The 57,671-nt window shown below is 70.8% G+C and carries 42 protein-coding genes and 1 tRNA gene (2 of these 43 only partly in view); 22 read left to right on the top strand and 21 right to left on the bottom strand.

Translation table 11 applies throughout. The annotated features are described in order from the left end of the window. The 3 genes from topA to FBF36_RS01485 form a co-directional block, all read right to left on the bottom strand. A protein-coding gene (gene topA / locus FBF36_RS01495; protein WP_009397298.1) for a type I DNA topoisomerase crosses the window boundary here: on the bottom strand, nucleotides 1-2,282 show its 5' portion. It extends 685 nt beyond the left edge of the window; only the first 2,282 of its 2,967 coding nucleotides appear in the window; its start codon is at nucleotides 2,280-2,282; its stop codon lies off the left edge, out of view. Between the two features lie 349 nt (nucleotides 2,283-2,631). Next, a complete protein-coding gene (locus FBF36_RS01490; protein ID WP_009397296.1) occupies nucleotides 2,632-3,966 on the bottom strand; it encodes a PAS domain-containing protein in 1,335 nt (444 codons plus the stop codon). Between the two features lie 169 nt (nucleotides 3,967-4,135). After that, nucleotides 4,136-5,488, bottom strand: a complete 1,353-nt coding sequence (locus FBF36_RS01485) for a diguanylate cyclase (protein WP_009397295.1) — start codon at nucleotides 5,486-5,488, stop codon at nucleotides 4,136-4,138. 295 nt (nucleotides 5,489-5,783) lie between these two features. Between FBF36_RS01485 and FBF36_RS01480 the strand changes: the two genes are divergently transcribed. Beyond that, the gene (locus FBF36_RS01480; protein ID WP_009397293.1) at nucleotides 5,784-6,530 is read left to right on the top strand and encodes a response regulator transcription factor; all 747 of its coding nucleotides are present in this window, start codon (nucleotides 5,784-5,786) and stop codon (nucleotides 6,528-6,530) included. A gap of 43 nt (nucleotides 6,531-6,573) precedes the next feature. Continuing rightward, nucleotides 6,574-8,223 (top strand): sensor histidine kinase, encoded by a 1,650-nt coding sequence (locus tag FBF36_RS01475; RefSeq protein WP_138137059.1) that lies wholly within the window; start codon nucleotides 6,574-6,576, stop codon nucleotides 8,221-8,223. A gap of 14 nt (nucleotides 8,224-8,237) precedes the next feature. On the opposite strand, the gene FBF36_RS01470 is transcribed toward FBF36_RS01475, so the two are convergent. The 6 genes from FBF36_RS01470 to FBF36_RS01445 all read right to left on the bottom strand — a co-directional run bounded on the left by FBF36_RS01470 (nucleotide 8,238) and on the right by FBF36_RS01445 (nucleotide 20,301). Continuing rightward, on the bottom strand, nucleotides 8,238-9,221 hold the full coding sequence (locus tag FBF36_RS01470) for a phosphatase PAP2 family protein (RefSeq protein ID WP_009397290.1): 984 nt from the start codon (nucleotides 9,219-9,221) through the stop codon (nucleotides 8,238-8,240). Between the two features lie 102 nt (nucleotides 9,222-9,323). Beyond that, the gene (locus FBF36_RS01465) at nucleotides 9,324-10,457 is read right to left on the bottom strand and encodes a class C sortase (RefSeq protein ID WP_225792424.1); all 1,134 of its coding nucleotides are present in this window, start codon (nucleotides 10,455-10,457) and stop codon (nucleotides 9,324-9,326) included. Nucleotides 10,458-10,659: 202 nt separating this feature from the next. Then, nucleotides 10,660-12,261, bottom strand: coding sequence for a SpaH/EbpB family LPXTG-anchored major pilin (locus FBF36_RS01460; RefSeq protein ID WP_009397288.1), 1,602 nt, complete (start codon nucleotides 12,259-12,261; stop codon nucleotides 10,660-10,662). Between the two features lie 89 nt (nucleotides 12,262-12,350). Next, on the bottom strand, nucleotides 12,351-16,460 hold the full coding sequence (locus FBF36_RS01455) for a SpaA isopeptide-forming pilin-related protein (protein ID WP_225792423.1): 4,110 nt from the start codon (nucleotides 16,458-16,460) through the stop codon (nucleotides 12,351-12,353). A 453-nt stretch (nucleotides 16,461-16,913) separates the two neighbouring features. Further along, on the bottom strand, nucleotides 16,914-18,572 hold the full coding sequence (locus FBF36_RS01450; RefSeq protein WP_138137057.1) for a transferase: 1,659 nt from the start codon (nucleotides 18,570-18,572) through the stop codon (nucleotides 16,914-16,916). Between the two features lie 676 nt (nucleotides 18,573-19,248). Further along, a complete protein-coding gene (locus FBF36_RS01445; RefSeq protein WP_009394356.1) occupies nucleotides 19,249-20,301 on the bottom strand; it encodes an MsnO8 family LLM class oxidoreductase in 1,053 nt (350 codons plus the stop codon). A 311-nt stretch (nucleotides 20,302-20,612) separates the two neighbouring features. On the opposite strand from FBF36_RS01445, the gene FBF36_RS01440 reads away from it, so the two are divergent. Continuing rightward, entirely contained in the window at nucleotides 20,613-21,191 is a 579-nt protein-coding gene (locus tag FBF36_RS01440; protein WP_009394355.1) for a peroxiredoxin, read from the top strand. A 59-nt stretch (nucleotides 21,192-21,250) separates the two neighbouring features. Beyond that, complete coding sequence (locus FBF36_RS01435) at nucleotides 21,251-21,781, top strand: carboxymuconolactone decarboxylase family protein (protein ID WP_003787906.1); 531 nt, start codon at nucleotides 21,251-21,253, stop codon at nucleotides 21,779-21,781. A 100-nt stretch (nucleotides 21,782-21,881) separates the two neighbouring features. On the opposite strand, the gene FBF36_RS01430 is transcribed toward FBF36_RS01435, so the two are convergent. The 4 genes from FBF36_RS01430 to FBF36_RS13650 all read right to left on the bottom strand — a co-directional run bounded on the left by FBF36_RS01430 (nucleotide 21,882) and on the right by FBF36_RS13650 (nucleotide 26,307). Beyond that, entirely contained in the window at nucleotides 21,882-22,394 is a 513-nt protein-coding gene (locus FBF36_RS01430) for a PH domain-containing protein (protein ID WP_009394354.1), read from the bottom strand. 144 nt (nucleotides 22,395-22,538) lie between these two features. Next, nucleotides 22,539-23,810 carry a type II secretion system F family protein gene (locus FBF36_RS13370; RefSeq protein ID WP_225792491.1) on the bottom strand — a complete coding sequence of 424 codons (1,272 nt, stop codon included), beginning with the start codon at nucleotides 23,808-23,810 and terminating at the stop codon, nucleotides 22,539-22,541. A gap of 26 nt (nucleotides 23,811-23,836) precedes the next feature. Beyond that, a complete protein-coding gene (locus tag FBF36_RS01420; protein WP_138137055.1) occupies nucleotides 23,837-25,096 on the bottom strand; it encodes a TadA family conjugal transfer-associated ATPase in 1,260 nt (419 codons plus the stop codon). After that, the gene (locus FBF36_RS13650) at nucleotides 25,084-26,307 is read right to left on the bottom strand and encodes a cellulose synthase operon protein YhjQ/BcsQ (RefSeq protein WP_263970027.1); all 1,224 of its coding nucleotides are present in this window, start codon (nucleotides 26,305-26,307) and stop codon (nucleotides 25,084-25,086) included. Before FBF36_RS13650 ends, FBF36_RS01420 begins: the two co-directional genes overlap by 13 nt. A 426-nt stretch (nucleotides 26,308-26,733) precedes the next feature. On the opposite strand from FBF36_RS13650, the gene FBF36_RS01410 reads away from it, so the two are divergent. Next, nucleotides 26,734-27,663: an HAD family hydrolase gene (locus FBF36_RS01410; RefSeq protein WP_075375887.1), complete on the top strand. Its 930-nt coding sequence runs from the start codon at nucleotides 26,734-26,736 to the stop codon at nucleotides 27,661-27,663. 37 nt (nucleotides 27,664-27,700) lie between these two features. On the opposite strand, the gene FBF36_RS01405 is transcribed toward FBF36_RS01410, so the two are convergent. Beyond that, complete coding sequence (locus FBF36_RS01405; protein WP_318655710.1) at nucleotides 27,701-28,549, bottom strand: Fic family protein; 849 nt, start codon at nucleotides 28,547-28,549, stop codon at nucleotides 27,701-27,703. 313 nt (nucleotides 28,550-28,862) lie between these two features. Here FBF36_RS01405 and FBF36_RS01400 point away from each other — a divergent pair, with 313 nt between their 5' ends. The 5 genes from FBF36_RS01400 to FBF36_RS01380 all read left to right on the top strand — a co-directional run bounded on the left by FBF36_RS01400 (nucleotide 28,863) and on the right by FBF36_RS01380 (nucleotide 35,198). Next, nucleotides 28,863-29,801, top strand: a complete 939-nt coding sequence (locus FBF36_RS01400) for a hypothetical protein (RefSeq protein WP_225792422.1) — start codon at nucleotides 28,863-28,865, stop codon at nucleotides 29,799-29,801. A 93-nt stretch (nucleotides 29,802-29,894) separates the two neighbouring features. Next, a complete protein-coding gene (locus FBF36_RS13355) occupies nucleotides 29,895-32,765 on the top strand; it encodes a hypothetical protein (protein WP_225792421.1) in 2,871 nt (956 codons plus the stop codon). Nucleotides 32,766-32,817: 52 nt separating this feature from the next. Continuing rightward, entirely contained in the window at nucleotides 32,818-33,540 is a 723-nt protein-coding gene (locus FBF36_RS01390) for an AzlC family ABC transporter permease (RefSeq protein WP_138137763.1), read from the top strand. Further along, the gene (locus FBF36_RS01385) at nucleotides 33,540-33,863 is read left to right on the top strand and encodes a branched-chain amino acid transporter permease (protein WP_009394663.1); all 324 of its coding nucleotides are present in this window, start codon (nucleotides 33,540-33,542) and stop codon (nucleotides 33,861-33,863) included. Before FBF36_RS01390 ends, FBF36_RS01385 begins: the two co-directional genes overlap by 1 nt. Before the next feature lie 426 nt (nucleotides 33,864-34,289). After that, nucleotides 34,290-35,198 (top strand): alpha/beta fold hydrolase, encoded by a 909-nt coding sequence (locus FBF36_RS01380; protein ID WP_138137051.1) that lies wholly within the window; start codon nucleotides 34,290-34,292, stop codon nucleotides 35,196-35,198. A 122-nt stretch (nucleotides 35,199-35,320) separates the two neighbouring features. On the opposite strand, the gene FBF36_RS01375 is transcribed toward FBF36_RS01380, so the two are convergent. The 3 genes from FBF36_RS01375 to nth all read right to left on the bottom strand — a co-directional run bounded on the left by FBF36_RS01375 (nucleotide 35,321) and on the right by nth (nucleotide 38,512). After that, nucleotides 35,321-36,709 carry an FtsX-like permease family protein gene (locus FBF36_RS01375; protein WP_009398379.1) on the bottom strand — a complete coding sequence of 463 codons (1,389 nt, stop codon included), beginning with the start codon at nucleotides 36,707-36,709 and terminating at the stop codon, nucleotides 35,321-35,323. Between the two features lie 34 nt (nucleotides 36,710-36,743). After that, complete coding sequence (locus tag FBF36_RS01370) at nucleotides 36,744-37,580, bottom strand: ABC transporter ATP-binding protein (protein ID WP_138137049.1); 837 nt, start codon at nucleotides 37,578-37,580, stop codon at nucleotides 36,744-36,746. Nucleotides 37,581-37,699: 119 nt separating this feature from the next. Continuing rightward, entirely contained in the window at nucleotides 37,700-38,512 is an 813-nt protein-coding gene (gene nth, locus FBF36_RS01365; RefSeq protein WP_225792420.1) for an endonuclease III, read from the bottom strand. Nucleotides 38,513-38,716: 204 nt separating this feature from the next. Here nth and FBF36_RS01360 point away from each other — a divergent pair, with 204 nt between their 5' ends. Then, a complete protein-coding gene (locus FBF36_RS01360) occupies nucleotides 38,717-39,394 on the top strand; it encodes a Crp/Fnr family transcriptional regulator (RefSeq protein WP_034493461.1) in 678 nt (225 codons plus the stop codon). Nucleotides 39,395-39,562: 168 nt separating this feature from the next. Here the strand turns inward: FBF36_RS01360 and FBF36_RS01355 are convergent, their stop codons facing one another. Both FBF36_RS01355 and FBF36_RS01350 read right to left on the bottom strand, forming a co-directional pair. Then, entirely contained in the window at nucleotides 39,563-39,754 is a 192-nt protein-coding gene (locus tag FBF36_RS01355; protein WP_009398363.1) for a DUF4177 domain-containing protein, read from the bottom strand. A 57-nt stretch (nucleotides 39,755-39,811) separates the two neighbouring features. Next, entirely contained in the window at nucleotides 39,812-40,147 is a 336-nt protein-coding gene (locus FBF36_RS01350; RefSeq protein WP_009398361.1) for a WhiB family transcriptional regulator, read from the bottom strand. A gap of 519 nt (nucleotides 40,148-40,666) precedes the next feature. Here FBF36_RS01350 and FBF36_RS01345 point away from each other — a divergent pair. After that, nucleotides 40,667-42,775 carry a transglycosylase domain-containing protein gene (locus tag FBF36_RS01345; RefSeq protein WP_034493460.1) on the top strand — a complete coding sequence of 703 codons (2,109 nt, stop codon included), beginning with the start codon at nucleotides 40,667-40,669 and terminating at the stop codon, nucleotides 42,773-42,775. Between the two features lie 96 nt (nucleotides 42,776-42,871). After that, complete coding sequence (locus tag FBF36_RS01340) at nucleotides 42,872-43,858, top strand: metallophosphoesterase (RefSeq protein ID WP_138137047.1); 987 nt, start codon at nucleotides 42,872-42,874, stop codon at nucleotides 43,856-43,858. 222 nt (nucleotides 43,859-44,080) lie between these two features. Here the strand turns inward: FBF36_RS01340 and FBF36_RS01335 are convergent, their stop codons facing one another. After that, entirely contained in the window at nucleotides 44,081-45,010 is a 930-nt protein-coding gene (locus FBF36_RS01335; RefSeq protein WP_034493457.1) for an SDR family oxidoreductase, read from the bottom strand. Between the two features lie 112 nt (nucleotides 45,011-45,122). On the opposite strand from FBF36_RS01335, the gene FBF36_RS01330 reads away from it, so the two are divergent. From FBF36_RS01330 to FBF36_RS01310, 5 genes are all read left to right on the top strand, one after another. Continuing rightward, nucleotides 45,123-46,466 (top strand): SWIM zinc finger family protein, encoded by a 1,344-nt coding sequence (locus FBF36_RS01330; RefSeq protein ID WP_009398319.1) that lies wholly within the window; start codon nucleotides 45,123-45,125, stop codon nucleotides 46,464-46,466. Beyond that, the gene (locus FBF36_RS01325; RefSeq protein ID WP_009398317.1) at nucleotides 46,463-48,001 is read left to right on the top strand and encodes a DUF5691 domain-containing protein; all 1,539 of its coding nucleotides are present in this window, start codon (nucleotides 46,463-46,465) and stop codon (nucleotides 47,999-48,001) included. The genes FBF36_RS01330 and FBF36_RS01325 overlap by 4 nt, the downstream gene beginning before the upstream one ends. Before the next feature lie 78 nt (nucleotides 48,002-48,079). After that, nucleotides 48,080-49,201 carry an ATP-binding protein gene (locus FBF36_RS01320; RefSeq protein ID WP_009398315.1) on the top strand — a complete coding sequence of 374 codons (1,122 nt, stop codon included), beginning with the start codon at nucleotides 48,080-48,082 and terminating at the stop codon, nucleotides 49,199-49,201. Next, nucleotides 49,198-51,657, top strand: a complete 2,460-nt coding sequence (locus FBF36_RS01315) for a DUF5682 family protein (RefSeq protein WP_009398314.1) — start codon at nucleotides 49,198-49,200, stop codon at nucleotides 51,655-51,657. Before FBF36_RS01320 ends, FBF36_RS01315 begins: the two co-directional genes overlap by 4 nt. Then, entirely contained in the window at nucleotides 51,654-52,937 is a 1,284-nt protein-coding gene (locus FBF36_RS01310; protein ID WP_138137045.1) for a VWA domain-containing protein, read from the top strand. The genes FBF36_RS01315 and FBF36_RS01310 overlap by 4 nt, the downstream gene beginning before the upstream one ends. A gap of 203 nt (nucleotides 52,938-53,140) precedes the next feature. Here the strand turns inward: FBF36_RS01310 and FBF36_RS01305 are convergent, their stop codons facing one another. After that, nucleotides 53,141-53,689 (bottom strand): O-acetyl-ADP-ribose deacetylase, encoded by a 549-nt coding sequence (locus tag FBF36_RS01305; RefSeq protein WP_009398311.1) that lies wholly within the window; start codon nucleotides 53,687-53,689, stop codon nucleotides 53,141-53,143. A gap of 279 nt (nucleotides 53,690-53,968) precedes the next feature. Between FBF36_RS01305 and FBF36_RS01300 the strand changes: the two genes are divergently transcribed. The 4 genes from FBF36_RS01300 to FBF36_RS01285 all read left to right on the top strand — a co-directional run. Further along, a tRNA-Pro gene (locus FBF36_RS01300) sits at nucleotides 53,969-54,045 on the top strand. A gap of 399 nt (nucleotides 54,046-54,444) precedes the next feature. Beyond that, nucleotides 54,445-56,061, top strand: a complete 1,617-nt coding sequence (locus FBF36_RS01295) for a YegS/Rv2252/BmrU family lipid kinase (protein WP_009398310.1) — start codon at nucleotides 54,445-54,447, stop codon at nucleotides 56,059-56,061. A 166-nt stretch (nucleotides 56,062-56,227) separates the two neighbouring features. Then, complete coding sequence (locus tag FBF36_RS01290) at nucleotides 56,228-57,538, top strand: Mur ligase family protein (protein WP_034493454.1); 1,311 nt, start codon at nucleotides 56,228-56,230, stop codon at nucleotides 57,536-57,538. Next, nucleotides 57,535-57,671 carry the 5' portion of a type 1 glutamine amidotransferase gene (locus tag FBF36_RS01285; protein WP_009398305.1) on the top strand. The gene runs 619 nt beyond the window's last position, so the window shows 137 of its 756 coding nt (coding positions 1-137); the start codon lies at nucleotides 57,535-57,537; its stop codon lies off the right edge, out of view. The genes FBF36_RS01290 and FBF36_RS01285 overlap by 4 nt, the downstream gene beginning before the upstream one ends.

Here is a 57,671-nt window from a genome sequence, read left to right as displayed (position 1 = left end):
GCTGCGGCGGCCGAGTCTGAGGCCTCCGCCCCGGCCGTCTCCTCCGGGTCGGGCAGGACCTCGGTGACGTAGGGGCCGTAGCGGCCGTCCTTGGCGATGATGACGTGCCCGCTGATTGGGTCGACGCCGAGCTCGCGGCCGTCGTCGGCGGCGCGGGTGAAGAGCTCGCGGGCCTTGTCCACGGTCAGCTCGTCGGGGGCGAGGTCGGCCGGCACGTTGGCGCGCTTGCCCTCGGCATCCTCCAGGTAGGGGCCGTAGCGCCCCACCCGCAGGGTGATGCCCTCACCGATCTCGATGGAGTTGACGGCGCGGGCGTCGATCTCACCGAGGTTGTCCACCAGGCCCTTGAGCCCCTGGGCTCGCAGCGCGGCGGCCGCGGCATCGAGATCGCCCGAGGCGGCGGCCTGGGCGACCTCCGGGGCGACCTCGCCGCCCTGACCGTTGTAGAAGCGCCGCAGCCAAGCGACCCGGTCCTCCTCACCGGCGGCGATCCGGTCGAGGTCGCGCTCCATGGAGGCGGTGAAGTCGTAGTCGACGAGCTCGGCGAAGCTCTCCTCCAGCAGCCGGGTGACGGCGAAGGCGAGCCAGGTGGGCACCAGGGCCTGGCCGCGGTGGTCGACGTAGCCGCGGTCGGAGATGGTGGACATGGTGGCCGCATACGTCGAGGGGCGGCCGATCTCGCGCTCCTCGAGGGCCTTGACCAGGGAGGCCTCGGTGTAGCGCGGCGGCGGCGTGGTCTCGTGGCCGGCGGCCTCGGCAGCGAGGGGGGCCAGCTCCTGTCCGGAGATCATCGCGGGCAGGCGCACGTCCTTGGAGTCCTTGGCGGTGGCGCCGGAGTCGTCCTGGTAGCGCTCGGCATCGCGCCCCTCCTCGTAGGCGGCCAGGAAGCCGCGGAAGGTGATGACGGTGCCTGACGCCGTCAGGCCGGCCGTGGAGAAGGTGGGGCCGGAGTCGCGCGACTCGCCGGCCACCGGCGTCAGCGGCACCTCGACGGTCACTGTGGCGGTCGAGCCGACGGCGTCGGACATCTGGGAGGCCACGGTCCGCTTCCAGATGAGCTCGTAGAGGCGGAACTGGGCGCCGGTGAGCTCGCCGGAGACCTGGGCCGGGGTGCGGAAGTGGTCGCCGGCGGGGCGGATCGCCTCGTGGGCCTCCTGAGCGCCCTTGGACTTGGAGGCGTAGACGCGGGGGCGCTCGGGGACGTACTCGGCCCCGTAGAGCTCGGCCACCTGCGAGCGGGCCGCGGCCACGGCCTGGCCGGACAGGACCGTGGAGTCGGTGCGCATGTAGGTGATGAAGCCGTTCTCGTAGAGGCCCTGCGCCACACGCATGGTCTCGCGCGGGTTCATGCGCAACTTGCGGGAGGCCTCCTGCTGGAGGGTGGAGGTGGTGAAGGGCGCGGCCGGGCGGCGCTTGTAGGGCTTGTCCTCCACGCCGGCCACGCGCGGCTCTCCCCGACCGATGCCCTCGGCCACGGCAGCGGCCCCCACCTGGTGGAGGTGGACGACGGAGGCCTTGAGCGCGGCGGGGCGCAGCTGACCGTCGTCGTTGAAGTCGCGGCCGGTGGCCACGCGCCGCCCGTCGAGGGTGACGAGCCGGGCGGTGAAGGAGGCGTCCTGGCGGGCGGTGACGTCCACGGCGGACAGGACGGTGGAGAAGATGGCCTCCACCCCCCAGTAGGAGGCGGAGCGGAAGGCCATGCGCTCGCGCTCGCGCTCGACGACGAGGCGGGTGGCCACCGACTGGACTCTCCCGGCGGACAGGCCGGCGCGGACCTTGCGCCACAGGACCGGGCTGACCTCGTAGCCCACGAGGCGGTCCAGGATGCGACGGGTCTCCTGGGCGTCGACGAGGTGGATGTCCAGCTCGCGGGTGTTGTCCAGGGCCCGGGTGACGGCCTCGCGGGTGATCTCGGTGAAGACCATGCGGCGCACCGGCACCTTGGGCTTGAGGACCTGCTGCAGGTGCCAGGCGATGGCCTCGCCCTCGCGGTCGTCGTCGGTGGCCAGGTAGAGCTCGTCGGCCTCCTTGAGGGCCTTCTTGAGCTGGGCGACCGTCTTCTTCTTGTCGGGGTTGACGACGTAGTAGGGGGTGAAGTCGTCCTCGACGTCGACCGCGAACTTCCCGTACGGTCCCTTCTTCATGGTGGCGGGCAGCTCGGAGGGCTGCGGCAGGTCGCGGATGTGCCCCACGGAGGCCTCGACGTCGAACTCCGGACCCAGGTAGCCGGCGATGGAGCGCACCTTGTTGGGGGACTCCACGATGACGAGCTTGGTGGACACGTAAAGCCTTCCTCAGGGGTGGTGCGCGGCTGGCCGCGGCTGGTGGGTCTGCGGGTGGTTCACATCGTCTGCAGGTCCCGGCGGTCTCCTCTGGATCGTGACGATCCGGGCGGTCCGGGCCCTCGACGAAGGGGACGGCGGGGAGTCGGCTCGTGCCGGCTCTCAGCCGACTGTAACGCACCACCCACCTTTTCCAACCCGGCAGTGTCTGGAGAAACGACTTTCGTCTCGACGAGATCACCCGCCGGCGCACGGCTCTCAGCGGGCGGCCGTCCAGCATCGCGCCCCGCCACGACCCTCGTCCCCCACGCAGGTTCCCGAAGATCGTCGGCTGAGTCTCGAACGGGGCTCAGATGAGCTCGGCCAGGGCGCTGCGCACGGCGGCCAGGCGCTGAGCGGCGATGTTCTCGTCGTAAGGCAGGTGCAGTCCGCGGCACTCAGCGGCCAGCTCGGCCAAGGAGCGGACCTCGGGGAAGCCGCGCGAGGCGAGCTGGGCGACCTCATCAACGACCGGCGAGCCCGAGGAGCCGGCTCCGCCACCACGCAGGTCAACCCACTGGCCCAGGCGCCGGGCCGCGCGGTCCAGGCTGGAGGTGACCGTGTGCAGGGCGTCGTTGAGCTGAGCGACCTGCGTGCTCACGGCCCGCAGCACGGGGTCCAGTCCGCGGAAGCCGGACTCGAGCGCCTCGCACAGGTCCGTCAGGGAGTGCACGGCGTCCACCTCGCTGCCGTCGAGGATGGACTGGGCGAAGCGCCCCACCATGAGGGTGAGCAGGCGCATGAGGGCCACGGAGAAGCGCAGCTCGGTGACCGACTGGTGCAGGACCTGCAGGCGCGAGGGCAGTCCGGTCAGCTCCGATCCCGCGGCCCCTGTGAGCTCGGCGATGCGCTCGGCGAGCATCTGCGTCTTGGTCTGGGCGCTGTTGCCGGCGTCGTGGGAGACCAGCTGACCGATGCGACCCACCCGCGCCTCCACCGTCCGAGCGGAGTCGTGAGTGGCCTCCATGGTGGTGATGAGGCGCAGGTACTCGTCGAGCTCGAAGACCAGGGCGTTGGTGTCCTTCTCCATGGCGGCCACCGTGTTGAGGATCCGGGCCACGGCACCCAGGCTCTCGGGAGCGGCCGCCGGGACGCGCACCCCGGAGTTGACCAGGGCGGCCACCTCACGCGGCAGGGTCGCCAGCGTCATGTCGTGCAGCGAGGAGAAGCCCAGGGCCGTCAGCTCCGCGGCCAGCTCGCGACCGCCGAACTCGCCGAGCTGGTGGCGCGAGGCGCCCCGGGCCTCGAGATCGCGCTCCTTGCCACGCACCCGACGGTAGGCCTCCTCGACCTTGTTCCGGGTCACGGTGTCCATCGGTTTGATCCGCACTGAGAGGTACCCCTGACGCAGCGGCACGATCGTGGCGAAGACCCGGTAGTCCAGACCGTCCACCGCACGGTTGGTGATGTAGCCGCAGGCCGGACGCTGGGACTTCAGATCATCCCAGATGAGGCGGTAGAGGCCGGACGGCATGTCCAGGTGACGAATGATGTTGTGCGGAGACCCGATGAGACGATCACGCGAGTAGCGCGAGAGCGTATCGAATGTCCTGTTGGTGTTCTGAATAACACCTTTCAGGTCCGTGGTGGAAAAGAAGACGTCCTGTGGATCGAACAAGCGCTCGTACCCGACCTGCGACTCCATGGGTGCTCTCCTTCATGGTAGATGGTTCGCGGGAGCACCTCGTCGAGGACCATTTCCTTAGCTCCTCGCACAGTGCCGGAAGAACCTTAATGACACGCGCGGGCCCGCGGAAGACTATTTATGACATTGTCACCAATGAGGTGGAATCTATATTGTGGATTATCACCAACTACTCCCCCAGGCGGCTCAGACTCTCGCGGACCGTCGTCACCCGCTCACGAATGACGGACTCATCCAGGGTCACGACGACGCCTCGGGCCTTGGCGGCCAGCTCGGCCAGCGAGGCCGTCTCCGGGAAGCCCTGCTCACCCACGTCGATGGCCTCCTGCAGGGCGGCCTCGGCGTCGACGCCGTCGACCAGGGCCTGAACTCCCTCGTCCTGGAGGGCGCGGATCCAGCGCTGGAAGGGTCGCTTGACGCGGTCGAGGTTGCTGACCACGGTGCGCAGATCGCTCTCCAGGCGCTCGGCCAGGTTCGCGGCCTCCTGGCAGGAGGGCACGAGCTCCTCCAGGTCGGAGAGCATCGCCTCGGCGAGGTCGCCGATGGCGTCGGCGGACTCCACCTCCTGACCGTCCAGGACGGCGGCGGCGAAGATGCCGGCCATGAGGGTGTGAAGACGCATCATCGAGCTGCGGAAGCGCACCTCGGAGGCCGCCTCGTAGAGCGCCACCAGGGATGAGTTGAGCTGGCGGAGCACCTCGACGGCCTGAGCCCCGCGCTCCTTGACGCGCTCGGAGACGGTGGGGACGGAGGACTCGCCGTCGGGACTGGTCACCTCCCCCATGAGGGAGCCCACGCGGTTGGCCCGGTTAATGACCGAGCGCACCCCACCGGCCCAGGAGCCCAGGCCGTTGATGAGCTCCTGGTACTCGCCGAGCTGGTAGATGAGCTCGTCGGTGTCCCGTTCGATCGCCGCGACGGCTTGCAGGACAGCGAACATGGGGTTGTCGGACTCGGCTCGCGGCGGCACCCGGACGCCCTCGACGACCAGGAGCGCCAGCTCGCGCGGAAGCGCGGCCCGGGCGAAGTTGTGCAGGTCGTGGTACTGGAGCTTCGCCAGCTCCTCGGTCATCAGCGCCGCGCCGTGCTCGGCGACCTCCCGGCGCCCGTGGCCCTCCTCGGCGTAGGCGCGCTCGGCGGCCCGTACCCGGGCGTAGATCTCCTTGACCGGGGTGAACATGGCGTGGTTGGTCGGACGCACGCGCACCGACAGGTAGCCGTCGGACAGGGGGGCGATCGTGGCGAAGACCCAGTAGTCCAGGTCGTCCTTGGCCCGGTTGAGCACGTAGACGCACGACGAGCGCCCCTGTGCCAGCTCATCCCACATGAGCTTGAAGGCACCGGCGGGCATATCGTCGTGCCGGATGATGTTGTGCGGAGAGCCGACGAGCTCGTCGGGGCTGTAACGGGACAGCGAATCGAATACCCGGTTCGTCCTGCGAATGACGCCCTTGGTATCCGTCGTTGAGAAGAACAGGTCCTCGGCACCGAAGCGGCGCTCGTTGCCATCGACGTATTCCATGACTCTCCTGCTGTTGCTGTATGAGGGAAACGAGGTCGGCGCCGGCTCACCGACGGCGACACCCCCTGGACGAGGGGACGGCTGAGATACCCCTGGGCCGCTCTCTATGGGGCTACGCTACGAAGTAACGTCCTAGTGCATGCGGATGTGGAGATCAACAACCAAGACGCATGACCGCATAAGCATGTCACAGCACACGCGTCACTGTGTCACCGTTGGGTCTCAGATCGGTAACACAGTCGAGACACAGGTTGCGCTGTGGTCGAGCACAGCGCCTTCCTGTTGAATAGACGACGTGACTAACGCCCCCACCGAGAACCTCACCCGCGCCGACGGCTCCCCCCTGCGCGTCCTGGTCGTCGACGACGAGCAGATGCTCGCCGACCTGCTCGCCTCCGCCCTGCGTTACGAGGGCTGGGAGGTCACGACCGCCGGCACCGGGATCGCAGCCGTCCGATCCGCCCAGGAGATCGACCCCGACGTCATCGTCCTGGACATCATGCTGCCCGACTTCGACGGCCTGGAGGTCATGCGCCGGGTGCGTGGCCACCTCCCGAACGTTCCGGTCCTGTTCCTGACGGCCAAGGACGCCGTCGAGGACCGCGTGGCCGGCCTGACCGCCGGCGGCGACGACTACGTCACCAAGCCCTTCTCCCTGGAGGAGGTCGTGGCCCGACTGCGTGCCCTGCTGCGCCGCTCGGGGGCCAGCGAGGAGAAGCCCGCCTCCCTGCTGGAGGTCGGGGACCTGCGCATGGACGAGGACTCCCACGAGGTCTGGCGCGGTGACGACGAGATCCAGCTGACCGCCACCGAGTTCGAGCTGCTGCGCTACCTCATGCGCAACCCCCGCCGGGTTCTGTCCAAGCCGCAGATCCTGGACCGTGTGTGGAACTACGACTTCGGCGGGCAGGCCAATATCGTCGAGCTCTACATCTCCTACCTGCGCCGCAAGATCGACAAGGGCCGCGAGCCCATGATCCACACGATGCGCGGCGTCGGATACGTCCTCAAGCCGGTGGCCGGCACGGACGAGCGCTCCTGAGCACCCGCAGATGTCCCAGCAACCGGCACCGACCAGGCAGCGGATGAGCCTGCGCTCGTGGGGGCCCGGCTCGCTCCTCACGCCTCCTCGCAGCCTGCGCACCCGGCTGGTGGTCGGAGTGCTCGGGCTGGTCCTGGTCATGGCGGCAGTCATGAGCTCCTTCTCCACCGTCAGCCTGCGCCACACCCTCATGGCGCGGACGGACAGTCAGCTGATGGCGGCCGCTCAGCGTGCCGCCGACAAGCGCCACGACCTGACGCAGGAGGCCAGGAAGGCCTCCGATGAGGCGGTCCAGGAGGGCACGGAGAAACCGGGAGGCCAGCCCGACGGGGCGGGCGGGGCCGACGGCGACCCCGGCAAGCAGGGGGTCCCTCCAGGTCTTGACGCCGCCGGGCAGTCGACCGGCACGCTGACGCTCATCACGGCGCAGACGTCGGCCTCCAGCAGCGAGGCCGCCGCCTACATCGACAAGGACGGCCACTACGCGGCCATCTCCAAGGAGGACTGCCGGCTGCTGCTGTCCAAGGCCACCGAGGACCACCCCGTCACCGTCCACCTGCACCATTTGGGCACCTACCGGGTGGTGGCCACGCGTGACGAGGCCTCGGGCAGCACGGTCATCACCGGGCTCTCCCTGGAGGGGGACAAGGGGCTCATCCGCACCCAGCTGCTCATCGAGCTGGCGGTGGCCCTGGTGGGCGCCCTCGTGGTGGCCCTGGCTGGGCGGACCATGGTGCGTTCCGCGCTGGCGCCGCTGGAGCGGGTGGCCCGCACTGCGCACCGCGTGGCCTCTCAGCCGCTGGAGCGCGGCGAGGTGAGCATCGAGGACCGCGTGGAGAAGGCGGACCTGGACTCCTCGGCCGAGGTCGGGCAGGTCGGCGGCGCCCTCAACACGCTGCTGGGGCACGTGGAGTCCGCTCTGACCGCGCGCCAGCGCTCGGAGACGCAGGTGCGTCAGTTCGTCGCTGACGCCTCCCACGAGCTGCGCACACCGCTGGCCTCGATCCGCGGCTACACCGAGCTCATCCGCCGGGAGGGGGCCGATGCCGACCTTCCGGAGGAGGCCACCTACGCCCTGGAGCGCGTGCACTCCGAGTCGGTGCGGATGACGGCGCTCGTCGAGGACCTGCTGCTGCTGGCCCGCCTGGACGCCGGGCGCGAGCTGCGCCGCGAGGAGGTGGACCTGGTCGGTCTCCTGGTGGACACGGTGGCCGACGCCCGTGCGGCCGGCCCCGACCACGACTGGCGGCTGGACCTGGCCGTCCTGGAGCCGCCGGCCGACGCCACGGCGGACGAGGCCGAGGACTTCCTGCCCGAGCCGCCACTGGTCATCGGCGACGAGGCCCGCCTGCGTCAGGTCATTGTCAACCTTCTGGCCAACGCCCGGGTCCATACCCCCGCCGGCAGCCATGTGACCGCGACGCTGGCGCGCGAGCGCGACACGCTCATCGTGCGCATCCACGACGACGGCCCGGGGATCGCCCCGGACGTGCGCGACCGTCTCTTCGAGCGCTTCGCCCGGGGGGACTCCTCGCGTGAGCGGCGTACCGGCTCGACGGGCCTGGGCATGTCGATCGCGCTGGCCATCGTCCAGTCCCACGGAGGCAGCATCGACGTCGACTCCTCCACCGCGCCCGAGGACCACGGGACCACCTTCACCGTCAGGCTCCCGGCCGCCGCCGTCGAGGAGTAGGGGCCGGATACGCGTCAGTCGCGGTGGCGGGGGGCGTGCTTGCGGCGGGTGCGGCCCCAGTCGGTGAGCGAGACGAGCGCGGACAGGAACAGGCAGGTGACGCCGACGACGGCCACCGACCCGGTGGCGTAGGCGCTGAAGAGCTGCCAGCGCGAGTCCGGGCCGTCCAGGTGCCGCCACACCCAGACCCCCAGGCCGAGCGCCCCCAGGGTGCACACGATGCCGGTAACGGCCAGCAGAATGTTGCCGACGAGCTGGTGCCACAGGCGCGGTCCTGCGGCCGTCACCGGGATCGTTCCCACGGTGGTCAGCTCGGGCACCTCACCGGAGCCCTCCTCCCCGGTTCCCTCACGCAGGGACCAGGAGGCGCGCCAGGCCCCGCCGGCCACGGCGAGGGCGCCCCAGGCCACGGGCACGAGGATCCCGGCCAGGACGTCGGAGGGGCGGTGCCACTGGCACACGAGGGTGGAGTAGCCCATGGCGATGGTGAACAGCGCCCCGGCCCAGGCCGACAGCGGCCGCCAGCGCCGCCCCGACAGCAGGATGAGGGCCACCGCGGCGGAGGCCGCCATGGTCGTGTGCCCCGAGGGCAGGGTGTTGGCGTTGTCCCAGCGCTCAGTGATGTTGAAGTCCGGCCGCCACAGGAACTGGTACTTGAGGACCTGAGTGGTCAGGTTGGCCCCGGCCACGGCTACGACGGCCCACACGGCGCGCCGGTGGCTGCGCCGCAGCAGACCGATGACGAGGATCGTCACCACGAGGACGACGGCCGCGGGCATGGACACCACGGACAGCAGGGTGCGGGCGTGGGCGCTCACGTAGTGCGAGCCGATCTCCGAGCCCTCCAGGGCCATGGCGTCGAGGACCTGGCCGGTGTGGGTGAACACGAACAGCCCCCACAGACCGAGCGTCGCCGCCAGGCAGGACAGGGCCAGCAGGCCTCCACGCAGGCGCAGCTGTCCCAGGGAGCGGGAGGTCTGCGACTGAAAGGAGGCCACCGGCCGATCGTAAGTTCTTGCTCGCACCAACCAATAGGAAGTCAGCAGCGATTCCTGTGCGGGACTGCTCACGACTCGCGCGCCTGCACGTCACTGAACGGGTCATCCTCCTGTTCGCCGGCGGCGCTGTTGATCGGCCTGTAGGGGGACTCCGTCCCCGGGGTCCGGCGGCTCAACCGTCCGAGCCGTGGAGGCCGAGTCCTTGGCGGTCCGACCTCCGGCGCCCCGGGGGCTCCGGCGACGACGCATCCACCACAGGCGCACGAGGATGCCGGTGACGATCGTCATGATGATGACGACGACGGCGATGATGGCCTTCATCCAGGTCTGCATGGAGGCAGGCAGGGCCTTGGCCTCCTCGGCCGCGGCGGCCGTGGGATCCATGGGGACGCGCTCACCGGTGACCAGGAGACGGTGGGAGTTGACGCCGTAGGGCGTGCAGGTGATGAGGGTGACCAGGTCGCGTCCGGGGACCTTGCGCAGGGAGTCGGTCTCGTCGGGCTTGACGACCGTGATGTCGGTGATCTCGTACTTGAGGGTCTGCCCCAGGGAGGAGATGTAGAAGGCGTCACCCTTCTTGACCTGGCTGAGGTTGTCGAACATGGTCGCGGTGGGCAGCCCGGTGTGACCGGTGAGGACTGCATGGGTGGAGGGGCCGCCGATCGGCAGGCTCGTGCCGAACAGGTGCCCGACTCCCTCCGCCAGGGTGCGGCTGTCAGTGCCGTGGTAGACGGGCAGGCTCACGTGGACGGAGGGGATGACGATCCGGGCCATGACCGGGTCGATGTCCATCTCATGGAGGTAGGCCTGGTACTGGGGGGTGTCAGGACGCTGCAGCTCGAGCCAGGGGTCGAGGATCGGCGCGCTCTCCAGGTTGTTGTTGTAGGTCTCGGCGGAGGCGCGCTCCGCGGCGATGGCCTCCGGCCCGGCCGCGTTCACGGAGGCGGTGTACATCGTGGCCAGGCGCTGCTGCTCATCGTTGTTGTGCTGAGTCGCCATGACCGGGTACAGGAGAACGGCGACGCCGAGCAGGACCAGGGCCAGTGGGAGCCAGGTCAGAAAGCGCTCGCGCAGGACCTTGCGGCGGGGTGCCTTGCGCGGGCCGGCCCTAGGGGGGACCGGCTCGCCCGGGCCGGGCTGCGGGGTCGCGTCGTCGGGCCCCTTCTCGACCCGACTCGTGCAGGGCCGGGTGATCTGGGGGATGCGGTCATGAAGTGTTGGGAGTGGCGCTGTCACGGAGAGCCGTGCCTTCCTTCGTGGGGTTGTCTGCGGAGCTCGCTGCGAGGGACGGATGGGGATCGGTAGGGGGTCAACGACGGGGAGGGAGGATCCCTGCAACACCCCGTGGGGGAGACGGGTTCTCCCGCCTCCCCCACAGTGAGCAGTCAGCAGGATGACGGCCGTATGGGGCTCGTGGCCTCATGGCTGTCAGGAGCGGTCAGTGCCTGGCGGTGTGACGGCGCTTGTTGGCGTAGGCGGAGACCGCACCACCGATCACCAGCAGGGCGCCCGCGACGGTCAGGAAGATGACGCCGTTGGCCCCGGTGAGCGGCAGGCGGAAGCCGGCGTTCTTCGGCACGTCGGTGACGGTCATCTCGGTCGGGGCCTTGGCCGTGGCCTTCTCAGCCATGACGCGGAAGGGGATCGGGTCGGCCTGGAGGGTGTACCCCTCGGGCGCCTTGGTCTCAAGGAGGCAGTAGTGGTCCTCGTCGGTCAGCTGGTCCTGGGACTTCGCCACACCGTTGACGTAGTCGTTGGCGCGCAGGTAGCTGATCTCCACGACGCCCTGGCCGGAGGTGGTGAAGGTCTTCTGCCCACCGATGGTCAGCGGGTCGACGGTCGAGGTGCTGGGGTCGGCGTCACGCAACGTGGCACCGCTCGCGGTCTTGGTGCACTCGTAGACCTGGAACTGGGCGCCGTTGTACTTGGTCTTGTCGGCCAGATCGTCCGTACCGGTCTTGGTGACGACCACCTTGCCGTACTTGGAGAGCGCGGGGGTGGTGGGGATACCGGGGACCTTCGTGCCGGGGCGGCTCGGGTCCCAGGTGAAGTTGGGGCTGTCGTTGGGGATGAGGCCCGCGGTGTTGGACAGGTCTCCCTCCAGGTTGACGTTGGCGTCGAACGTGGCGGTCAGGGTCACCTGGACCTTGGTCTCGCCGTTGCCGTTGTAGCGAGCCTCGGCGGCCTTGCGGCGGCCCTCCTCGGTGAGCTGGATGGTCGCCCAGTTGTGGTCGGTGCCATCAGCGGTGATGACGGTGTAGTCGGTGGCGTTCTCCAGAGTCACCTCTTTCTGGCCGACGATCTTGACGACCGGGGCCAGGGCGTCCTTCTTGATGCGCTTGTCGAGCTGGTCAACGACCTCGTAGCGGTTGATGCGCGCCCCGCCCGGGTAGTCCACCTTCGGGATGGAGGTGGTGATGGTGTAGGTGAGGTCGTGGCCGGAGCCGGGGGCCGGCTTGTCCGTCACCCGCTTGTCCACACCGGAGAGGGTGTTCTTGGGGTAGACGTGGACGTTGTAGTTCCACGCGGTGGCGTCCTGCGGGTTGGTCATCGGCAGGGTGACGACGAAGTCCTCGGCCGGAATGACCTTGTCCGGGGTTCTGGTCTCGCTGACGAGGTAGGCGCCGACATCGGTCTGAGCGTCGGTGAAGGCGGCAAGACCGTCACCACCGGTGGTGATCTTCTGGACGGTGCCGGTCTTGAGGGCACCGGCCTTGAGCACGTCGCCCTTGGCGTCGGCGAGCTGCTTCCAGCCCTTGTAGGTCGTCAGGTCGACGTTCAGCTTGGTGATGGTGAACTCGACGCCGGAGACGGGCTTGCACTCGGCCTGGGGCTCCTCGTTACCGGTCCCCTCCTTGACGCCGTTGGTGTCGGTCTGCTCGCACTTGTGGACGGTCAGTGTCGTGGCCGCGCCGGGGTCGATGGTGGATCCGTTCGGGTCAGCGGGTGCCGCCGCGCCGGTCGGGGCGACGAGCACGCCGGCGGCGAGCGTCATCGCAGCGGCGATGCCGAGGCCTTGGCGCGTGGTGAGGGAGTGCATTTCTGTTCTCTCCTGTGTTGTTGGGATGAGTGAGGGATAGGTGGGGTGACCCGCGCGCGACGGAGCGGAGTCGTGGGTTCTTCTCGCGATCAGGCCGGGCGCCCGAACGAGGAGGTCTTTCGTTGACGCAGCGCCAGCAGGCCGGCGCCGGTGATGGCCGCGATGCCGACGGCGATGTTCATTCCGATGCCGCGTCCGCCAGACAGCGGCAGGGTGCCGACCTGGAGGTCTCGGACGGTGATGGTGTCGTCGGACCTGCTGGCCCCGCTGCGCGAGACCGTCAGGGCCGAGCCGCCCGGGGGCGCGGTGATGAGCTCGATGCCCGTGTCGGTCACCTTGAATCGGGCCGGCTTGGCCATGAGCTGGTGCCCGGCGGGAGCCCTGGTCTCCACCAGCCAGTACTCGCGGTTGATGGCCAGGCTCGTGGTGGTGAAGGTTCCGGTGCCCTTGCCGCCGGTGAAGGTCACGCCGTTGGTCAGGGGCTTGGCTCCCGGGGTGGAGGGGTCCATCGGGTAGATGTCGAAGGCCGCGTCGTCCAGGGGGCCCTGGCTGCCGGTCTTGACGATCGACAGGATGCGCTTGCCGGCATGGGGCGAGACGCCGGCGCAGGCCACGTCGTGGTCGGGCCGGGTGTCGGAGTCCTTGCCCGCCTCAGGGACGACCTTGTTGTACAGGCCGTGGCCGGGGACGAGACGCGCCTTCTGCGTGGTGCACGACAGCAGGTCATCGCGGTATCCGGCGGCCGACGGGTCGATCTTCACCGTGAAGGTGACGGTGTAGCGGATCGTCAGGCCCGAGTAGAGGTTCTCGTTGTCGGACAGGCGGTAGGAGCCGTCGGGCTGGGCGGTGACCGTCCTGGCCGCACTCGTCTCGCGCTGCACCTTGACCAGGGTCGGGGTGAGTCCGGGGGCGAAGGAGGGCTTGTCGTCGATCGGCCCGGTGGACACGGTCAGCGCTCCCTCGTTGACCACGCTCACGGTGTAGACGACGTCGAAGGTCGAGCCGTTGCCCGGCTGGGTCGTGACCTCCTTGGAGAACATCAGCCTGCCGGAGGTCGACAGGCAGCCGAGGTTGTTCCCCTCGCCGTCGGCGTCTCCTTCCATGGCGATGGTGTTGACCAGGCCGGAGGGCTTGCCGTCGGCGCGCTGGTGACCGCACTGGAAGTCGGCCTCGTTGTAGCCCGGGGTGCTCTCGCGCACAGTGAAGGTCATCCGTATCGTGAAGGTTCGCCTGCCGCCACTGCCCCCGGTCCGGGGAGCGGCGGCGAGGGTCTCGCCGGTGCCCGCCTTGATGAGGGTGATCGAACCGTTGAGGGTTCCGGTGGCGGGGTTGATGGCGGGCAGGGTGACGTCCCGGGCATCAGTGCCCTTCTCCAGGACCTTGATCCCGCTCAGACGCGTGCCGGTGGGCATCTGCGGGGTGTCGGTGAGGTCGGCGACCACCGGGCTGGCGGCCAGGGAGGTGTTGGCGACCGTCACCGTGTAGCTGGAGGTGAAGGTGCCGTCGCTGTTACGGACCACGTCGAGCGGGGTCTTGGAGGCCTTGAACCGGGGGTTGATGGGCAGGGTCCCGCAGGCTGCGGCCTCCTTGGGCTGCCCGTCGCCCTTCGTGGTCACCGAGGCCTTGTTGTAGACGGCCTTGCCCTGACCGACGGCGCCGGGGGTGCAGGTTCCCCGGACACCGGGCAGGCCGGCGTCGGGACCGGAGAGGTTGAGCACCACCGTGTAGATGTGCTTCTGGCCCGCGGGCAGGGTGATGCCGGTCCTGGTGTAGGGGACCCCGACCTGAGGCGTCTCCGTACCGGTGATGGCGCCGCCGGAGATGCTGACCTTGTGGACGGTGACCCCGTGGGGGACCTGCCAGGCGTCGTTGAGGTCGTAGGTGAGGCCCGCCCTGGCGGAGGGGTTGGTCACCGTGATGGTGTAGGTCTGGTCGAAGGTGGTACGACCGTTGACCTTCTCGGTGCTCTTGGCGACCTTGGCGAAGGTCTTGGCGATACCGGCGTGCGGGACGATGGAGTTGACGACCTTGATCCGGACGGCACCCTGCGTGGAGTCGGGCACGGTGAAGGTGACGCCGCCCGCGTTGCCTCTCGTCGGGGCCACGGGGGTGGAGGCGACCTCCTGCTCCTGGTTGCCCGGGTTGGTGACGACCTTGAAGGCGGCCGGATCCTTCCAGCTGAGGCTTCCACCGGTGGCGGAGCCCGGCTGTTTGAGTCCCCCGGCGTCACGAGCATCCTCGGTGACGGTGCAGGTGGCGCCCACGCGCTGGTCGGGCAGGTTCACAGCACTGCCCTTGGCGTCCACCGTGATCCTGCCGGTGGAGGTGGCCTTGCCGTCGGGACCCGGGGTGCAGGTGTAGCTCAGTGCATAGGAGCCGGCCGTGGCGGCGTCGGAGGCGCCGTCGACGGTCTTGACCGCGCTGACGGGAGTCTGCAGGGGCTTCTGGTGCACGGCGCAGGTGACGTTCCTGCCCTCGCCCAGCACGAAGGTGCTGTCGCTGCTGACGGGCACGTCGCTGCCGTCGTCGTCGGTGCAGGCCCAGGGGCCGTTCTGCGAGTACCCCTCGGGGCCCTTGCCTGCGGAGAGGACGTAGGTGCCGCCGGCGGTGGGGACCCTGCTGACGGCGGGTGCACCGCTGGCACCGGTGATGGTCTTCTGCCCGAAGAGCCCCTCGGTGGCGGGTTTGGCGGTCATGGTCCACTGCTCGGGCCTGGCGTGACCGCCGTCGACGACGGTCACGAGGGTCACACGACCCTGACCGATGACGTACTCGTTGTGCCAGACGCACTTGACGGCGACCTCGTCCTGGCGCTCGGCGAGCTGGGTCCCATCGAGGCGGATCGTGCGCTTGTCGAGATTCACCGAGTCGGACTGGTCCAGGCGGGTGGTTCCGTCACGGCGCAGCAGCGGGGCACCGTTCGCACCCACCGTGCAGCTGACGTTGCGCAGGAACCACCCGGATGCCCGGGCTTCTCCGGTCCGACGGTCGACGACGGCCTGTGGGACGGCCTCCGCCTCCTGAACCGTGGCGGCATCGTTGGGGGCCAGCAGGGTGTAGGTCCGCGGGTCCACGGCCTCGCCGCTCCAGGTGGGAGTGAGGCCGGAGGGGGTGCCCCAGCTCTCGTGGCCGTAGGTGCCCTCGGGTGAGGCGTTGAGGTAGCTGAACTGAGGGATCGTCAATGCCCCGTGGACGGAGGGGTCTGCCTTGATGTCCTTGGCGAAGGTGACGGGACGCTCTTGCTCCAGGGAGCCGTAGAGGCACCCGTAGGAGATGGACTGCTCGCGGGTGAGGAAGCGCTCCTCAAGGCCTGCGGACTCGGCCTGGGACAGCTGGGCCTGACAGTTGTCGGAGCTCCCGTTATTGACGAATCCCCAGAGCTTCAGCTTGTACCTGATGCCGGTGCTCGGGTCGGTCCAGGCCGTGTCCGAACGGTCGGACTTGATATCGAGGACGTCGTCCGAGCAGCTGCGCCCATTTTTGTCCGTGAAGTTCTGGGTCATATATCCGTCGAATCGCACCAGACGGTTATTCTGATACATATACACGTAGTTACGTCCATAACGCCCAACATTTCCCCTGGAGTCATAGGCGTAAGAAGTTGGGACCATCTCCTCCTCCCTGCCATAGTCTCCGACGATCAGCCTTCCGTCAGAATCGATCTTTCCGGTGCAGGTGTTAATCGTGTCTTTTTCCACCCAGGGAAAGTTCGCCTCAATCGTTCCGGCCGTCCGAACTGTGAAGCTCCCGTAGTAGGCCGTCTCCGGCCTGGCCGGGTTGGTGACCTCGCTGATATCGGAGTAGATGGGACGGTTGACGTGCCTCATCATTCCGACAAGAAAAACGTGGCCGGCCTTGACGGATGTGGTGTTGGAGGGCTGGAACCCCAGGGAGGACTGAGTGCCCCAGGAGGGGTCCCCCTCGAAGTCCGGGCAGGCCCCACCGAGCTCCTGCCGCCCGTAACCAACGGTGGCATAGGCTCCGCTACTCCCCTCGACGACACTGGTGGAGTAGTCGCCACCGGCCGGCGAGTAGCGGATGCAGGCCCGAGTGGCGGCCCATTGCCACGGGAGCGCCGAGTAGTAGTAGCCGCCCGCCCTGTCGGTGATGACGTCACTGCCCTCGGTGTTGCGCACGTACGCGATCTGCGCCGAGGTCTGCCCCAGGGGGACACTGAGGTCGCTCGTGGCCGCACTCACAGGCGGAGCCGGCCACGGAAAAGCCACCACCATCACCGCAACAATGGCAACAGAGCTGAACGCGGCAAAGAACTTGCACAGAAATCCGTCGAGCCCGCTTCGCGAGCACCTTGATATGCGGGGCATGCCGATGTGATTCCGATCATGAGAGACGCTGGCGCTGAGGCGCACCACAAACTTGGCTGCCACGAAATGTAGAACTCTCACAAGCATCCCGATACCCGAGAGGCCCCTCAGCGAACAACAATCACGCATCATTGCGCGACACGACCACTTTCCCCAGAGATACCGCAGATCATCCCACGTCGCAGTTGCGCATCGTTGATGGCGGGGAGGTCACAATGATTAAGGGCGGGCGGCGAACATAAACCGCCAGTCTCAAAAAAGAGAGGTTACCTACCGCACGCTCGCTGGAAGCAGGCGCCTTTTTGAACTCTTTTCGGCGCGCAATTCTCAGCCGACAGTGAGTAAGCCCGTGGTCACAAGGCGCCGGGTTGCCTCGACCATCTCCGTGCGCAGCGCGGTGACGTCCTCCCCGGTCAGTGCAGCGACCGCGGAGGCGATCTGGTCCACGCTCAGCTCGCCGTCGGCCACCCCGGCCAGCGCGGCCACCGCCGTCGAGGCCCGCAGGGTTCGCCCCAGGCCTCCGCCCTGGCGCAGCAGGATGACCGTGGGCTCGGCGGCACCCGGGATGAGGTGACGCTCCTCGGTGACGTCGGGGGCCAGGAGCGGGTGCAGGTCGGCGACGGCCTCGTCGTCGAGGCCGGCGAGCCGCTCGCGCGCCTCCAGCACCTCAGCGACATGGGGTCCCAGAACCCCCTGACCGGAGGTGGTCACCTCCTCCAGGAGGCGCCAGGGCTCGCGGGGGCACCGGGGGCGGTGGACGATGAGGTAGCCGAAGCCGACGCCCCGGACGTCGCGGACCTCGAAGTCGTCGATCCACGCCTCCAGGGCGGCGTCGAAGGCCTCGGCGTCACGATCTGGGGTCAGGCCGCCGTCGCGCAGCCACATGGCGGCGTACTCGACCGGGTCCTGGACCTCGCGCTCAACGACCCAGGCGTCGAGTCCCTCAGGGAGCCAGGCGGCCACGGCGTCGCGCCACGAGCCGGCGCCACGGTGCTCCCAGTTGCCCAGCATGACGGCGCTCGCCCCGGGCTCGAGGTGCTCGCCGAGCCCAGCCACGAGCCTCGGCAGGACGGGGCCGCCGGCGTCGCGGTACTCCATGAGGGGCAGGCCGGCCTCGCGCACCGCCGGCGGGGTGATGACGAAGGGAGGGTTGGAGACGATGAGGTCGAAGCGACGGCCGGCCACCGGCTCCAGGAGGGAGCCGCGCAGAAGCTCCAGGCGGCCGGCACCGGAGTCGGAGCCCGACTCGGAGCCGGCGACAGACTCGGTACCGGCGCCGAGAGCGCCGGCGACACTCACACCGGCCAGGGCCGCGTTGAAGGCGGTGAAGGCCAGGGCACGCGCGGAGATGTCAGTGGCGACGACGTACTCGGCGTGGCGCAGCAGGTAAAGGGTCTGGATGCCGCAGCCGCAGCCCAGGTCCAGGGCGGCGTGCACGGGGGTGCGCGGGGTCAGACCCGCCAGGGTGAGGCCGGCGCCGCCGACGCCCAGGACGTGGTCGGGTGCCAGGGCCCGGCCGGTGACGAGCTCGCCCAGGTCGGAGGCCACCCACCAGCGCACCTCGCCGGCGTCGTCGATGGCCTCGTGGGGGCGCAGGTCGACGCGGGCACGGACGTATCCGGCCCCATCGGGCTCACCGACCAGACCGATGGCGGCGGCGCCCGCTGCTGCGGTGCGGGGCAGGGCGGCGTCAAGCGCGGTGGCGGGGACCGGCTCGCCAAGCATGAACAGAGCGGTCAGGACGGCCACGGGCGAGGGGGCGGACCCGGCGGCCAGGGCGGCGCGCACGGCTCGCAGGGCGGGAAGGCGGATCTCCCGGCGCAGGGCGGCGTCAGCGGCCTCACCCAGGAGGGCGGCCACCGCCTCCACTCCCCAGCCGGACTCAGCCAGGTCCGCCCGCAGGCTCGTCGCCTGCGCGGGCGTGACCGCCGGAGGTGGGAAGGACGACGACGGTTCGGACGCGGACCGGGCGCTCGCGAGGCTCATGGAACCGACCGTAACGCGGGGTGCCGCTCGCACCGGGCGCCCCGCCGAAAGGAGGACGCGGGGGCGTCCGCCGGCTCACAGGTGTGCTGGCTCCTGGCCTCGACGAGGATCGAATGCCCTGATGCCGGTGCTGGTTCGGCTGCTCACACTCGTTCGGGTGGTGCGGGGCGTGTACCGCACGAGGGTTGGGTGCTACTGGAGGAGGGTGGGATGCACTTCGGGTAGGCAGGACCTTCGTGCAGTACCCACAACCCTTGACCAGTAGATCCCACCCCTCGTGCAGTAGACCGACCCGAGGTGAGACTCTGGGGTGGAACCGGCATCGAGTCACGGCCTCCGGGCCTTCGCACGGGAGCCAGAAGGGGTCAGACAGGGGGCGGCGGGGGCAGGACCTGTGACGAAGGCACCGGGCTCTGCCACACGCTCGCTCCTGCGCGGCCCAGTGTCCACGGCGCTGACATCAACGGGCCCACCGTCGAAGCGGCCACAGAGGACCCCTGGAATGCTGCGGTTTGTCCTCGGCGTGCGGCGTCGGTGCGGGGGTGATGTCAGCACCATGGACACCAGTGACCCAGCAGCCCTCTCCCCTCGGCCCGCCGTCGGCTCCAGGGCGACCGCCCTGCCCGGGATCCCTCCCGAGCACACCTCGGACGTGCGGAGACAAAAGACCGCCGGCTCACAGGAGCCGGGAGGCGAGCTCGGCGTACTGGCGGGTCTTGACCTCGACGTCGTCGATGTAGCTGATGAGCATGACCTCCTCGGTGCCGTGGTTCTCGGCGAAGGAGGACAGGACCCGGGCGACCTCGTCGTAGGTGCCCACGATGATGGCGGTGTCGCGCTCGAGGTAGCGCTCGACCTCAGCGCGGTAGGCGGCGTCGAGGGTGGCCGGGTCACGGAAGTGCATGGGGCGGCCGGTGCGCAGGCTGAAGCGGGCGTCGGCGGCGACAAGGGCCTGCTCATGGGCCTCCTCGCGGGTGGCGGCGGCACTGACGCACAGGGCGGAGAGGGTCTGGCCCCCGTGGATGGCGCCGGGGCCGGAGCTCACGACGCCGCCGGATGCGCCGTCGACTCGGGTCCCTGGGCCCTCGGGGAGGTGGGCGCGGTAGTGGTTCATGATCTCGACCTGCTGGCGGCCGCTGAAGAACTGGGCGTAGGCGTAGTTGAGGTCGTGGGCGCCGGCCCAGGCGGCCGACTGGCCCGAGGAGCCCAGGAGCCAGACCTCCGGCATCTGGGCCGGGCGGGGGCGGACCTCGATGGAGGCGTAGGGATGCGTGGCCGGCAGGTCGTCGCGCAGGAGAGCGACCGTCTCCTCGATGAGGGTGTTGATGGCGTCGGGGTCAATGACGCGTCCCTGGTTGAGGGCTCCGGCCGCGCGCATGTCCCCGCCGGGGGCGCGGCCCAGGCCCATGTCGACGCGGCCGGGGTGGAGGGTGGCCAGGGTGGCGAAGCGCTCGGCCATCTGGAGCGAGCCGTAGTGCATGGCCATGACGCCGCCCGAGCCCACGCGGATGCGGTCGGTGGCGTCCAGGATGTGCATCATGAGCAGGTCGGGCGCCGACGACAGGAAGGATCCGGTGCTGTGGTGCTCGGCCAGCCAGAAGCGGTGGTAGCCGGACTCCTCCAGGCCGCGCCCCAGGCGGACGAGGTCCTCCAGGGTCTGGCGGGTCTCTCCCCCTTCGAAGAGGGGGACCTGTTCGAGGACGCTGATCCGGCTGAGACGGGGGCTCATGACTTCTCCTGATCTGGTGTGCGGCGGTGGTGGAGCAACACCGCAGGGCGTCGACTCATTCCGTATGGGCGGACCGGCAGGCGGAGGTGTCCACGCAGCGGACATGAACGAGCACCCGGGAGGTGTCACCGCAACACCACCAGATAAGGCATACCTTCTTAAAAATAGGACAAGTTTTAGTTGCACTTATGAGGCCGGCGTCCTACGGTTGGACCGACGGAGCCGCCCCGCACCGGCCCTACCTGGGCCGGCGCAGGCCAGCGCAGACCGCACCAACTCGCACCGCGATTCGCATCATTCAGGAGGCACCCATGGCCGTTCTCACCATCGGAGACCAGTTCCCCGCCTACGAGCTCACCGCCGTCGTTCCCGGCAACCTCAAGGAGGTTGAGGCCAGCAAGCCCGAGGACTACTTCACCACCGTCTCCTCGCAGGTCCCCGCCGGCACCTGGCGCGTCGTCTTCTTCTGGCCCAAGGACTTCACCTTCGTGTGCCCCACCGAGATCGCCGCCTTCGGCGACCTCTACCAGGACTTCAAGGACCGCGACTGCGAGGTCGTGGGCGTCTCGGTGGACAACGAGTACACCCACTACGCCTGGCGCCGCAGCCACGACAAGCTCCAGGACCTGCCCTTCCCCATGGCCAGCGACCTCAACCGCGAGCTCACCGAGGCCCTGGGCATCAAGCGCGCCACCGGTGAGGCCGACCGCGCCACCTTCATCATCGACCCCCACAACGTCATCCAGTCGGTCTCCGTGACCGCCGACTCCGTGGGCCGCAACACCGAGGAGGTCCTGCGCCAGCTCGACGCCCTCCAGTCCGACGAGCTGTGCGCCTGCAACTGGCAGGCCGGCGCCGCCACCATCGACGCCCTCGGCGAGATGAGCTGACGGGCACGAGCCCCGGCCTCCCGGCCTCCACCACCTGAACGACGACGAAACGAGAACACATGAGCATCGACAACCTGCGCTCCGCCCTGCCCGAGTGGGCCAAGGACCTCTCCCTCAACCTGTCCACCCTGTCCCGCTCCTCCTCGCTGACCGAGCAGCAGCAGTGGGGCACCTTCGTGGCCGCGGCCGCCGCGACCCGCAACGAGTCCGTCCTGGTCCAGGTCATGGAGGACGCCCGCACCCACCTGTCCGAGGAGGCCATCAGCGCCGCCCTGGGCGCCGCCTCCATCATGGCGATGAACAACGTCGCCTACCGCACGCGCCACTTCCTGGGCTCGGCCTACGAGAACGAGCGCATGGGCCTGCGCATGAACATCATCGGCACCTCCGGTGGCGTAGAGAAGGTCGACTTCGAGCTGTGGAGCCTGGCCGTGTCCACCATCAACGGCTGTGAGAAGTGCGTGACCGCCCACGAGGCCACGGTGCGCGGCGAGGGCCTGAGCACCGAGCAGGTCTGGGAGGCCGTGCGCATCGCCGCCACCCTGACCGGCGTGGCTCAGGCGGTCGGCGTCGTCGAGACCCTCGACTGACCCGGCCCCGACACGATCACGACGGCGGCCGCCGGCCCCCTCTGGGGAACCGGCGGCCGTCGTCTCTTCATATATCTACATATCTACGCGCCGGAGCCGCTCAGCTGCGGGGGTCGGCGTCGATGGCGCCCTGGGTGTCGTTGAAGATCAGGTTGGAGATCTCGACCTGGACCTTCTCCACCTGGGGAACGTCATGCAGGAGGAGCGGGTCATCGGCGGAGGTCTGCAGGGCCAGCGTGCCGCAGCCGAAGAAGCGGTCAGTGACGTCCTTGTCCAGCTGGATGTCGGAGATCCGGGTCAGGGGCAGGTCGTGGCCGGCACGGCTGATGATGCCGGAGCGGGTGATGATGCGCTTGGTGGTGACGGTGTAGGTGTGCATGTACCACTGCAGCCACGGCACGAGCAGCAGGGGGACGCTCAGGACAAGGACCGCCACCCAGATCGCCAGGATGCCCCAGGGCTGCCAGCTGGCGGGTGCCATGACCGAGGCGACGACGCCGACCGCGAGCAGGAGGATCTCAACGACGAACCGCCACAGGAGGACCTTGATGTGGGTGTGCATGTGCCGCACCACGACCTCGTCGCGGCTCAGGAGCTTCTTCGACAGTGCCATGCCCCCATCGTGCCAGGCCGCCGGGGGTCCGCGCACCCGAAAGGGCAGGAGTCCCCGGCTCTGAGAGCCTCGGACGAGGGCCTCGGGCCAGTGGGCGGCCAGGAGCGTCCCCGGGACAGGCCGCGCTGGCAGGGCGGGCCGCGTTCACCCGGTGAGCATGCTCATGCCGACCGAGGCGACGACCGGCGCGATCCCCAGGATGACGAAGGCCGGCAGGTGACAGGCTCCCAGCGGCAGGACGAGGCGCACCGCCAGGCGCTCGGCGGCCTCCTCATCGCGAGCGTGCCGCCCTGCGCGCAGGCTCGCCGCCGTCGCCGCCAGGAGAGCGGACGGTGAGGCCCCGTCCTCCCAGCCCGGGCGCAGACAGGACTCCAGGCGGGAGCGCTGTGCCCTCCACTGCTCGTCGTCGGGCGCCTGCCAGGCCTCCTCCCACGGGGCGCCCAGCAGCAGGGCCCGCCCCACGACGCCGGCGCCCTCCTCCTCCAGGGCCTCACCCAAGGCGGTCAGCACCCCGGGCACCGAGGCCCCGGCGCTCAGAGCGGCGGCAGCCAGGTCCAGGACCAGGGCCTCGTCGACGGCGTCGCCGTCAGCCGTCGCAGCGCGTATCAGGCGCCTGGTCACCAGGTGCCCCACCGCCATGAGCACGATGCCGAGCGCCCCCACGGCGCTGCCGACACCGCCGTCGAGCAGGAGGGAGGCGGGGTCGGCGCCCACGAGCATCCCCAGTCCCAGGCCGACCACGGGCAGACAGGCCAGGAGCCGCGCGGTGGTGCGGGGACCGGCCAGAGCGGCCCGGCGGGAGGCCTCGGCCTGACCGGACTCGGCGACCCCGCCCGCCACGGTCTGGAGGATGTCGGCCAGGGGCGCCCCCAGGGCGGTCGACAGGCGGCAGGAGGCGATGGCGCCCGGCACCCCTGCGGCGGTGGCCCGCCGCTGCCGGACCCGCCGCCCTCTCGGGGGCGGGTGCCAGTGCAGGCGCCCATCGCTCCATCGGGGCAGCCACGAGTCGTGCTGGAGGTCCGCGAGCGCTCGCAGCACTGGTGGGACGCCGTCGCCGTCGGGCTCGGTGCCCTCGGTGAGGCCGGCGCGTTGACAGGCGCGTGTCCAGGCACGTTGCGGGGTCGCACCGACGCGCAGGAGGCTGGCGACCTCGGTGAGCAGCAGGCCGAGGTCCGGTTCAGGTGATCCGGAGCGTCGGGAGCGCAGCGCGGTGAGAGCCGCCTGCCCGATCGACGGGCGCTCCTCGGCCGCGGGGGCACCCGTGGTCCAGCTGCGGGGCAGACCGCGGCGGGCCGGCAGCAGGACCACGGCGGTGGCCAGGGCGACCAGGACCGCCGCGATCCAGGCGCCCGGAACCGGTCCACCCACCGGGCCGACCAGGTGCCCGGCAGGGGGCAGGAGCGCGACGGGTCCCATCACGCAGGTCATGCTGGTCGTTCCAATCACGTGGGTCTCCTCTCCCCCGGCCCGGGCAGCCCGTCGAGACCAGTGCGCGTCAAGGCCTGCGGGCCGATCCGCTCTCGCAGCGCCGCCGCGGCCGGGCCGGGGCTGAGGCGACCGTCGTCTGCCACGCGGAGGGCCTCCTCGCAGATGAGGACCGCTCCGGCCGGGGTCGTCTCGCGCCGCAGCACGCCCACGGAGGCCACGAAGCGGCGCGCCCCGGCGGTGCCGGCCTGCCGGCGCAGGTGGACGACGGCGTCGAGCGCGCTGGCCGCCTGGGCGGCGACGGCCGCCTCATCGAGTCCCGCGAGCGCCCCCAGGGCGGTCAGGCGGGCGGGGACGTCGGCGGGCGAGTTGGCGTGGAGGGTGGCCCAGCCGCCCTCGTGCCCGGTGTTGAGGGCGGTGAGGACGTCGCGCACCTCGGGCCCGCGGCACTCGCCCAGGACGATCCGGTCGGGCCGTATGCGCAGGGCGGTGCGCACCAGGGAGGTCATGGAGACCGCCCCGACGCCCTGGACGTTGGCGCCGCGCTCCTGGAGGTGGACGACGTGAGGGTGGTGGGGGCGCAGCTCGCTGGCCTCCTCGATGCACACGATGCGCTCGGTTGCCGGGACGAGTGAGAGCAGGGCGGCCAGGAGGGTGGTCTTGCCGGTGCCGGTGGCGCCGGTGACCAGGCAGCTGGCGCGGCCGGTCACGAGGGCGGCCAGGACGTCGTCGAGGCCGGGGGCGACGGTGCCGGCGGCGGTGAGCTCGTCCAAGGTGAAGCCGCGGCGGCGCTTGGTGCGCAGGCTGATGAGGGTGCCGTCGGCGCTCAGGGGCGGTAGGACCGCGTTGAGGCGGGTGCCGTCGGGCAGGGTGGCGTCGACGACGGGGCTGGCGTCGTCGAGGCGCTTGTGGGCGGAGGCGGCCATGCGCACGGCCAGGGTCCGCGCCTCGGGCTCCTCCATGGTGGCTTCAGGGACGGGTTCGAGGCCGTGCCCTCGGTCGATCCAGGTGTGCCCACCGCTGACGAGGACGTCGGTGACGCCGTCGGTCTCGATGAGGGGCTGGAGGAGCGGCCCGGCGCCGTCGACGTCGGCGCGCACTCGCTGACCGAGACGAGTCATCCCCACCTGGCCGGTGGCGGGGGCGGCGGCGTCGTTGAGGGCATCCTCCAGGCCCACGCCGCGGGCCAGGGCGCTGCGGACGCGGGCGAGCTCGGGGCCGTCGCCTCCTGTGACGCCACCGGGGACGTCGGGGTGATCGGGACTCATCGGGACCATGACTGACTCCTTGACTGGTTCTTTTGCTGGTTCATTGGCTGATTCATTGGCTGGTTCATTGGCTGATTCGTTGGCCGGTTCGTTGGCTGATTCGTTGGCCGGTTCGTTGACTGGCTCCCCGCCTCCTGATCCCCTTGGCCGGCTACGGCACCAGCCGGGCCGGAGGCGGGCCCGGCACCGCCCCTCGCCGGCCCCGACGCCGCGGCTCCAGGGAGCCGGGACAGCAGTTCCTGGGCCAGGGCGCTGGCGGCGCGCCGGATGGCCGAGCGGGCCCGCACCGGGTCCTCTCCGAGGGCCAGCCGCTTGGCCAGGACCCGGTCGGTGGGGACCTGCCCCAGGACCGGGCAGCCGGTGATGAGCTCGAGGTCCTCGGCGACGACGTCCTCACCCACCTGGCGCACCACGAGCCAGACCGGCGCCCCTGGAGCGGTACCGGTGACTTCAGCACCCCCGGACACCGCGCCCCGCAGTCGCGAGGCGATGCTCTCGGCGGCGATCGCCGAGCGCAGGTCGAGTCCGGTGATGAGCAGGACCCGGGCACCCGGGGGCGGGGGCGCCCCTCGGGGCAGGTCGACCAGGACGACGTCGTGCTCGGCCCGCATCGCCTCCAGGACCGCCTCCGCGCAGGGCCGGGGTCCTCCGCGCACGTCCCCGGTGAGGACCGGCATGGCGTGCCACACGGGCAGGGCCCCGACGAGGTGGCCGGGCCGGAAGGCCGACTCCTCAGCCGGGAGGTCCGCCCAGCGCAGTCCGGTCAGGACGCTCTCCCCGCACAGGAGGTCCAGGCCACCGACGGGGTCGAGGTCCATCATCGCCACCCGCCTGCCCGCGCGGCCCAGCGCCCACGCCAGGTGCAGCAGCAGGACGCTGGCCCCCAGGCCCCCACGGGCGCCGGTGACGGCCAGGACCTGGGCGGCATGCTCTGAGCGCATCACCCCCTCCTCCGCCTGCGCGTCACCCCCTGGCCGCCCAGGCCTGTCGGCGGAGGGCCTCAGGGGAGAGAAGGCGACGTCCTGGCCGTCCCACGCCGCCGTCCGCCCCGTTTCCGGCCCGACCCGGGCTGCCTGCGCTGCCCCGGCGGCGACAGCCTTCTCTCCCTGATCCGGTGTCGCCTCGTCCTCGGGATCCACCACTGCCGGAATGGTCAGCGTCTCCTCCTCCTGCTCCCACTGCCATGTGCCGTCCCCCGCAGGCACACGTGTCGCCCTCACAGGAATCCTCAGCGGCATCGTCTCCCTCTCCTTCACGTATCTCCACCGTCTTCCCGAACCTTCCCCCGAGGGCTCCCGGCCGTCTTCACAGCCGTCGTCACGGTTCCCTGTCCGTCACCCCGCACGGCGGTACTGGGGCGCTGGGGCGGCTCCCCACCAGGGTGCGGGCCCGCCCGCGGCTGCGCCCATCGACGTCGTCGGGCCTGTGGAGACGAGCTGCAGAAACGAGCCTGTGGCCCCGCGCCCGCCGCACCTGGCCGCTGCCAGTCACTGCCGGTCACAGCTGACCAGGGAACCGGCGGCGAAGCCGGAGACCGCGGGAGACCGCGGGAGACCACGGAGGCCACGGAGGCCACGGAGGCCACGGAGGCCACTGAGGGGCTGACTCGCCTGACACCGGGGTCCGGCTCGTGATGAGATGGGGTCATGAGCGCGCAGGACCGCGCAAGCGACCTCTCCCGACTGCCAGCGACCTCACCGGTGACGGCACCGACCGCCCCACCGGTGGCGCCGGGGCGCCCAGCTGTCGGCCCCTCGCCCGCCGGGCACCGCGCGGCGGCCTACTTCGACCTGGACAAGACGATCCTGGCGACGTCGTCGACCTGGGCGCTGGGCACCCCGATGCGGCGCAGCGGCCTCATCTCCTCACGGGCGCTGGCCCACGGGCTCATCGCCCAGCTCCCCTACCTCCTGGTGGGCGCCGGCACCCAGCGGTCCAGCAGTCTCATGGAGCACCTGGCCCTCATGTCCGCCGGCATCAGCCGCCGAGAGCTGGTGGAGGTTGTGGAGGGCGCCCTGACCACGGCTATCGAGCCGGCCGTCTACGCCGAGGCCCTCGACCTCATCGAGGGCCACCGCCGGGCCGGGCACGACGTCGTGGTGGTCTCGGCCTCCATCGCCGAGATGGTCTCCCCCATCGCCCGCCTCGTCGGGGCCGACCGGGCCGTGGCCACCCACATGGAGGTCGGCGAGGACGGCCTGTTCACCGGGCGCATCTCCCGCTCCATGCTGCACGCGGAGAAGGTGGTGGCGCTGCGCGAGGACGCCGCCGCCCACGGCATCGACCTGTCCCGGTGCTGGTCCTACTCCGACTCCATCTCCGATGAGCCGATGCTCAGCGCCGTCGGTCATCCCGTCGCGGTCAACCCCGACCGGGACCTGCGACGCCTGGCGCAGGAGCGGGACTGGCCGGTGCGCGACTTCGCCCGCCCGGTGCGCCTGCGGCCGCGCTGGGAGCCCCCGAGCCTGTCGACCCGGGCCTCGATGATCACCCACGTGGCCGGCGTGCTGGCCGTCGGGGGCACCGCCGCCTGGCTCGTCGCCCGACGCGGCCCGCACGGCGCCCGCGACAGCTGAATCATCCGGCCGGGCTCACGCTGAACTCATGCAGGGCTCACCCGGCCCGCCAGGTGCCGGCCTGCACCGCCAGGCACAGGCGCTGAGCCTCCTGGACCCCCGCGAGCACCGCCTCGGCCTGCCACACCACCCAGGCCACGACCCCGTCCATGGTGCCCGAGGCGTAGGCCCCGGCGGCCTCGGCGTAGGCCGCCGGCACCCGCCCGGGGTAGAGGTCGGTGACGGCCGTGCCGGTCGGCTCGAGCCCGTCACGCACCAGGAGGTGACGCACGAGCAGGCGCCCCACCGCGGCGTTCCCGGCGGTAAAGGGGCGGGCCGCCAGCATCTCGGCGTGCACGACGGCCGCCCGCACCAGCGCCGGCGCCTGCGGCGCCTCGATGAGATCGACCAGCCCCGCCAGCCTCGCCACCAGCTCCTCGCCCTGCGGCGCGACCCCAGGACCGCCCTCGCGGGCACGCACCTGCCGGGCGCGCGGCACTCCGACCTCCCCCAGGCCCACCCGGCCGCCGGCCGCCAGGGGGCCGACGACGTCGCGGTGCAGCGCCGCCAGCAGCGAGCGCGCCGAGGGCGCCACCGGCCGCCCTCGACCCACCAGGTCGGGCATCCAGCCGACCAGGCGGGTCCCGGCGCGCCACAGGCCGGCCACGGCATCCAAGCCCGGGTCACCGGTGGCGGCCTGAGTGAGGGAGCCGGCGGCCACCTGCTCGCGCAGCACCTCGGCGGAGACCACCGCCCCCTCGACGCCGCCCGAGGCGATGGCGCCCCGGATCGCGGCCTCCGCGCGGGCCTCACGCCACCGACGCCGCAGGGCCTCGTTCCAGCGCAGCTCGGCGCAGGCCTCGCGCACCGCCGCCTCGGCGGCGCGCACCCGCTCATCGGCGGCCACGGCTCTCAGCGCCTCCAGCGCAGGATCCTCGGGCGGAGGCGCTCCACCGGGAGACGCCCCGGCTGACGCACGCCCGCCGGCCCCACCGGCATTCGACCTCCCGGTCGACACGCCGGGTCGGCTCACCGCACCACGCGCCGCAGACGTCCTCGGCCCCCCAGCCGCCGACGGACCGATCCCCACAGACATTCGCACCACGCCCCCACTGTGGCACATCGGGGTCACCGGCATCCACAGGCGCCATCAGGCGCCCTACGGCCCCTCTCCTCGACGAACTCCGCACGAGGCGGGTGCACCCCCTAGACTCAATCAGGTGAGTGACTCCCCCTCCCATCACGCCCCGGGCTCCGGCCCGCCGCCCACGCCCCCTGGCGCATCGGGTCGGCCGCCGCGCAGTCGCCGACCCGACTACGCGCTCACCGCCGTCGTCGGAGTCCTCTTCGCCCTGGGTGCCTCCGCCCTCCTGGGCCTGGCCACCGACCCGGCCTCGATGCTGCGCACCGGCCTGCTGCTCGGTGCCCTCCTGCTGCTCTCCTCGGCCGCCGCCGTGCTGTTCGCCAGCCGCTCCTCGCTGGGCGCGCTCGCCACCGGATTGACCGCGCTGACGGCTCAGTCGATGGTCTTCATGGCCCCCATTCACGCGGCCTCCTTGACGGAGCCCTGGCTGCAGCGGCTCGTCGGCACCGGTTTCATGCTCATCCTGGCGGGCCTGTGGCTGGGCGGCTCCTGGGGAATGCGACTGGCCCGCCGCGCCGGCCAGGCCCAGGGGCACGCCGCCTTCCGCCTCACCGAGGCCGACCGGACCGTGGGCTCCACCCCGACGCCGCCGCCCTCACGCCGGCGCGCCCACCTCCTGTCACTGCCCTGGGTCATCGCCGGGCTGGCGCTCGCGGCCTTCCTGCTGCCCCGCGCCTACCTGCGAGCAGTCGCCCCCGGTGTCCAGACCGGGCCGCTGCTGCTCGGAGCCGTCCTCGTCTCCTTCCTGGCCCTGGCCGCGGCCGGCGCCTCGACGTCACGCTCCACCCTCGGTGCGCGCCTCACCGGCCCGGTTCTCGTTCTCGCGGCAGTGCCCGCACTCAGTCACGATATGATCCCTGGCAGCCATCTGGTCTCCAGGCTCCTGCCGTACGGCCCGGACGCCGTCATGCTCGCCGCCATCGGCATCGAGCTCATGGCGATCGGCTGGGGAGCACATGTGGCTCGCCGTCAGGGTCGTGCGAACGCGCTGGCCAGGCTGCGCTCCGGCGTCTGAGGGTCCCATGCCCGAATCCATGTCCTGGGGATGACCGGCCCCTTCCGGCACCCCCATCCCTACTACTACCGTGTGCATGCGTAAGGAGACCTCGTGAGCACCGACAACACAGACCGCACCGCACCGCAGGCACCCGTCACCCCCGACGACGTCGCCCCGTCCTCCCCGACGGCGTCGACACCCGCCGTACGGACACCGGACACGGCCCCCCATCCGGGAGAGGTGGCGGTCAGCCTGGCCGATCCGGCCGATGATGCGGCCATGAACGGAGCTGACGAGGAGGAGACGGCGACAGCGGACGACAAGGCCGACACCTTGAACCTCCGCGAGCAGGCGTCCTTCCCCAGGGCTGCCGGGAGCCAGGCCGCCGAGGCCATCAGGAGCACTGCCGTGAGAGCCGCCAGCGCCGTCACGGGTGCCACCACGAATGCTGCCGCGAGCACCGCCCGGGCGGTCGCCGACACGGCTGACGACGCAGCCGATGACGCGGCTGAGGAGATCGGCGGTCTCTCCGAGGAGCCGACCCCCTCGGCGCACCAGGAGGTTCATGGCGGCGCCCTGCCGGCTGACCGTCCGGCCCGGGCCCCCTCGCGCCCCGTCGCCTCCTCGCCCCGCCCGGTGGTCAGTCAGGCGATACCGACACCGTCTGAGACCTTGACCCCGGCCGAGCCCCCTGCCGACGACGCCGTCGCGGAGACGGCCGTCGGGGCCGCTGCAGCCGATGGCATGCCGCCGTCGATTCCGCCGTCGTCGGAGCCCGGCGAGATGGAGGACGAGCCGGCACAGCCCGCCGCGAAGACCACGACGCCCGCGGGTCCCTCGCCCACCCGGTCCGAGGAGCCTCAGGACTTTGCCGCCACAGCCACAACGGCCGCCGCGGCCCTCGGTGCCTCCACCGTCCCCACCCCGGAGGCGTCATCACCCGCCCCGGTGGACGACGAGGACGAGACGCCGGCCGCAGCAGTCGGCACCGGGCTCAGCAGCCGGCCGGTCGGCGAGCCGGTCAGCCGGCCGACCGCAGCCCCCGCCTCGGTGCCGGCAGCGGCGGCGGGGGCACAGGGGCGCGCCCCCGTGGCCGACACTGCCGAGGACCCCGTGGAGCCGGAGGACCTCATCGCGGTCGAGGACTTCGAGGACTTTGACGACTCGGCCGAGGCCGATGACCTCGACGGCCAGGAGGCGGACGACGACCGCGCTCCCACCACCCCGGCGATTCCCGCCCCCGAGGTCGGTTCCCCTGCTGCGAGGGCCATGCCCGTCTCCGTGTCCACCGGTGCCGCCCGGGTCTCGGACCCGGTCACGGGCACTGCCCCTCAGGCCTCCTCCACCGCATCGGATGCCGCAGTGGGCGTGGACGACTCCGACAACGACATCAACGACATCAACAACATCGACGACGAGCTCGATGAGGAAGCCGTTGACGTCGACGAGGTCAGCAAGGTCAGCAAGGTCAGCGAGCTCGCTGAGGTTGACGAGGCAGACCAGGAGCCCGAGGACGATATCGAGGATGCTGCACAGCCGGCAGCCGTCTCGATGTCTGTCTCCACGGCCCAGGCCTCGCAGTCCTGGACACCTGTTACGCAGGCCTCCGGCTCTCAGATGCCGGCCGGCGCAGCCGACGTTGATGACGCTGATGACAGTGATGACGGCTTCGCGCTCGTTGAGGCCCCCACCGCCTCGGCGGCCTTCGCTGCGCCCTCAAGGCCCTCAACGCCCTCAACGCCCTCAGCACCGTCAGCGGACACAACGACACCGGCCCCGTCAGCGGGCTCACCGGGGCCCGCCTCGTCGATCCGCCCTGAGGCCGCGCCGGTGGCACCGGTGTCAGCGGCCTCGGCACCAGCGGTGAGCTCAGCGACGTCACCGACCGAGCCGGAGGCGACCACGTCGGCGAACGCTGCGGTCGACAACCGCCCCTCGGCCCCGTCCTGGCCGGCGACCCCTGCGGCTCAGCTGGCCCGGACGGGCTCTGCCGCAAGCGCCTCCACGGCACGTTCAGCTGAGTCGACAACCTCCGTCCGCCCAGCCTTCTCCGCCGGCGCCTCGACCTCCGCCCCATCACGGGAGGGTATGGGAGGAGCGTCCCGAGCCGCCTCGACCCCGCACACCGGGCTCTCCGGCTACCGCCCCGAGACACCCACCCGCACGCAGCCCACCGCCCCGGCGGAGACGGCACCGCAGCCCGAGCGGGCGCCGTCGGCCCCGTCAGCCCGGTCAGCCCCCGCCGCCACGAGCACCCGTGACTATCGCCCGACGCCGACGGCCTCACCGTCGGCCCCCTCCCCGCAGCAGACACCCGCCTGGGCCTCAGCGGCTCCCACCGCCCGGGGCCTGTCCGCGAGCGCCGACGCCGGGGAGAGTGACGACCCGGAGGAGCGCGGCCGTTGGCGGGCCCGACAGGCCGCCATGGCCATGACCGGCGCCAGTGAGGACGACGACTCCATCCTCCTCAAGGGCGCCAGCGTGCTGAGCGCCCCGGGCTCGCGCGTCGAGACCCACTGGGCCGGGGTGCTCGTCGCCGTCGTCCTGTTCCCCCTGGCCTGGTTCCTCGTGCACGACGGCGCCGCCACCCTGACCGGCGGCAACCCCTCGGCCTGGCCGTCGGCCGCCTCCCCGATGGGGGCGCTGGAGATCCTGGGCGGGACCGCGGCCTGCGCCGCCGCCCTGTTCATGATCTCGCGATCATCCCTGGGGGCCTTCGTCGTCGGCGCCATCAGCGTGGTCGTCGGCCTGCCCTTCGTCCTCATGCCGGGGGTCACCAAGTCGATCCTCGGGTCCACGGTCGAACGGCTCCAGGCCCACTCCGACCTGGGGAGGGCCCTGTCCACATATGTCATGGACGACGGCCTCTCGGGCCGCTTCATCCTCATGGGTGTGCTGACGATCATGGTCGCCGTCGTCGCCCACCTGGCGCGCCAGGCCGGGCAGCGCAACCGGGACGACGACCACGGTCTGCGTGACTGAGCCCGACGCCGTCCCGCCTCCTGCCGGGACGGGTGCGCTGTCGGTTCGGCGGATGCAGACTCTCGCCGATGCGGCCCGTGACGTGGTGCCGATCATCGTCGGATACGTGACGCTGGGGCTGGCGGCCGGGATGCTGCTGGTCGCCGAGGGCCTGGCCTGGTGGTGGGCGCCGGTGTGGAGCCTGGTCATCTACTCCGGGACCATGCAGATGCTGCTGGTGCCGCTGGCCGGTGGAGGCGAGCCGTTGGCGACCATCGCCCTGTCCGCCGGCTTCGTCTCGGGCCGGCACGTCTTCTACGGCCTGGGATTCCCCCTGGAGCGGGTGCGGGGCGGGGCGCTCACCCGCCTCTACGCCGTCCACGCGATCACCGATGAGGTCTATGCGCTGCTGGCGGCGCGCGACCGGCAGGCCATGAGCGGGCGCTACCTGGTGGGTGTGGAGGCGATCAGCCACGCCTCCTGGGTGGCGGGCACGACCGTCGGTGCGCTGGCCGGAACGGCGCTGGCCTCCGTGGTGGGTGAGCGCATCGAGCTGCTCGGCTTCGTGCTCACGGCCCTGTTCGTGGTCCTGGCCATTGAGAACTGGCGCAACCACCCCGATATCGGGGTGCTGTGCCTGGGGCTGGTGGCCGGCGGTATCGGCCTGGCCATGGGTGGTTCGGCGGCGCTGCTGACCGCGCTGGTGACCCTTGCAGCCGGCCTCGTGGGGTTGTTCGCCTGGCGCACCCGCCGTCCTGGGGCGGCCGGACCGCAGCCGCGGCGGAGGGCCGGTTGATGCTCACCAACCCGCAGATCACGGTCGCCGTCGTGGTCGTCGCCGTCATCACCTTCGTGTGCCGGATCGTGCCCTTCGTACTGCTGCGCGGGCGTCAGGACAGCGCGCTACTGGCCTTCCTGTCCCGGGCGATGCCGCTGGGGGTCATGATCGTCCTGGTGGCCTACACGCTGGGCGGGGTGAGCCTGTCGCCGTCGAGCTGGCTGCCGGCCGTGGGCGGAATCGGGGCGACGGCGGGCCTGCACCTGTGGCGGCGCGCCATCGGGCTGTCACTCATCGGCGGCACCGGCGTGTACGTCACCCTCAGCCTCCTGCTGGGCTGACCCGCCCTCCTTCTATCCGCGGTCAACGCCAGAAGGCCCTTGGGGCCGGGACCTGCCCATCCCTGCCCCCTTCCATCCGCAACCGGTGGCGACATCGAGCCCGACCGTCCTCTCGGCATGGCTCCAGGAGCCGGTTCGCCCCGCTGCATGTCCATTTCGGTGACAAAGAGGACATCCAGGCGCTCGCACCATGACCTGAACCGCGGAATCATGCGGTTTCCTTTCCTCGGTCTCCGCCTCATCGCAGCCTTTGTCACCGTTTTGGACATTCCCCGCTTCCGGCGGCGTCGTGGACGCAACGGGAGACGGGGCGCCGAAGGCGCGCAGTCGGGGACGAGGCGCACCGACGCAGGCATTTCCCCGCGGACGGACGCCCCGCCAGGTGCCCCGTGGGCGGTGCCGGGCGCCGACCAGTAGGCTGCAGACGTGCCTGTTGACGTCAATCGCCCCGGCCCCTGGACCCACCGCAACCTCACCGCCCGCGGTACCCGTTTCCATGTTGCGCTCGCGGGTCCCGAGGCCCCGGCCGGCACCGGGCCCCTCATCCTCCTGGTGCACGGCTTCCCCGAGTGCTGGTGGACCTGGCGCCATGTCATCCCCGCCCTGGCGCAGGCCGGGCACCGCGTGGGCGCCCTCGATCTGCGCGGCTTCGGCGGCTCGGACCGGCCGCCGTCGGGCTATGACCTGCTGGCACTCGCCCAGGACCTGGCCGCCGTGGTCCGATCCCTGGGGCACGAGCGGGCCGTGGTCGTCGGCGCGGGGCTCGGTGGCCAGGTCGCCTGGGCGCTGCCGCACGTGGCCCCGGACCTGACGACGGCGATCATCCCAGTCGGCGCGCCCCACCCGCTCGCGCTGCGCTCACTGCGGGCCCGGGCACTGTCGGGACCGGCGCTGCAGTACGTGAGTCTGCGGATCCCGGGCCTGGCCGAACGCCGCCTGCGCAGCCGCAGCGCCCTGGAGGGCCTGCTGCGCTCCTGGGCCGGTCCGCACACGCGCGAGGCAGTGGCCGAGGAGGCCCCCTACTACGCCGCACTCCTGTCCCGGCCCGGCGCCGCCCACAGCGCCCTGGAGCCGCTGCGCAACCTCGTGCTGTCTCGGGCGGAGACGGCGGCCCTGGACAAGCCGGCGACGGTGCCCGTCCTGTCGGTGCAGGGCGAGCTCGACCCGGTCCAGCCCGCCCAGGCCTATGCGCGCGACACCCATCACGTGACCGGCGACCTGCGGCAGGCGACGATCCGCCGCTCCGGCCACTTCCCCCAGGAGGAGACCCCGGCCGGGTTCGTCCGGGCCCTGCTGCCCTTCCTGGCCGACGTCGCTCCACCCGCCTCAGCCTGATACCGCGAGCCGGGCGGATTTCGCGTAGCCCTACGGTCTTCTGCAGGGCTACGCGAGAGATGCCCGGGTCAGCAGGTGAAGTACGGCTCGGCAGGTGCGTTACGGCGCCGCCTCACCCCGGTTCACACCGGCTGGCGCAGGTTGTCCATGAGGGAGCGTCGGTCGAGCTGGGCGGGCAGCCAGGTGGTCGCCACCGCGAGCGCCAGCGAGATCCCGCTGACGAGGGCCAGCAGCCCCACCGGGACCGAGGCGACCAGGACCGTCATCCCACCGCCGGAGTAGAGCGCGGCGTAGATGGCGCTGAAGGCGGTGGCCGCCAGCCCGAAGACGATGCCGGTGACGGCGTAGATGACGCCCTCCAGCGCTGTGGAGGCCAGGACCGTGCCGGTCCGCGCCCCGATGACTCCCAGCAGCGCGCCCTCCTGGCGTCGGGCCCGCCCCACCATGGCGATGTTGGCGATACCGCCGACGCCGGAGATGAGGAAGATCGGCACCCCGACGGTGAGGAACCCGTTGACCGAGCCCTGCGCGCCGGTTGCCTGCCCGGCGCCGACGGCGGCGTACACGGTGCCGGTCATGGCCACGGCGATGGCGAAGGGGACGATCGTCGTCATCGACAGGGAGGCACGGTGGCGGGCGTTGGCGCGGGCGGCGAACCAGGCGGGGCTGCGGCCCGGGACGAGCGCGGTCCACCAGGTCAGCAGCGGCCGCAGAGTCCAGTTCGGCACGCACAGGCCCGCGATCGCGGCGAGGAGCCCCATGGCGCCTCCGGTGACCGCGCGCTCCCCCGGGTCGTTGAGGTCGACGCCGGCGGCGACCAGCTCCGCCCTCTCGGCCTCGTTGAGAGGCACGGTGCTGTCGAAGGGGGTCACCACGACGGCCAGCACTAGGACGGCGACGATCACCCACTGCCACCACCGGGTCCGGGTCCGCGGGGCCGAGGCCTCTCTCAGCGCCTGCATCTCGGGGACCGACGCCGCCCGCCGGGCCGCGCCCATTCCGCCCAGGATGCAGAACAGCGTCGTCACAGCGATGGTCAGCGGCACCCCGAAGCCCGGCATGATGATGGGCAGATCCGGCGGGAACACCTCGAGCTCCCGCCAGGTGAGCAGGTAGAGGCGGACCAGCGGGAGACTGGCCACCGCCCCGATGGCGCCTCCCAGCAACCCGATGACGCCGACCTGCCCCAGGATGATGCGGCGGATGCGGCTGCCGGGGATGCCCAGGACCTTCCACAGCGCGTGCGAGCGCTGCTGGGCCGAGACGGTCAGGCCGAGCGTCGTGGACAGGATGACGGCGGTGGCCAGCCCCGCGTAGGACACGAGGTTGGAGCCGATGAGGTGGGAGGCGTTGACGAGCTCGGCCGAGCCCTGGGCCTGGGCCCAGCTCAGGGCGCTGTACCAGGCGGTGATGATGACGCCGATGATGGCGCCGCCGACGGTGGCGACGAGCAGCGACCACAGCCACTGGCGGGCGTGGTGGCGCAGGTCGTTCCAGATGAGTGTGACCATGATCCTCTCCGATCCTCTCCTGATCCCGTCCCGGTCAGGCGACGCGCGCGGCCCGGGCCGTGTGGACGAGCTCGGCGATCTGGCGGGCGTCACGGCAGCCGGCCCACTGCACGAGGTGGCCCTGGCTCATGACGGCGACCGCGTCGGCCTTGGCGGCGGCCTCGACGTCGTGGGTCACCATGACCACGGTGGTGCCCTGCTCGGTGAGCCGGCGCAGCCAGTCCAGGACGAGGGCGGCGGAGTCCAGGTCGAGGGCACCGGTGGGCTCGTCGGCGAAGACGATCCGGGGCCGGCTGGCCATGACGCGGGCGATGGCCACGCGCTGGCGCTCCCCGCCGGAGAGCTGGTGGGGCTTGAGGCCGGCGCGGTGAGCGAGCCCGACGGCGTCGAGGGCCTCCCGGATCTGGGCGCCGCTCAGGGGACGCCCGGCCAGGCGCGAGGGCATGGAGACGTTGTCGGCGGCGCTCAGGGAGGCGATGAGGTTGTACTCCTGGAAGACGAAGCCGACGTGGCGGGCGCGGAACCGGGCCCGCTCGGCGGCCCGCATCCCGGAGGTGAGGGCGCCGAGCATGGTCACCTGGCCGTCGGTGGGCTCATCGAGGCCGGCCATGCAGTGCAGCAGCGTGGACTTGCCCGATCCGGAGGCTCCGACGACGGCGGTGAAGCTGCCCTCGGGCAGGTCGGCGTCGACGTGATCCAGGGCGGTGACGCGGGCGTCCTGGCGTCCGGGGACCTCGTAGACGCGGGTGAGGCCGCGCAACCGGATGGCGACGGGCGACGACGGGCCCGGCCCGGCAGGCGAGGTACTGAACGGCAGGCAGGCGGAGGCGGCGGTCGGGTCGGAGGGGGCCAGGGGCGGGTGAGCAGTCATGCCTCCAGCCTGACGACGTCGGCCTTCCCATCCCATCCGGCCATCTGGCGGATCGGGGGTGGGGCTAGCCCGACATCCCGAGCCGGGCCGCCTCCGCGAGCACCGCTCTCAGCTGCCCATCAGACGCCCACCTGTGGGCACAGGCCGGCCTCGAGCAGCGCGCACTCACCGCAGCGGGGTGAACGGGCCGAGCAGACCTGGCGCCCGTGCTCGATGAGCCGGTGGCAGCCGTCGGTCCAGCGCCATGGCTCCCACAGGGCCGCGATGTCCTTCTCCACACGCAGCGGGTCCTTCGACGTCGTCCACCCCAGGCGGCGCGAGAGCCTCCCCACGTGGGTGTCCACGGTGATGGCGGGCTGCCCGAAGGCGTTGCCGAGCACGACGTTGGCGGTCTTGCGCCCCACTCCCGGCAGGGCCACCAGCTCCTCGCGGCTGCGCGGCACCCGCCCCTCGAAGCGCTCGGTGAGCGCCTGCCCGATGCCGAGCAGGTGCCCGGCCTTGGCGCGCTGGAAGCCCAGGGGCCGCAGGATCGCCTCCAGGTCCTCGCGCCGGGCGGCCCCCAGGGCGGCGGCGTCGGGGTAGCGTCCGAAGAGCTCGGGGGTGACGGTGTTGACGCGCGCGTCGGTGGTCTGGGCCGACAGGACGGTGGCCACGAGCAGCTGGAAGGGGCCGTCGTGGTCGAGGGCGCAGGCGGCGTCGGGATAGAGGGCCATGAGCTCGTCGTCGACGGCGCCCGCCCGCCAGGCCGGGTCAGCCATGGTCGACACCTCGGGGACCTCGGGGGCCGCCTCAGCCGCCGCAACCTCACTGCTCACTGCCCTGCGCACGGTGTCCTCTCTCCGCGATCTCGTCGGCAGCACCACCAGCGCCACCGGAGCCCTCGTTCGAGCCTCGGCCCGGCTGAGGCCGGGCCCTCCTCCAGAGATCGCCATTGCAGTCGATCCCACCACCGCCCCGCAACCTCGCGGATTGGACAGTGTCACACGACGCACCCGATTTTGCTCACTTCTCTTTGACCTGCAACACACGGAGGCTACAATGCTCGACGGCGTGCCACAGGTCACAAGCCGTGGCAGGATAGACCCGAGGGCTCCCGCATGCGGGATGCCAGCCCCCTAACCACCAGGAGGATCTCCGTGGAAGACAGCATTATCTCCAGGATCCCGCTCTTCGAGGGCCTGAGCCCGGAGGAGCAGGAGGAACTGCGCGCCATGATGACGCAGACGACTCTGCGCCGTGGCGAGACCCTCTTCAACGAGGGCGACTCAGGCGACCGCCTCTACATTCTCCTCTCCGGGAAGGTGAAGCTCGGCCACGCCAGCGCCGATGGCCGTGAGAACCTGCTCGCGGTGCTCGGCCCCGGCGAGATCGTCGGCGAGCTGACCCTGTTCGACCCGGGACCGCGCTCCACCACCGCCACCGCCGTGGCCCCCACCGAGCTCCTGACGCTGGACCACAACCAGCTCATGACCTTCGTGGAGTCCCACCCGCGGCTGGCCAAGGACATGCTGCGCGCCCTGGCCCAGCGCCTGCGCCGCACGAACACCGCGCTGGCGGACCTCGTCTTCTCCGACGTGCCCGGCCGCGTGGCCAAGGCCCTGCTGGACCTGGCCGACCGCTTCGGCTCGCCCACCGACGACGGCGTCCACGTCCCCCACGACCTCACTCAGGAGGAGCTCGCCCAGCTGGTGGGCGCCTCGCGCGAGACGGTCAACAAGTCGCTGGCCGAGTTCGTCTCCCGCGGCTGGATCCGCCTGGAGGGCCGGGCCGTCACGCTGCTCGACGTCGACCGCCTGCGCCGTCGCGCCCGCTGAGGTCCCGTCTCGGGTCGCGAGCCCTCAGCACGGCGCACCGGATGAGCCACCGGGCACTGGCACCCTCAATCAACCTCAATCAACGACGCATATGACGCCGCGTCTGCGGTCCGGCATCCCCCGGCCGCAGACGCGGTGTCATGCGTGCTGTTGTCACCGAGCGGCCCGTCAGGACCGGGGGCGCTTGAGGTAGGCGATGAGATTGTCCGTGCCGGACGGGCCGGGCACGATCTGGACGAGCTCCCAGCCGTCAGCGCCCCACTGATCAAGGATCTGCTTGGTGGCGTGCGTGATGAGGGGGACGGTGACGTACTCCCAGGTGGTGGGCGCGGCGGATACAGGCTCAGAAGATGCAGTCATGGGCCTCAGCCTAAAGCCCACCGCGAGGCGCCGGAAGTCAGGAACGCGGGGGCGGCCTCAGGAGGCGCAGCGCACCCGGGCCAGGATGCGAGGGGCCCGACGGGCGTGAATCTCGGCGACGAGCTCGTCATCCTCCCGCTCGAGCCACAGGCCCCAGTCGTCGACCTCGGGGAAGCGTCGCAGCAGCGCCCGCCTCTCCCTCTCGGTCAGCCCGCCCCAGACGCCGAAGCTGGACTCGGAGTTGAGGGCCTCGGCCAGGCACTCCATACGAACCGGACATGAGAAGCACAGTGATCTCGCGTCGCGCTGCTCAGCCCCCTTACCGAAGAGCTGGTCAGGCTCAACGGCGGCACAGGCCGCTCTGGCCGCCCAGGTCTGGTCGTCTTGAATCATGCTCACTCCCGATTCATTCAACGGCCGACGCCGTTGTCGGTCACGTCACAGTCGTTACCGTATGGCAACCGGGCACCGCACACCAAATCCTCCACCTGTGAGCCGAGCAATCCGACCCCCGCAGATCGCCGACAGCGCGCCGCAGACCAGCACAAACAAGGAGAGTTCTCTGAGAGCGAGCCGATTTCTGGACACTGAGCCCGCCACCCCCTTCACCTTTCACACGGCCAGCGACTCCAGTTCTCACGGCCCGAGGACCGCACCCGAGCCGCAGCCCCCCCTCGGCAGATCGTGATGTCGCCGTGATTCCGGCCTGGAGATTTCTTTAGAATTACCTGGGAGCTGCACCTGTCTCGCCATGTGGCCGAGCCATCCCGTTCTCGAGGGTCATCCAACGCCGTCGAATCACCTCGTTTCCCCACCGATCAGAAGGTCACCAAACCGATCTCCTAGGGTCTTCCCAGCCCGAAGGGGTCTACGCCACTGCATCCTTCAAGCGATTCCACGTAGGCTGGCGCCATGGCGAAATCCTCTGCGCGCGGGCGCTCCCTGACACCACCCCAGGTCGTCTCGATGCTCGTGGTCTTCCTGACTCTCTCCTGCGTCGGCGGGGTCCTGTCGGCGGGCTTCGCCACCCCCTTCGTGGGTGTCACGGCAGCGCTGACCAAGGCGTCCGCCGAGCTCTTCGAAGAGCTCCCCAGCGACTTCAACGTCCAGCCGCCCAGCCAGCTCTCAACCCTTCGGGCAGCAGACGGGAGCGTGATCACCCAGTTCTACGCCGAGAACCGAATCGTGGTGCCCCTGAGCGAGATCTCAGTCAACATGCAGAACGCGATCGTCGCCGTGGAGGACCAGCGTTTCTACCAGCACCAGGGCGTCGACCCCACCGGCATGGTGCGAGCCCTGGTCTCCAACAACTCCGGCGGCTCGCGTCAGGGCGCCTCGACCCTGACCCAGCAGTACGTGCGCAACACGCTCATTGAGACCGGCCTGAAGAACGATGACCACAAGATCATCAAGGACGCCACTGAAGCCACCGCCTCCCGCAAGCTACGCGAGATGAAGTACGCGCTCAGCCTGGAGCAGAAGTACTCCAAGCAGCAGATCCTCGAGGGCTACCTCAACATCGCCGCCTTCAGCCCCTCCACCTACGGGGTCGAAGCCTCCTCCCGACACTACTTCAATAAGCACGCCAAGGAACTCACGCTGGACGAGGCCGCCCTGCTGGCCGGAACCACTAATGCCCCCAGTGCCTACGATCCTCAGAATCATCCCGACCTGGCCAAGAGCCGTCGGGACTGGGTGCTATCCAAGATGCTGGAGGAGAAGTTCATCACCAAGCAGCAGTACGACGAAGCGGTCAACACCCCGATCCACCTTGACATTCAGGGGTCACCCGCCGGCTGCGGCGCTGCGGGCAACGACGCCTACTTTTGCAGCTACGTGGTCAACGAGATCCTCGGATCGGAGAACTTCGGGCCAGACGTCGCCTCCCGCCGCCAGCTGCTGACGCGCGGCGGCCTGACAATCACCACTACTTTAGACCGCAAGAAGCAGGATGCAGCCAATGAGGTAATCAAGGCGGTGCCCCAGGACTCCGAAAACAACCCGTACCACGCCAACTCAACAATCACATCGATCGAGCCCGGGACGGGCAAGATCAGGTCCTTGAGTCAAAACACCACCTACGGGGACGGTGAAAGCGAGGACGGCTCTACTATCAACACTCAGTTGGTTCTCGCTGCCGATGCCAAGCATGGCAGCCTGCCAGCAGCTGACGGCACAAATGGTTTCCCACCAGCCTCAACCTTCAAAGCACTGATCTTGGCTGATTGGATCAAGGAGGGTAAAGGAACTCTCAACTCCTTAGTCTCGGGTGCCCCAAGAACGTTTGCACCCCACAGTTTCACAATCCCCTGCGCCCCTGAAAACGACACCGACGCATGGCCAGTACAAAACGTACCAGGCACCAACATCAATGGAAATATAACCGTCAGAGATGCGACGAAGCAATCCGTGAACGGAGCATTCGCCACGATGCTCGGGGATTTGGATGTTTGCCAGACGACGCAATTCGCAGCCTCCCTCGGGATAACGAAGGCGGACGGAACACCCTTACCGCCAGTACGCACACTGGCACTAGGAGGCGAGAACGTTCCGCCATTGAATATGGCCAACGCCTACGCAACCTTCGCCTCAGGTGGCAAGTATTGCAAGCCTATCGCTATCGAGGAAATCAAGAACGCTGAAGGCACCTCAATGTCGATTCCCAGCGCCGACTGCAGCCAAGTAATAGATCAAGGAGTTACCGCCACTGTCACAGAGGCCTTGAAGGGGCCAGTACAGCAAGGCGGGACTGCGGCTGCAGCCTTTTCAGGCTATCAGGGTCCAGCAGTATCCGGTAAAACAGGGACAACAGATGACGCCGAACATGCTTGGTTCGTGGGATATACCCAGGATCTTGCTACATCGGTCTGGATCGGCTACGGAACCTCAGATATTCCTGAAGGAGGGCTTGGCGGATACAAGCTCAAAGACCTGAATGGCAGGGGAATCGACACCATGTACGGCAGTTCTCTGGCCGCCCCCATGTGGAGGAAATACACCGAACAGGCCTTGTTTAATTAATCTAATTAAATAGACCTGCAGCTTCATACTAACTATCGACACGCACGCATCACGCGTGCCGATGAACAGTTGATCAGAATAGGACCAGACTCCCCCATGACGCCCTGTCCTGCCGGCCGCGCCGCCCTGTCCGTCATCGGCACCACCGCCGCCCTGGGGGCGGCCACGCTGGCCTACAGCCTCATTGAGGCCAGGCGCCCCGTGCTGCGGCGCATCGACGTGCCAGTGCTCGCCACCGACGAGGAGCCCCTCACGGTGCTGCACCTGGCCGACCTTCACCTGACGGGCCGCACCGAGGCGCGGGTCGCCTGGGTGCGGCAGCTGGCGCAGCTGCATCCCGACGTCGTCGTCAACACCGGCGACAACCTCTCCCTGGCATCCGGGCTGGAGCCGCTGCGACGGGCGCTCGAACCACTGACGGGTCTGCCCGGGGCCTTCGTCATGGGCGACCACGACTACCGCTCCACCGTCTTCCGCCTGCCGACGCGCTACCTGCACCGAGACCCGCGCAAGGCCTCCAGCCGCGTGCGCGACGAGGACATCGAGGCCCTGCCCTGGGAGGAGATCCGCGACCTGCAGGCCGCCACTGGCTGGGTGGACCTGACCAACCGGCGCGGATCGCTCACCGTGCGCGGGCGGCGCATCGAGCTGGTGGGCGTCGACGACCCGCACGCCAACCGCGATGTCCTCCCGATCCCTGAGGCCGCCGGCTCAGCGGAGTCGGCCATCTCCCTGCCGGCGGTCCGCGACCGCGAGGGCCGGGCCCTGCGGCTGGGGCTCACGCACGCCCCCTACCGGCGGGTCCTGGAGGCGATGTCGGCCGACGACGTCGACCTGGTCCTGGCCGGACACACCCACGGCGGGCAGCTGTGCGTGCCCGGGGTGGGGGCACTGGTGACCAACTGCGACCTGGACCGGGGACGCGCCTCGGGTCTGTCGCAGTGGCCGGGACGGCTCGGGGACCCGCGGGCCGCCGACCACATGTACCTGCACGTCTCCGCCGGGCTCGGCACGAGCCCCTACACGCCCGTGCGCCTGGCCTGCCGGCCCGAGGCCACGCTGCTGCGGCTGCTGCCGGCCTGAAGGCGGTGCGCCGCCCCAGCACATCGTCCAGCGCGCCCCGGCACCTCGACCCGAGCTCCCCACCAGCACCCTTCCCACGCAACACTTCGACAGAATCTTCACAAACGACGCGGAGCCGCGTCTTTTATGAAGTTTCGGTCGAAGTGTGTGGGGGCCGCGGGGCACGCGCAGCGGGCCGGGGCATGCAGAGCGCACAGGTACGCCGGCGCCTGGGTGCGGCAGTCAGCGGCGCCAGCGGGCGAAGCCGCCCTCGGAGTTGATGACCTGACCGGTGATCCAGCGGGCCTCATCGGTGAGCAGCCAGGTGATGAGACGGGCGGCGTCGTCGGGCTCGCCCCAGCGCCCCTGGGGGAACATGACGGCGATCGCCTCGCGGTCCGCCTCGGTGACGTAGCCGGTGTCGACTGGGCCGGGGTTGACCGTGTTGACGGTGATGCCGACGTCGATGAGCTCCTCGGAGATCGTCGGGGTGAGGCCGGCGATGGCGGCCTTGGCGGCGGCGTAGGCGATCTCCCCGGGTAGGGGAGCCAGGCCCTGGCCCGAGGTGAGGAAGACGATGGCGCCGCGGTGGTTGTCGACCGGCTGACGGCCCGGGCCTCCGGAGCCGGCGGGGGCGGGGGCTGCGAAGCCCTCCTGGGCGGCGAAGGCCTGCGCCAGGAGGATGGAGGCGCGAGCGTCGACGGCCCAGTGGGAGTCCAGGACGGCCTCGGTCATCTCGCTGAGCGCCCCGTCGGGACTGCTCATGGCCTGGTTGCACACGAGGGCGTCGAGGTGGCCGGCGGCGGCTACGGCCTGCTCGACGACGCGGGCCGGCTCCCCGGGGACAGCCAGGTCGGCAGGGATGTCGACGAGCCGGGCCGGGCCGACCAGGTGGGTGCGGATAGAGCCCATGACGGCGTCGATGTCGTCGGCGCCCCAGGGTTGGGAGGCGTCGTGCGGTCGGTAGTGGTGGGCGACGATGCTCGCCCCGTAGTCGGCGGCGCGGCAGGCGATGGCGTGGCCGATGCCGACGCGGCGGCTGACCCCGGTGACCAGGACGGTACGCCCCGCCAACGGCAAGGGGTCGCGTCCGGCCGGGCCGACGGAGCCTGCGGCACTGCTGGGGCCACCCTGAGCGGTAGAGGGGTGTCCGCGGTGAGCGTCGGTGGTCATGCAGGCGAGTGTAGAAGAGCGGGCACCATGGGAAGGACTCCCCAGGCGCATCATCGAGATTGCCACGAAAGAGGGCTCATTGGTGTCACCGCCCTGCCCTATCCTCGGCCTCATGAGCTCACCGACCATCGCGCCCTGGAGCGCCGAGCAGGTCACCGCGCTGGCACCGGACAAGCAGGTCGCCACGGCCGGCCTCAAGCTGGCCTCGCCCGCCACGTGGTCGGACGCCGGCGTTCACGGGACGCTGGTGTGGGGAAGCGCCTCAGGGTCGGGCAAGAAGCCGTACCGGGTGTGCGTGGACCTGTCCGGCCCGGCCTTCAAGTGCTCCTGCCCCAGCCGCAAGTTCCCCTGCAAGCACGCCGTCGGCCTGCTGCACCTGTGGAGCCGGGGCCAGGTGGCCGGCGGGGAGCCGGCAGCCTTCGCCGCCGAGTGGTTGGAGGGCCGGGCCAAGCGAGCCCAGCAGAAGTCCGCGCGGCAGGAGGCCGCGGACCAGCCCGATGACCCAGCCCGGGCAGCCGCCTCCGCAAAGAGCGCCGCGGCTCGTGCCCGCGCCCGCGAAGGGCGCATCACCGAGGGGCTGGCGGACCTGGACCGGTGGCTGGCCGATCAGCTCCGCCAGGGGCTGGCCAACGGCTCGGCCCAGCGCCCCAAGCAGCTGACGGGCTTCGCCTCCCGCATGGTCGATGCCCAGGCCCCCGGAGTCGCCCGGCACCTGACGGCCCTGTCACGGCTGACGGACTCCTCCCCCGACTGGCCCGAGCGGCTGCTCGACGAGCTCGGACTGCTCCACCTGCTCATTCGGGCCTGGACCCGGCGTGAGCAGCTGCCCGACGACCTGGGGGCCACCGTCCGCTCCCACGTGGGGATCACCGCACGCACCGAGGACGTCCTGGCCTCGCCCGGCATCGGTGACACCTGGGTGGTCGTGGCCGGCCGGGACACTGTGGAGGGCAGGCTGGCCGAGCGCCGCCTGTGGCTCTACGGCACGAACACCCGGCGCTGGGCGCTCATCCTCGCCTTCGCCCCCGTCTCCGGCGGTTTCTCCACCACTGTCGTTCCCGGGACCCGATTCGACGCCGTCGCGCACTTCTACCCGGGGCGCGGCCAGCTGCGCGTGGCCCTGTCCGATGAGCAGCCCTCGCAGCCCGTGACCGGCTGGGTGCCCGAGCCCTCGGGGACGGCATCCGCTCAGGAGGCCTGGAGGCGTGCTGTCGCCGCGGACCCGTGGGTGGAAGCCGTACCGGTGCTGGTCTCAGGGCGGTTCCGTCTGCTCGGCAACGGCGAGCCGGCACTCGGGGACGCGGACGGGGCGCTGCCGCTCATCGTGCCCGACAACGCCCGATGGGTCCTGCCGCTTCTGGCCGACAGTGACGAGGTCACGGTTGCGGGCGAGCTGTCGCCCGCCGGCCTGCGGGCTCTGAGTGTTGTCACCAATGGAGAGGTGCGTGCCCTGTGAGTGACCTGTCCCCGCTGGCCCAAGCCGCCGTCATAGGAACACGTGCGAGGCCCTTCTCCTCGGAGGCCCTCCCCAGAGCCGTCGCCGAGGCCCTTCCTGCCCGGCAGGAGAAGGCAGAGGGCGCTGGAGGTGCGGGCGACGCGGCGGACGGCACCGATGCGCTCCTGGACGCGGCCGCCGCCTACGGTGCGGTGCACCGCGCCACGATCCCCTCGGTCCCCTCCTCCGCCGCCCGGGACACCGGTTGGCCGACGTCGTCGCGCCCCCTGGCACCGGAGGCCCTGCGCCCCCTCCTCGAGCAGATCCTGGCCAGCAAGCCTCAGCAGCAGCTGCTGGCCACGGCACTGGGGGTGGTGGCCGAGCGCGGCTGGAGGCTGCCGGCCCCGCTCCTCGTGCGCGTCCTCAATGAGACCGCCTACAGGCACGAGGAGCGCGACGCGGTCCTCGGCGTCATCGACGAACGCGCCGCAGCGGTGCTCCGCGAGCATCCGGTGTGGGGCAAGCGGGTCGAGCCCCTGGTGTCGCTGCCCGGCGGCGACTCCTTGGACGACTCCTTGGACGACTCAGGGTGGAGACTGGGCACCACCGCCCAGCGGCTCGCCTACTTCAGGCGGCTGCGCGCCCAGGACCCGGCCGCCGCACGGACTCTCATGGTGGCGTCGTGGAAGAAGGAGAGGGCCGAGGCCCGCGAGGGGATCGTCGAGGCGCTGGCCACCGGCCTGGGGGAGGCGGACCTGCCTCTGCTGGAGATGGCCGTCACGGACCGCTCCGGAGGGGTGCGCCAGGCGGCGGCTCAGGTGCTCCTCCATCTGCCCGGATCCGGCCTGGTCCAGCGCGCCGAGGCCCTGGCCGCCTCGCACATGAGCGTCACCAAGCGGTTTCTGCGCACCACCCGGGTGGACTGCCGCCCCATCGAGGTGACCGACGAGGTCCTGCGTGACGAGTACGGGGAGCGTGGCACCGGGGACCCGTCCCGGGTCGACGTCGGCCCACCGGCCGCCAGGAGAGCGGCTGCCGGATACCCTCCCGCTCTGCTGGAGGAGGTGGTCGGACGCGTCCCGATCAACCGCTGGCCGGCTCTCATCGGGCTGTCCGCCGGTCAGCTCCTCGAGGCCGAGGTGACCTTCGAGGGCAAGCCGCTGGATCTGAGCAGCGCCCTGTTCACCGCGGACCGTCGTGGCAGCGGCGCCCTCATCGAGGCCTGCACGGCCGACGCCTTCAAGCGGGGCGATCTCGATCGTTTCACCGACATGCGCCGCTACTGGCCGTGCCCCTACTCCGCGGAGCACTCGCGCCGCATGGTCTCCTTCCTCCGGTCCGCCCTCGACTCGCACCGCCCGGAGGACATCGGCTACTGGACCACCCAGGAGACCACCAGGCTGCCGGTCTCCTGCCACGCCACGGTCCTGCCCGAGGCACTGGCCCTGATGGAGGGGGTCTCCCGTCCCGACTCGGCGCCGGCCTTCCTGACCGACGCCGTCGAGGGGCTGCGTCTGAGACTCCAGCTGGAGGCTCTGCGCACTCCTCCGTCCTAGCCGCCTTCGTACGCACCACGCCCTGTTTCTTCCCGACCGCCCGTCGACCACCCGCCCGTCAGCCACCGAGGAGCTCCCGTGACCAGCACCCAGACCAATGACCAGACCAGCACCGACAACGCGCCCCTGCTGCGCCCGCACGCCGAGCAGCGCTACGCCGAGGAGCTCGCCGCCCTGGCTCGTCTTGACGAGCGCACCCGGCCGGCGAGCTGGCGACTCTCACCCTGGGCGGTGGTCACCTATCTCATGGGCGGCACGCTGGAGGACGGCACCGTCATCACCCCGAAGTACGTCGGCAACCGGCGTCTCATCGAGGTGGCCGTGGCGACCCTGGCCACCGACCGGGCCCTGCTCCTTCTGGGGGTGCCGGGAACGGCGAAGTCCTGGGTGAGCGAGCACCTGGCCGCGGCGATCTGCGGCACCTCCACGCTCCTGGTGCAGGGCACGGCGGGCACCTCGGAGGAGGCGGTGCGCTACGGCTGGAACTACGCCCGGCTCCTGGCCGAGGGGCCCTCGCAGGCGGCACTCGTCCCCTCCCCCATCATGACGGCCATGGGGACGGGCCGGATCGCCCGGGTCGAGGAGCTCACCCGTATGCCCTCCGACGTTCAGGACGCCCTCATCACGGTGCTCAGCGAGAAGACCCTCCCGGTGCCGGAGCTGGGCACCGAGGTGCAGGCGCACGGGGGCTTCAACCTCATCGCCACCGCCAACGACCGCGACCGCGGCGTCAACGACCTCTCGGCGGCGCTGCGGCGCCGTTTCAACACGGTGGTGCTGCCGCTGCCGGCCTCGGTGGAGGAGGAGGTGAGCATCGTGGCCCGCCGCGTGGAGGACCTCGGCTCGGCGCTCCAGCTGCCTGCCGCGGAGGGCGCCCTGGAGGAGATCCGTCGCGTGGTCACCGTCTTCCGCGAGCTGCGCCAGGGCGTGACGGAGGACGGACGCACGAGCCTGAAGTCGCCGTCGGGCACCCTGTCCACGGCGGAGGCAATCTCGGTGGTCACCAACGGTCTGGCCATGAGCGCCCACTTCGGCGACGGCGTCCTGCGCCCCTCGGACGTGGCCGCCGGGATCCTCGGGGCGGTGGTGAGCGACCCGGTGGCCGATCAGGTGGTGTGGTCGGAGTACCTGGAGGCCGTGGTGCGCGAGCGCCGCGACTGGTCCGACTTCTACCGCGCCTGCCATGAGGTGGGGCAGTGACCGTCGACGCAGAGCTCGACTCCGGGGCCGACGTCGGAGCCGAGGCCGAGTCCGCAGGCGGCACTGCAACCAGGGCCGGGGACCCGCGCCCGCCTGTGCGGGTCCTGGGGGTCCGTCACCACGGTCCGGGCTCGGCACGGGCCCTGGCCGCAGCGCTGGAGGACTACCGGCCCGACTGCGTCCTCATCGAGGGGCCGGCGGACGCCGATGGCCTCATCGAGTGGGCGGGCCGGGGACTGGAGCCGCCGGTGGCCCTGCTCGCCTGGGACAACACCGATCCCTCGCAGGCCTCCTTCTGGCCGATGGCCGTCTTCTCCCCCGAGTGGCAGGCGCTGTCCTGGGCGGTGGCGCACGGGGCGCAGGCCCATTTCATGGATCTGCCGGCGGCCGCGGTCCTGGCCGCGCGGAAGGCCGAGCGGGAGCGGGCCCGGTCGGAGGCTGAAGCCGAGGCGGGGGCCGAGGGCGAGGTGGAGACCGAGGGGCCCATCGACGATACGGCCGGCTCGGAAGACCCGAGCGGCTCGAGCGGCTCGGAGGGGACGGACGGCCCGGCGGATAGTGGGTCAGAGACCGCAGACACCGCAGACACCGCGGACACCGCGGACACCGCGACCCGGGGCACGGCCCAGCCGGTGCGGACCGACCCGATCGCCGAGCTGGCGCGCCTGGCCGGCTACGAGGACCCGGAGGCCTGGTGGGAGGACGTCGTCGAGCTGCGTATGGAGGGCGACCCCTTCGACGCACTGACCGAGGCGATCGGGCTCCTGCGGGAGGCCTCCCCGGAGACCGACGAGGCCACGCTGCGCCGCGAGGCGCATATGCGCAAGGTTCTCCGGGCGGCCAGAAGGGCGGGCCACGAGCGGATCGCCGTCGTGTGCGGGGCGTGGCACGCCCCGGCGCTGGCCGGCAGGCCGCCGAAGGTCGCGCAGGACAACGCCCGCCTCAAGGGCATGGCGAAGGCGAGGACGTCGCTGACCTGGGTGCCGTGGACGCACCAGCGCCTGGCCGGGGGCAGCGGTTACAGCGCCGGGGTGGAGTCGCCGGGCTGGTACCACCTGCTCTTCACCGCACCGGACCGGCCGGTCGTGCGCTGGCTGACGCAGGTGGCCGCGTCGCTGCGCCGTCAGGACCTGCCGGTCTCCTCGGCCCACATCATTGAGGCGGCGCGACTGGCCCAGAGCCTCGCCGCGCTGCGCGGGCGCCCCATGGCCGGCCTCGACGAGCTGAACGAGGCGGTCCTGTCAGTCATGTGCGATGGCAGTACGGTGCGGGCCGCCGCCGCGACCCGCGAGGTCCTCATCGGCGAGGCGCTCGGCAGCGTGCCCGACGGCGTCCCCATGGTCCCCCTGGACGCCGATCTGCGCTCGACCGCCAAGAGCCTGCGCATGGCCTTCACGGCGACTCCCAGGACACTCTCCCTGGACCTGCGCAAGCCCCGGGACCTGGCCAAGTCCCAGCTGCTGCGACGCCTGGAGATTCTGGGGATCACCTGGGGCAGGCGGCAGCGGGTGGCCTCGAGCGGCACCTTCAAGGAGGTCTGGGAGCTCGAGTGGGACCCGGAGATGTCCGTGCAGGTGGTGGAGGCCGCGGCCTTCGGCACCACGGTGGCCTCCGCCGCCGGGAACGCCCTGCTGGGCGCCACCGACTCCCTGCCGCAGGTGACCGGTTCGGTGGAGAAGGCGCTGACGGCCGGCCTGTCCGAGGTCGTGCCCGAGCTGCTGGGGATCCTCGACGAGCAGGCGGCCCGCGAGATGGACATCGTCCGGCTGCTGGGCTCGGTGCCTGCCCTGGCCCGCTCCCAGCGCTACGGGGACGTGCGCGGCACGGACACCTCCAGCCTGGAGGCGGTGACCCGCGCCGTCCTGGTGCGCGGGTGCGCGGGGATGTCCGCGGCGGCCGCGAACGTGGACGCCCAGGTGGCCCGCACGCTGCGTACGACGATCGACGATGTCCAGGGAGTCATCGGTCTTCTGGACGAGCGGGCCGCGACGCTGTGGAAGGGTGCGCTGCGCTCCGCGCTGGCCACCCGGAGCCTGCCGGGCCTGCTGGCCGGACGCATCACCCGAATGCTCCTGGACGCCGGGGAGCTGGCCCGCGACGACGCCGCCCTGAGGCTGTCCCGGGCACTGTCGCAGGGCACGCAGCCCGAGGATCAGGCCGAGTGGATCGAGGGCTTCCTCGCGGGAGACATCCTCCTGCTCAGCTATGACAACACCCTGCTCGAGGTGCTCAACGAGTGGCTGGCGCGCATCGGGGACCAGGCCTTCGTCGACGTCCTGCCCGCACTGCGACGAGCCTTCGGCCAGTGGCCGAGCCCCCAGAAGACGGACCTGGCCCGGCAGATCCGGGACCTCGGTTCCCCCGCCCCGGACGGGAGCGGCCCGGTTGAGGAGGCCTTCGACGACGTCGAGGCGGTTCTGGACACCGTGAGCATGATCCTGGGAGGTACCCGATGACCACGCACGAGCGCACCGACGACGCGAACCAGCAGGAGCAGCACGCCGGCCAGGCAGTCCCTGCGGGCCCGGCCGACCGGGCCGACCGGGCCGACCGGGCCGACCGGGCCGACCGGGCCGACGACGTCGAGCCCACCACGATTGAGCAGCGCTGGCGCCTGGCCCTGGGCGTGGACGCGCGTGGCTACCCCACCTCGCTGTCGGAGGGACACCGGGCGATGGACGCGGCACTGGCGGACCTGTACGACGTCGACCCGCAGGACAAGGAGCGCGGGGGCCTGGGTGGCTCCGCGCCCCATGTGGCCCGCTGGCTGGGGGACATCCGCAGGTACTTCCCCTCGCGGGTGGTGCGGGTCATGCAGACCGATGCCATTGACCGCCTGGGGCTCACGACGCTCCTGCTGGAGCCCGAGGTGCTCCAGGGCGTGGAGCCCGACGTGCACCTGGCGGCGACGTTGGCCACCCTGTCGGAGATGATTCCTCAGGAGGCCAAGGCGACGGCGCGCACGGTCGTCGACAAGGTCGTCAAGGAGGTGGAGGAGCGGATCGCCGACCGGCTCCAGCAGTCGGTGCGCGGCGCGCTGGACCGCTCCACGAGGACCTCACGGCCCCAGCCGGCCGACATCGACTGGAACCGGACCATTGCCGCGAACCTCAAGAACTACGTGCCGGAGCTGGGCACGGTCATCCCGGAGAGGCTCATCGGGCACGGCAGGCGCCATCGGGGCATTCAGAAGGAGTTCACCATCTGCATGGACCAGTCCGGGTCCATGTCCTCCTCAGTCATCTACGCCTCCATCATGGCGGCAGTCATGGCCTCGATCCGTTCACTGCGCACCACGCTGGTCGCCTATGACACCGCCGTCACAGACCTGACACCGCTGCTGTCGGACCCCGTCGACGTCATCTTCGGGACCCAGCTCGGCGGCGGCACGAACACCTCCCCCGCCATCGAGTACTGCCGGCAGACGATCACGCGGCCGGCGGACTCGGTGTTCATCCTCATCAGCGACCTGTACGACTCCGACCCGAAGCAGATGCTGGGACGGGTGCGGGAGCTGCTGGGAAGCGGGGTGCAGGTCGTCGTACTGCTCGCCCTGAGTGATGACGGCGTCCCCAGCTACAACCACGACGTCGCCAAGCGGCTGGCCGCGATGGGGGTGCCGGCCTTCGGTTGCACGCCGGACGCCTTCCCGGACCTGCTGGCGGCCGCGATCCACGGCGAGGACCTGGGCCGGTGGGCGGATGAGCAGGCGGCTGCGGAGGCCGAGGGCGCCTGAGCCCGGCGGGGCGTCCCAGTACGGGAGGGGCATCCCACGCGTACTGGGGCATTCTCTTCCGGCCGGGGACGGTCTGCGCGTACGGGGACAGGATTCCAGTCCCCCGACGCGCGAGATGCCCCCGGCCGCGTCGGCATGTCCCCGACGGTGTCGATTGTCCCCGCCGGTTCGAGGGACGAGGGGAGGCCGGCAGCCCGGCCGCCTCAGGCCTCGGTGAGCGCGAGCTCGCGGGCGAAGGCCTCGTGGTTGGTCTGTGAGGACAGAACGAAGCGGATGAGCCCCAGGCGGCCGACGGCGTCGGGATCGGTGTGGGAGCGCTGCTCGACGGCGCGGGCCCGGGCCACGGCGACCTCGGCGACCTCGGCGATCGGCCAGCCGTAGACGCCTGCGGAGACGGCCGGCAGGGCGATGCCGGTGCAGCCGAGCTGGATAGCGAGCTCCAGGGAGCTGTCGAAGCAGGCGCGCAGCAGGGCGGGATCGTCCTCGCCGGCGTGGCGGTTGGGACCCACGGTGTGGATGACCCAGGCGGCGGGCAGGTCGAAACCAGGGGTGGCCACGGCGCGGCCGACCGGCAGGCCGTCGGGCAGCTCGGTGTCCCGCACCTTCTGGCAGGCGTCGAGCAGGCTGGGGCCGGCGGCGCGGTGGATGGCACCGTCGACTCCCCCTCCGCCCAGGAGGGTGCTGTTGGCGGCGTTGACGATGGCGTCGACCTTCTCGGTGGTGATGTCGCCGACGACGGCCTCAATGCGCATGGGGCTCCTTGTCTGTCTGCAGCGGGTAGCCGGCGGGTGTCTTCTCCGGCCCTCGCGTCTCTTCGGGTGGGCTCACAGAGCCCCGAGGATGACGGCCCCGGACTGGTGCTGGCGCTCCGGGGAGGGCCAACGTGCGGACCGGCCATGAGCAGCCTGTCACGGTGGGCGCCTCGGGCCAACCGGGTTCCGTCAGGGAGCGAACAGCGACGTGACGGAGGACTCAGCGGATCCGATTTCCTCCCTGCGGTGGGTGGAGGCTATGCTGTCCCCTGCTGCACACGGGGTGTGGCGCAGTTTGGTAGCGCGCTTCGTTCGGGACGAAGAGGTCGTGGGTTCAAATCCCGCCACCCCGACCAAGGAAGAAGCCCATGAGCTTGCTCATGACGCTTCTGACGCGTAGGGGTCGACAGGCCGAAGGCCTAAGCACCCCGACGATGAGAAGAACCATGAGCTTGCTCATGAGATCTTCGAAGAGGAAGGGGTAAGAGGTCGTCAGGCCGAATCCCCCGACGATGAGGTGAGAAGACCCGCGAGCTCGCTCGTGGGTCTTCTGCCGTATAGAAACCGGGCCCGCAACCTTTGGCACCCGACCGCTGAGTCACCCCGCACAGCCACTTGCCCTGCGCCGCCGACGGAACCGACCAGCGCCAGGCCGCCCCGCCGGTCTGGCACCCACAGCCGGCCCACATACCGCTCTCAGCCGCACGGTCTAGGCTGCCCTCCGGACAATCAACCGCTGGAAAGGACGAGCGAGTATGAGCAGGCCCCGAAGCGATACCGCCACCTCCTCACCTTCACGCGCCCCGCTGCGTCTGAAGTATGTCGAGGCCATCCTGTGCATCGGCTTCGCCCTGGCCTTCATCATCTGGACCTACCTGAGCGCTCCGGGACCGCTCACCCCCAGCGCCACACAGCACTCCCCCGCCATCGACGCCCTCCTGCCGACCCCCGACACCCAGCCACGGTCGGCCGCCGGACAGCTCGCCGAGGCCTTCGCCACCTTCACCCATCCTCTCCTCATCCTCGCGATCATCGCGGCCTGGGTCGTCTACGCCTACTCGGCCCGCATGCGCCGTCTGAGCGTCTCGCTGACCATCGCCGCCGCCGGCATCCCCGTCCAGTTCGTCATCGCCCTGTACCTGGCTCACCCCGACCCGGGCTCCGCCTTCTCCGACTCCATCGCCGCCTTCACCTACTCCTACCCCAACGCGCACATCACAGCGATGACCCTGGCCTCCTGGGTCCTGGTGACCCTCGCGCGCGCCCACCACCGCAGCACCATGGTCGCCACCGGCACCGTCCTGGGCTACACGGCCGTCGCCGTGACCGCCGTCAGCCAGTGGTACATGGGCCTGGCGGCGCTCAGCGATCTCATCGGCGGCTTCCTCCTGGGCGCCGCCTTCGCGAACCTGGCCCTGTGGGCCGGCGGCATCGACGCGATCCTCACCAGCTGGGTCAACCGTCGCCTGTCGCGCACCAGCAGCGAGAAGCGCGCCGCCGTCATCTACAACCCCACCAAGTTCGACGACCTCTCGCTCCTGCGCCGTCGGGTCGCCACAGAAGTGCACGCCGCCGGCTGGCGTTCCGCCATCTGGCTGGAGACCACCCCGGACGACCCCGGTCGCTCCATGGCCCACCGCGCCCTGGAGGCCGGCGTCGACCTGGTCATGGTGGCGGGCGGTGACGGCACCGTGCGCGCCGTCTCCTCCCAGCTGGCCGGCACCGAGATGCCCATGGCCCTCATCCCCGCCGGCACCGGAAACCTGCTGGCCCGCAACCTCTCCATCCCCTTGGACACCGACGCCGCCATCCGCCTGGCCCTGCACGGCCGCCTCACGGCCATCGACATGGTCACCTGCACCTTCGACGACGGCAAGGAGCGTTTCGTCGTCATGGCCGGCATGGGGCTGGACGCCCAGATCATGGAGTCCACCGACTCGGGCCTGAAGAAGGTCATCCGCTCGGGTGCCTACGCGGTGGCCGCCGTCCAGAACGCGGTCCCCGACCCCTTCACCGCTACCATCACGCTCGACGACGAGCCCCCGGAGCAGCGCCAGATGGTCATGGCGCTCATGGGCAACGTCGGCACCATCACGGGCGGCATGACGCTCTTCCCGGACGCCACCCCCACCGATGGCATGGTCGACCTGCTCCTGGCCAGCCCCGGCAAGGTCGTGGACTGGGCCCGCCTGGGGGCGCAGATCCTCACCGGCCAGGAGATGGAGGGCTTCACCCTCACCCGCGCCCGGAAGGTTCTCATCGAGGTCGACCGCCCCGTCCCCTTCGAGCTCGACGGCGACACGGCCGGCTCCACCCGCACCCTGCGCGCCGAGGTCGAGGAGGGCGCCCTGCACGTCGTCGTCCCCCAGTGAGCCGCCACCGCGAGCGCCCCATGCCCCACGACCCGCGCCGGTCACGTGAGCATCGTGACGCATCCGTGACCGGCCCCGCTGCCCTAGAATGACCCGCAGCTGGCGCACCTCGCGCTCCAGCCCTGTGACCGCATCCGGTCAGTCATTCTGAGCCAGCAGGAGTTCCATGCGTTCTCGTCTCACGGTCGCTCTCGGCCGCACAGCGCGTCTTGCCGCCCGTGCACGCGGCGGCGGCAGCGGCGGCACCGCCTTCCCCGGCCTCGTCATGGAGCGCACCGACCCCGGTTTCCTGGAGCGCACCCTGAGCCGCCTGCCCCGCGGCGTCATCGTGGTCTCGGGCACCAACGGCAAGACCACGACCACCAAGATGGTCGTCCAGCTCCTGCGCGAGCAGGGCCTCAAGGTCTTCACCAACCGGACCGGCTCGAACTTCGTGCGCGGTGTGCTCGCCTCCCTGCTCACCGAGGTCGACGCCGCCGGCAACCTGGACGCCGACATCGCCGTCCTCGAGCTCGACGAGGCCCACGCCGTGCACTTCGTGGCCCGGGTCCGCCCACGCGCCTGCCTCCTGCTCAACGTCATGCGCGACCAGCTCGACCGCTTCGGCGAGATCGACTACACCGCCTCCCTCCTGCACTCCATCGCCAAGGCCACCAGCGACGTCGTCGTCCTCAACGGCGACGACCCGCGCCTGGCCGCCCCCGCCTTCCTCGAGGGCGTCAGCGCCCGCGTCGTCTCCTTCGGCGCAGGCGAGGACCTGCGCTCCCTGTTCCTGTCCGACGACGACCTGCGCACCGGTCTGGTCAGCCCCCGTCAGGGCGGCCAGGCCCCCGGCCCGCGCGTCACCCTGGGGACCATCAACGGCCAGCGCGCCACCGTGAGCGTCGACGGGACCTCCCACGAGGTCGACTTCGCCATCCCGGGCGTCCACAACCTGCTCAACGCCTGCGCCGCCCTCGGGGTGGTCCTGGAGGTGCTGGGCGAGGACGCCGACCTGCCCGGGCTGCTGACCACCCTGGGCACCGTGCAGGCCGCCTTCGGCCGCGGCGAGGTCCTCACCCTGGACGGCCGCCCGGTCCAGCTCTCCCTGGTCAAGAACCCGGCCGGCTTCCGCATGGGGCTGCTCTCGGCGGCCGCCCAGGCGAAGGACGGCGAGGTCGTGGTCGTGGCCATCAACGACGAGTACGCCGACGGCCGGGACATGTCCTGGCTGTGGGACGTCGACTTCTCGGCCCTGCGCGCTGGCGGGGTCGCCGTCGTCACCGGGGTGCGGGCCTGGGACATGGCGCTGCGGCTGCGCTATGACGAGGTCGAGGTCGCCGACGTCGAGCCCGACCTGCGCCGGGCCGTGGCCCTCATGCGCCGGGCTGCCGCCGACACGGACCGCCCCATGCGAATCTTCACCACCTACACCGCGATGCTGGCCCTGCGCTCGATCCTGGGCGAGATGACGGACGTTGAGGAGGTCATGTCATGACCGTGCGCTACGAGCACACCACCGACGGCCCCGCCCGCGGGCACCTGCGCCTGCTCCAGCTCTACCCGCGGGACATGAACATCTACGGCGACTGGGGCAACACGCTCGTGCTGGCGCGGCGGGCCCAGTGGCA

This window comes from Actinomyces sp. oral taxon 171 str. F0337, assembly GCF_005696555.1.
GTDB classification, from domain to species: domain Bacteria; phylum Actinomycetota; class Actinomycetes; order Actinomycetales; family Actinomycetaceae; genus Actinomyces; species Actinomyces oris_E.
The sequence above is the reverse complement of the archived record's forward strand: the minus strand, read 5'-3'. Positions and strand labels throughout refer to the sequence as shown.

Bases quoted from the DNA above. Each gene is read 5' to 3' on its own strand.
- FBF36_RS01490 (WP_009397296.1), bottom strand. From the start codon at position 3,966: ATGGAGTCGCAGGTCGGGTACGAGCGCTTGTTCGATCCACAGGACGTC.
- FBF36_RS01485 (WP_009397295.1), bottom strand. From the start codon at position 5,488: ATGGAATACGTCGATGGCAACGAGCGCCGCTTCGGTGCCGAGGACCTG.
- FBF36_RS01475 (WP_138137059.1), top strand. From the start codon at position 6,574: ATGAGCCTGCGCTCGTGGGGGCCCGGCTCGCTCCTCACGCCTCCTCGC.
- FBF36_RS01460 (WP_009397288.1), bottom strand. From the start codon at position 12,261: ATGCACTCCCTCACCACGCGCCAAGGCCTCGGCATCGCCGCTGCGATG.
- FBF36_RS01450 (WP_138137057.1), bottom strand. From the start codon at position 18,572: ATGAGCCTCGCGAGCGCCCGGTCCGCGTCCGAACCGTCGTCGTCCTTC.
- FBF36_RS01445 (WP_009394356.1), bottom strand. From the start codon at position 20,301: ATGAGCCCCCGTCTCAGCCGGATCAGCGTCCTCGAACAGGTCCCCCTC.
- FBF36_RS01440 (WP_009394355.1), top strand. From the start codon at position 20,613: ATGGCCGTTCTCACCATCGGAGACCAGTTCCCCGCCTACGAGCTCACC.
- FBF36_RS01435 (WP_003787906.1), top strand. From the start codon at position 21,251: ATGAGCATCGACAACCTGCGCTCCGCCCTGCCCGAGTGGGCCAAGGAC.
- FBF36_RS01430 (WP_009394354.1), bottom strand. From the start codon at position 22,394: ATGGCACTGTCGAAGAAGCTCCTGAGCCGCGACGAGGTCGTGGTGCGG.
- FBF36_RS13370 (WP_225792491.1), bottom strand. From the start codon at position 23,810: ATGGGACCCGTCGCGCTCCTGCCCCCTGCCGGGCACCTGGTCGGCCCG.
- FBF36_RS01420 (WP_138137055.1), bottom strand. From the start codon at position 25,096: ATGGTCCCGATGAGTCCCGATCACCCCGACGTCCCCGGTGGCGTCACA.
- FBF36_RS01410 (WP_075375887.1), top strand. From the start codon at position 26,734: ATGAGCGCGCAGGACCGCGCAAGCGACCTCTCCCGACTGCCAGCGACC.
- FBF36_RS01390 (WP_138137763.1), top strand. From the start codon at position 32,818: ATGCAGACTCTCGCCGATGCGGCCCGTGACGTGGTGCCGATCATCGTC.
- FBF36_RS01385 (WP_009394663.1), top strand. From the start codon at position 33,540: ATGCTCACCAACCCGCAGATCACGGTCGCCGTCGTGGTCGTCGCCGTC.
- FBF36_RS01375 (WP_009398379.1), bottom strand. From the start codon at position 36,709: ATGGTCACACTCATCTGGAACGACCTGCGCCACCACGCCCGCCAGTGG.
- FBF36_RS01370 (WP_138137049.1), bottom strand. From the start codon at position 37,580: ATGACTGCTCACCCGCCCCTGGCCCCCTCCGACCCGACCGCCGCCTCC.
- nth (WP_225792420.1), bottom strand. From the start codon at position 38,512: ATGGCGATCTCTGGAGGAGGGCCCGGCCTCAGCCGGGCCGAGGCTCGA.
- FBF36_RS01355 (WP_009398363.1), bottom strand. From the start codon at position 39,754: ATGACTGCATCTTCTGAGCCTGTATCCGCCGCGCCCACCACCTGGGAG.
- FBF36_RS01350 (WP_009398361.1), bottom strand. From the start codon at position 40,147: ATGATTCAAGACGACCAGACCTGGGCGGCCAGAGCGGCCTGTGCCGCC.
- FBF36_RS01345 (WP_034493460.1), top strand. From the start codon at position 40,667: ATGGCGAAATCCTCTGCGCGCGGGCGCTCCCTGACACCACCCCAGGTC.
- FBF36_RS01340 (WP_138137047.1), top strand. From the start codon at position 42,872: ATGACGCCCTGTCCTGCCGGCCGCGCCGCCCTGTCCGTCATCGGCACC.
- FBF36_RS01335 (WP_034493457.1), bottom strand. From the start codon at position 45,010: ATGACCACCGACGCTCACCGCGGACACCCCTCTACCGCTCAGGGTGGC.
- FBF36_RS01330 (WP_009398319.1), top strand. From the start codon at position 45,123: ATGAGCTCACCGACCATCGCGCCCTGGAGCGCCGAGCAGGTCACCGCG.
- FBF36_RS01310 (WP_138137045.1), top strand. From the start codon at position 51,654: ATGACCACGCACGAGCGCACCGACGACGCGAACCAGCAGGAGCAGCAC.
- FBF36_RS01305 (WP_009398311.1), bottom strand. From the start codon at position 53,689: ATGCGCATTGAGGCCGTCGTCGGCGACATCACCACCGAGAAGGTCGAC.
- FBF36_RS01295 (WP_009398310.1), top strand. From the start codon at position 54,445: ATGAGCAGGCCCCGAAGCGATACCGCCACCTCCTCACCTTCACGCGCC.
- FBF36_RS01290 (WP_034493454.1), top strand. From the start codon at position 56,228: ATGCGTTCTCGTCTCACGGTCGCTCTCGGCCGCACAGCGCGTCTTGCC.